29 protein-coding genes and 3 pseudogenes (1 of these 32 cut by a window edge) are annotated in these 51,621 nt (G+C 69.1%); 10 read left to right on the top strand and 22 right to left on the bottom strand.

Going from position 1 to position 51,621, the window contains the following annotated elements; translation table 11 throughout:
• A pseudogene (locus AC061S_RS17590) lies at window positions 1-109 on the top strand (IS5/IS1182 family transposase); the annotation flags it as partial.
• Window positions 110-248: 139 nt separating this feature from the next.
• Window positions 249-815 (top strand): hypothetical protein, encoded by a 567-nt coding sequence (locus AC061S_RS17585; RefSeq protein ID WP_478686881.1) that lies wholly within the window; start codon window positions 249-251, stop codon window positions 813-815.
• Here the strand turns inward: AC061S_RS17585 and AC061S_RS17580 are convergent.
• Window positions 733-1,563 (bottom strand): IS5 family transposase, encoded by an 831-nt coding sequence (locus AC061S_RS17580; protein ID WP_478686880.1) that lies wholly within the window; start codon window positions 1,561-1,563, stop codon window positions 733-735. The two genes, AC061S_RS17585 and AC061S_RS17580, sit on opposite strands and share 83 nt — an antisense overlap.
• 361 nt (window positions 1,564-1,924) lie before the next feature.
• Here AC061S_RS17580 and AC061S_RS17575 point away from each other — a divergent pair, with 361 nt between their 5' ends.
• Window positions 1,925-2,806: an IS5 family transposase gene (locus AC061S_RS17575; protein ID WP_478686879.1), complete on the top strand. Its 882-nt coding sequence runs from the start codon at window positions 1,925-1,927 to the stop codon at window positions 2,804-2,806.
• Between the two features lie 13 nt (window positions 2,807-2,819).
• On the opposite strand, the gene AC061S_RS17570 is transcribed toward AC061S_RS17575, so the two are convergent.
• From AC061S_RS17570 to AC061S_RS17545, 6 genes are all read right to left on the bottom strand, one after another.
• Window positions 2,820-3,041 carry a hypothetical protein gene (locus tag AC061S_RS17570; protein ID WP_478686878.1) on the bottom strand — a complete coding sequence of 74 codons (222 nt, stop codon included), beginning with the start codon at window positions 3,039-3,041 and terminating at the stop codon, window positions 2,820-2,822.
• A 387-nt stretch (window positions 3,042-3,428) separates the two neighbouring features.
• Window positions 3,429-4,454 carry an ABC transporter substrate-binding protein gene (locus tag AC061S_RS17565; RefSeq protein WP_478686890.1) on the bottom strand — a complete coding sequence of 342 codons (1,026 nt, stop codon included), beginning with the start codon at window positions 4,452-4,454 and terminating at the stop codon, window positions 3,429-3,431.
• 15 nt (window positions 4,455-4,469) lie between these two features.
• On the bottom strand, window positions 4,470-5,255 hold the full coding sequence (locus tag AC061S_RS17560; protein ID WP_478686877.1) for an ABC transporter ATP-binding protein: 786 nt from the start codon (window positions 5,253-5,255) through the stop codon (window positions 4,470-4,472).
• Entirely contained in the window at window positions 5,255-6,364 is a 1,110-nt protein-coding gene (locus tag AC061S_RS17555; protein ID WP_478686876.1) for a FecCD family ABC transporter permease, read from the bottom strand. The genes AC061S_RS17560 and AC061S_RS17555 overlap by 1 nt, the downstream gene beginning before the upstream one ends.
• A 649-nt stretch (window positions 6,365-7,013) precedes the next feature.
• Complete coding sequence (locus AC061S_RS17550) at window positions 7,014-7,496, bottom strand: hypothetical protein (protein WP_478686875.1); 483 nt, start codon at window positions 7,494-7,496, stop codon at window positions 7,014-7,016.
• Between the two features lie 1,637 nt (window positions 7,497-9,133).
• Window positions 9,134-11,110, bottom strand: a complete 1,977-nt coding sequence (locus tag AC061S_RS17545; protein WP_478686874.1) for a galactose oxidase-like domain-containing protein — start codon at window positions 11,108-11,110, stop codon at window positions 9,134-9,136.
• A 331-nt stretch (window positions 11,111-11,441) separates the two neighbouring features.
• Here AC061S_RS17545 and AC061S_RS17540 point away from each other — a divergent pair, with 331 nt between their 5' ends.
• Window positions 11,442-13,706: a Dyp-type peroxidase gene (locus tag AC061S_RS17540; protein WP_478686873.1), complete on the top strand. Its 2,265-nt coding sequence runs from the start codon at window positions 11,442-11,444 to the stop codon at window positions 13,704-13,706.
• 342 nt (window positions 13,707-14,048) lie between these two features.
• Here AC061S_RS17540 and AC061S_RS17535 read toward each other — a convergent pair.
• The 4 genes and pseudogenes from AC061S_RS17535 to AC061S_RS17520 form a co-directional block, all read right to left on the bottom strand.
• Window positions 14,049-14,171 (bottom strand): annotated as a pseudogene (locus AC061S_RS17535) (DUF6461 domain-containing protein); the annotation flags it as partial.
• Window positions 14,172-14,536: 365 nt separating this feature from the next.
• Entirely contained in the window at window positions 14,537-14,953 is a 417-nt protein-coding gene (locus tag AC061S_RS17530) for an MFS transporter (protein WP_478686872.1), read from the bottom strand.
• Between the two features lie 185 nt (window positions 14,954-15,138).
• Window positions 15,139-16,083, bottom strand: a complete 945-nt coding sequence (locus AC061S_RS17525) for an Rv1681 family radical SAM protein (RefSeq protein ID WP_478686871.1) — start codon at window positions 16,081-16,083, stop codon at window positions 15,139-15,141.
• Entirely contained in the window at window positions 16,077-16,409 is a 333-nt protein-coding gene (locus AC061S_RS17520; protein ID WP_478686889.1) for a PhnD/SsuA/transferrin family substrate-binding protein, read from the bottom strand. The genes AC061S_RS17525 and AC061S_RS17520 overlap by 7 nt, the downstream gene beginning before the upstream one ends.
• Before the next feature lie 92 nt (window positions 16,410-16,501).
• Between AC061S_RS17520 and AC061S_RS17515 the strand changes: the two are divergent.
• Window positions 16,502-16,986, top strand: a pseudogene (locus AC061S_RS17515) (IS5 family transposase); the annotation flags it as partial.
• Between the two features lie 172 nt (window positions 16,987-17,158).
• On the opposite strand, the gene AC061S_RS17510 reads toward AC061S_RS17515, so the two are convergent.
• Window positions 17,159-18,244, bottom strand: coding sequence for a DNA alkylation repair protein (locus AC061S_RS17510; protein WP_478686870.1), 1,086 nt, complete (start codon window positions 18,242-18,244; stop codon window positions 17,159-17,161).
• Between the two features lie 26 nt (window positions 18,245-18,270).
• Window positions 18,271-18,564, bottom strand: coding sequence for a hypothetical protein (locus AC061S_RS17505; RefSeq protein WP_478686869.1), 294 nt, complete (start codon window positions 18,562-18,564; stop codon window positions 18,271-18,273).
• 104 nt (window positions 18,565-18,668) lie between these two features.
• On the opposite strand from AC061S_RS17505, the gene AC061S_RS17500 reads away from it, so the two are divergent.
• The 3 genes from AC061S_RS17500 (at window position 18,669) to AC061S_RS17490 (ending at window position 20,920) form a co-directional block, all read left to right on the top strand.
• On the top strand, window positions 18,669-19,223 hold the full coding sequence (locus AC061S_RS17500; RefSeq protein ID WP_478686868.1) for an ABATE domain-containing protein: 555 nt from the start codon (window positions 18,669-18,671) through the stop codon (window positions 19,221-19,223).
• Window positions 19,223-19,549 carry a hypothetical protein gene (locus AC061S_RS17495; protein WP_478686867.1) on the top strand — a complete coding sequence of 109 codons (327 nt, stop codon included), beginning with the start codon at window positions 19,223-19,225 and terminating at the stop codon, window positions 19,547-19,549. The genes AC061S_RS17500 and AC061S_RS17495 overlap by 1 nt, the downstream gene beginning before the upstream one ends.
• A gap of 720 nt (window positions 19,550-20,269) precedes the next feature.
• A complete protein-coding gene (locus tag AC061S_RS17490; RefSeq protein WP_478686888.1) occupies window positions 20,270-20,920 on the top strand; it encodes a response regulator in 651 nt (216 codons plus the stop codon).
• A 108-nt stretch (window positions 20,921-21,028) separates the two neighbouring features.
• Here AC061S_RS17490 and AC061S_RS17485 read toward each other — a convergent pair whose 3' ends face one another.
• From AC061S_RS17485 to AC061S_RS17475, 3 genes are all read right to left on the bottom strand, one after another.
• Entirely contained in the window at window positions 21,029-21,829 is an 801-nt protein-coding gene (locus AC061S_RS17485; RefSeq protein ID WP_478686866.1) for an ABC transporter permease, read from the bottom strand.
• Window positions 21,830-21,902: 73 nt separating this feature from the next.
• Complete coding sequence (locus AC061S_RS17480) at window positions 21,903-22,844, bottom strand: ABC transporter ATP-binding protein (RefSeq protein WP_478686865.1); 942 nt, start codon at window positions 22,842-22,844, stop codon at window positions 21,903-21,905.
• Between the two features lie 133 nt (window positions 22,845-22,977).
• Window positions 22,978-24,636, bottom strand: a complete 1,659-nt coding sequence (locus AC061S_RS17475) for a sensor histidine kinase (protein ID WP_478686864.1) — start codon at window positions 24,634-24,636, stop codon at window positions 22,978-22,980.
• A 308-nt stretch (window positions 24,637-24,944) separates the two neighbouring features.
• Here AC061S_RS17475 and AC061S_RS17470 point away from each other — a divergent pair, with 308 nt between their 5' ends.
• Both AC061S_RS17470 and AC061S_RS17465 read left to right on the top strand, forming a co-directional pair.
• Window positions 24,945-25,331, top strand: coding sequence for a nuclear transport factor 2 family protein (locus tag AC061S_RS17470; protein ID WP_478686863.1), 387 nt, complete (start codon window positions 24,945-24,947; stop codon window positions 25,329-25,331).
• Between the two features lie 21 nt (window positions 25,332-25,352).
• Window positions 25,353-26,390: a branched-chain amino acid aminotransferase gene (locus AC061S_RS17465; RefSeq protein WP_478686862.1), complete on the top strand. Its 1,038-nt coding sequence runs from the start codon at window positions 25,353-25,355 to the stop codon at window positions 26,388-26,390.
• Between the two features lie 76 nt (window positions 26,391-26,466).
• Here AC061S_RS17465 and panD read toward each other — a convergent pair whose 3' ends face one another.
• The 6 genes from panD to AC061S_RS17435 form a co-directional block, all read right to left on the bottom strand.
• Window positions 26,467-26,850, bottom strand: coding sequence for an aspartate 1-decarboxylase (gene panD / locus AC061S_RS17460; protein WP_478686861.1), 384 nt, complete (start codon window positions 26,848-26,850; stop codon window positions 26,467-26,469).
• A 33-nt stretch (window positions 26,851-26,883) separates the two neighbouring features.
• Window positions 26,884-27,831, bottom strand: a complete 948-nt coding sequence (locus AC061S_RS17455; RefSeq protein WP_478686860.1) for a TauD/TfdA family dioxygenase — start codon at window positions 27,829-27,831, stop codon at window positions 26,884-26,886.
• A 21-nt stretch (window positions 27,832-27,852) separates the two neighbouring features.
• Entirely contained in the window at window positions 27,853-28,563 is a 711-nt protein-coding gene (locus AC061S_RS17450) for a phosphatase PAP2 family protein (protein ID WP_478686859.1), read from the bottom strand.
• A gap of 140 nt (window positions 28,564-28,703) precedes the next feature.
• On the bottom strand, window positions 28,704-28,925 hold the full coding sequence (locus AC061S_RS17445; protein ID WP_478686858.1) for an MbtH family protein: 222 nt from the start codon (window positions 28,923-28,925) through the stop codon (window positions 28,704-28,706).
• A gap of 39 nt (window positions 28,926-28,964) precedes the next feature.
• On the bottom strand, window positions 28,965-49,757 hold the full coding sequence (locus tag AC061S_RS17440; RefSeq protein ID WP_478686857.1) for a non-ribosomal peptide synthetase: 20,793 nt from the start codon (window positions 49,755-49,757) through the stop codon (window positions 28,965-28,967).
• Window positions 49,758-49,765: 8 nt separating this feature from the next.
• Window positions 49,766-51,621, bottom strand: the 3' end of a protein-coding gene (locus tag AC061S_RS17435; protein ID WP_478686856.1) for a non-ribosomal peptide synthase/polyketide synthase. Its footprint extends 20,044 nt past the window's final position; only the last 1,856 of its 21,900 coding nucleotides appear in the window; its start codon lies beyond the right edge, outside the window; it ends in the stop codon at window positions 49,766-49,768.

Here is a 51,621-nt window from a genome sequence, read left to right as displayed (position 1 = left end):
GTTCTTCATCGCTCTGGCCAGCACAGTCATCACTGTCCGCTGCCTGATCCGACGCGCCTGGACCCTCTACCGCTGGGACACCCGCCCTCGAAACCCCCGCATCCGATGACCTACTGGCGGACACCCTAAGTGCGTTGTGGCAAAGGGAGTCCCTGTTCGATGAGCAGGGGCTTCTTCGTGTGCGGGGCATGACCGGGGCGGGGTAGGGGCAGGCAGCGGACGGCTTGTTGTGGATCGAGGAGGGTGCGATGCCGTCGGTGTTGGGGTTGATGGAACAGCGTGAGGCGCGGGCGAGGCAGGATCTGGAGTCCTGGACGGAGGTCCTGGAGCAGGCTCAGGCGGAGGTGGATGCCGCGCGGGAGCGAGTCGAGCGGGCCCGGGTGGGGCGTGAGGAGCTCGTGTCGGTGCTGGCCGAGGAGAGCCCGGTGATTACGCCGGTTTCCGTGCCGTCTGGTGGTGAGATGGCTGCCGCCGTGGGATCGAGCGGCCCCGGCGCGGGGCATGGCGAGAGGCGGCCGGTGTGGCGGGCGGGCATGGGTGAAGAGGTGCTCAGCGGCCTGTATCGGGAGGTGTTCGCCGCGGTGGTGGCCGCTTCGGGGCCGGTGAACGGCGTGGAGCTGACGCGGGCGGTGGGCCGGGAGGCGGAGATCAAGAACGAGGTGGAGAAGATCCGGCACCGTGCCTACGTGCTGGAGAAGCGGGGCTGGCTGGTGCGGGCGAAGGACGGACGGTTCATGCCCGCGCCCGGGGCAGTCGGCCGGGACGCTTCTCCGGCCAGCGCGGAGCGTCCGCGGCCAGGCGCCGGGACAGCCTGATCACAGCGGCCCACCACACCATCTGGGCGTGGTGGTCGAGGCGGCGTTCGTGGTCGCGGTTGAGGCGGCGTGAGCGGGAGAGCCAGCTCAGCGTTCGCTCCACCACCCACCTGCGGGCCAGCACGACAAATCCGCGGTGTCCGTCGGATCGGCGCACGACCTCGATCCGCACTCCGTGCCGGGCGAACGCCTTGGCCAGGGCCGGGCCCTGGTAGGCACTGTCGACCCACACCAGTTTCAGCAGCCGGCCCGGCTGGTCCATGAATGTCTCCAGCAGAGCGGGAGCGGCCTTGGAGTCGTGCACATCGGCCGTGGTCACGGTGACCTCCAGGAGCAGGCCCTCGGTGTCGGTCAGGATGTGACGCTTGCGCCCGTCACGTGATTTCCCGCCGTCGTATCCGCGACTTTCCGCACCGACGGTCTCGGAGGCGTCCACCGACTGACTGTCGATGATCCCCGCAGATGGCTCGGCGTTGCGCCCTTCGTGTTCCCTGGCCGTGCGACGCAGCCGTTCATGCAGTTCACGCACGTAGTCGTAGGACCGCCAGCGGCGGAAGAAGTCGTAAACCGCCCGCCAGTACGGGAAATCGACCGGCAGAGCCATCCACTTCACACCATTGTCGACCAGGTAGCGCACCGCATCGAGTATCTCGCGGTGGCAATACCCCTCGGGACGCCCGCCCTGCTTGAGGAGCCAGGCCGGCACCGGCATCGCGGAACGGACCTCGGCCCACTCCGCATCCGTCATGTCACTCGGATAGCAGGCCACCCGCCGCCCCGGAACGATCGAACCGAACCGGTGCACGTAGCAGTCACACCCAGGAGTGACCGCGGTGGACGAAGACACAGAGATACTGCTCAACTGATCGGGCAACGGGCTTCCTTGGGCGTGCTGGGTGTCGTAACCGCGTCACTACCAAGGGGCCCGTTCTTTCATGCCCGCGGTCGCACCCGTACCTCCGTCCAGATGATCACCCGCGCCCGCACGCCTCGAACGAAATCCGGTTTGCCACAACGCACTAAGAGCCCGTTCTCGGGAGCGGGCCGGTCCAGAGGCTAGGGCCTGTCCGGCGAGTCGTGTGACTGGCGGTCGGATCGTTCCGGTTGGTATGGGGCGGGGTGATCTTTCTGACGCACAGTGGGCCCAGCTGGAGCCGCATCTTCCAAAGAACGTGGGACGAGGTGGGAGGTGGAAGTGCCATCGCAAGGTGATCAACGGCATTCTCTTCCGTCAGCGCACGGGCCTCCCCTGGCGGGATCTACCGACGCGCTTCGGGAAGTGGAAGACCTGTCACGACCGGCATCGACGCTGGTCGGCGGATGGCACCTGGGAGAGAGTCCTGCGCGCGGTGCAGGCCGACGCAGACGCACAGGGCCGCGTCGACTGGAGCATGGTCGGTTTTGACTCGACTACCTGCCGGGCTCATCAGCATGCCGCCGGGGCTCGAAGGCGTCCGCCCGGGAGCCCGAAGAAACATATCCAGTCGGCTCAGCACCACCCCGGCGAGGCTCTTGGCCGCTCCAGGGGCGGCCTGACCACGAAGATTCATTTGGCCGCAGACGGCGGCTGCCGGCCCCTGGCAGTGCTGGTCACGCCCGGGCAGTGGGGCGATGCACCTCAGATGATTCCGGTCCTGGAGCGCGTTCGCGTACCACGGCCGGGCGGCGGTCGCCCGCGCACCCGGCCTGATCACGTCAGCGGAAACAAGGCGTACTCATCCTGGCGTAACCGCCGCTACCTACGCAGGCGCCAGATCAAGCACACCATCCCCGAACCGAAGAATCAGCGGGCTAACCGGCAGCGCTGCGGTAGCCGAGGCGGTCGACCCACCGGCTTCGACAGGTCGCTCTACAAACGCAGGAACGAAGTCGAGCGAACCCTGAATGCCCTCAAGGCGTCGCGGGCTGTGGCGACCAGGTACGACAAGAGAGCGTACATCTTCCACGGCACCGTCACCCTCGCTGCGATCCGGCTCTGGCTGCACTCCTGAGTGCCGGGCACCCTCACTCGCCGGGATGGCTGTGACGCCCGAGCAGGCCGAGTGCCGTCAGCACAGTGACGCAAAGCGTCATCCAGCCGATGAACGCGCCGCCGCCGTACAGCACTGCACTAGCTACCGGCGCCCCAGCCTCGTGCGAAAGTACCCCCGCCACCACCGCTACCAGCAGCGACGATACGAAGGACAGAAGTGCAAGAAGTACCTGAACGAGAAAAGTCAGCCTCACCAGTCGATCCCTTTCACGAAGGTGATCGACCAGTCGGCGGGCAGCCTCAGCTCGACCACCGCTTGCGGATGGCCTGCTGAGGCTCTGCGACGATTAGAGACTCATCGTGCTCATTGCCTGTTGAGATTGAAGCACTGTCCCCCATCGGACACGTCGCCAGTGCTTGTGGCTCTCGAATGAGCAACGCAGAGCCTAGCCGCAGGCGTTGAAGATCGCCAGTACTCAAGCCTGGGAGGTGGGCGGTCGGTCCCACACCCACCGGACACGGCCTAGGTCGGAGGCTCTCGTCGGGCTGGTCGTGGCCCGCTGGTGGACCGAGGCGGCGCTGTTGCGACGGGCGGCACCGCCGCCCGCGTGCTGAGGCGGCGGCCGACGTCGCTCTGCTGGTCAGTCGCGAGAGAATGTCCTCAGGTCCGCGGCGAGTGAGGCGATGGCCGCGGGATTGCGCGGGCTTTCCACCAGCTCCGCGTAGTCGAGGACGACGATCCGGTCGTTCTTGACGGCCGAGACGCCGGCGAGCGGCGGATAGGACTTCAGAAACTTCCTCTTCTGGTCCGCGGTGGTGTCACCGTAATCGTTGATCACGATCACCTCGGGGTCACGCTCGACCACGGTCTCCCAGCCCACCGTCGCCCAGCTGTCCTTGAGGTCCTTCATGACGTGATCGCCACCCGCCTTGGTGATGATGTCGTGCGGCCCGGCGTACAGACCCGAGGTCAGCGGCTTGTCCTGCCCGTCGTCGTAGAGGAAGACGCGCGGACGGTCAGCGCCCTTCAGGGCCTTCGCCTCCGCTTCGGCCACCTGCTTCTCAAAACCCCCGATGAGGGCCTCCGCACGGTCATCGACGTCGAAGATCTTTCCCAGGTTCCGCAGGTCGGTGTATAGCGCTTCGAGCGGCGGCATCACCCCGCGTGCCTTTCCCTGTCCGTTGCGGCACGATTCGCTCAGCAGGTACGAGTCGATGCCCACCTTCTCCAACTCGGCGGGGCTGAAGCCCTCCCCCTCGTTGAAGCCGTAGTTCCAGCCCGCGAACACCAGATCGGCGCGAGCGTCTAGGACCAGCTCCTTGTTGATGGTCTTCTGCGAGAGCCACTTCGTCTTCTGGTAAGCGTCCTTCCAGGGAACGGAAGCGAGATCGCCCCTGTCGTCGGGCATCACATAGCCCGCCATACGGTCCTCGAGTCCGAGGGCGAACATGATCTCGGTGATACCGACGTCATTGGTCACCACGCGCTGTGGGGCCTTGTCGTAGCTCTTCTTCTGGCCGCAGTTCTCGATGGTCACCGGATAGGTGCCGCCGCGCGCCTTGGCATCACCATCCTCTCCCTCCCGAGAGGTGACCTCCGCGCCGCATCCGGTGAGCACCAGGGCGGCGGCGAGTGCGAGTGCGGCGGGGCGTACGAGGTTCGGCATGATGGCCATGACTCCTCAGGAAGCGGGCTGAGTGGGCAGGAGACGGTCGAAGAGCAGCTGTACGGCGCCGGACTCCGGATGCGGTACCCGGTGGGCCCGTACGCCAAAAACCTCGGCCAGCAACTCGGGCGTGAGCACGTCGTGCGGAGCGCCGGAGGCGACGATCCGGCCGCTGTCGATGACGTAGAGCAGGTCGCAGTGGAGCGCGGCGAGATTGAGGTCGTGCAGCGCGGTGAGCACCGTCAGCCCACTGCCGCGCACCAGAGCCAGCACTTCCAACTGCTGGGCGATGTCGAGGTGGTTGGTGGGCTCGTCAAGCACCAGTACCCGGGGCTGCTGTGCGAGTGCGCGGGCGATCAGAACCCGCTGCTTCTCGCCGCCGGAGAGGGTGAGGAGGCCGCGGTTTGCGAGGTGGCCGGCGCCGACCCTCACCAGCGCGGCTTCGCACGCCTTCCGGTCTTCGTCGGTGGTCCGGGCCACGGAGCGCTGGTGCGGCAGTCGCCCCATCGCCACGACCTCGGCGACCGTGAAGTCGAACTCGGTGACCGCTTCCTGGGGCAGGGCGGCCAGCCGACGGGCGCCTTCGCGCGCGCTCAGGGAATGCAGGTCCTCACCGCCGAGCAGGACCGTACCGGCCGAGGGGCGCAGGGCCCGGTAGACGCAGCGCAACAGCGTGGACTTGCCGCTACCGTTGGGCCCGACGAGCCCGACGACCTGCCCGTCGTCCGCGCGCAGCGTGGCCTCCCGTACCAGCCGCGCGCCGGCGATCTCGACCGTCAGTGCATCGATGTCGATCCGCATCACGCGCCTCCGAAGGTGTAGGAACGGCGGCGCATCAGCAGGACGAAGCACGGCACGCCGATGACGGCGGTCAGCACGCCCACCGGCAGCTCGACTGGCGCGAGCACCACACGAGACAGGATGTCCACCCAGATCAGCAGGACGGCGCCCGCGAGGGGGGCGACGGCCAGCAGCCGGCGGTGGTCCGCGCCGACCAGCATCCGTGCGGCGTGCGGAACCATCAGGCCGACGAAACCGATAGCACCGCTCACCGCGACCACGGCACCCGTGACGGCGGCACAGACCAGGAACAGCTCCTTGCGCAGCCTCCCCGCGTCCACCCCCAGGGCGGCCGCGGTCTCGTCACCCATCGCCAGGGCGTTCAGGCGACGCGCTGACACAGTGAGGTGGGCGAGGCCGACGAGCACGGCTCCCGCGGCGATCGGCACGGACGCCCAGCTGGCTCCGCCGAGGCTGCCGAGCAGCCACATCATCGCGGAGCGGGCCGCCTCGCCGCGTTCGGCCGCGAACACCATGAACGTGGTGACGGCCGAAAAGCCGTAGTACATCGCGGTGCCCGTGAGGACGAGCCGCAGCGGGGTCAGGCCATCAGCGGTGCGGGCGATCGCGTACACCAGCGCCATGGCGAGGAGCGCGGAGAGGAAGGCCGCCGTGGACAGTGCCCAGAGACCGAGAGCGCCGAAGGCCCCGAAGAGGAGGACGGCATTGGCACCGACGGCCGCGCCCGAGGATATGCCCAGGACGAACGGGTCGGCGAGGGCGTTGCGGACCATGGCCTGCACAGCGACGCCGATCGCCGACAGGCCGGCCCCGACGACCGCGGCCAGCACGGCTCGCGGAAAGCGCAGCTCCCACACGATCGTGTAAGCCGACGCTTCGTCATGCGCTATGGAACCGCCGGTCAGCCCCGCCCACAGATGACGCAGTACCTCGCCCCAGGACAGTCCCGACGCCCCCATCCCCGCCCCACACACGATGGAGAGCACAAGCGCGACGCACAGGGTGACGAAGAGAAGGGGCAGTGATACGCGCTTGGGTGGCGCGGGGCCGACGCCGGCAGGCGCTGTGTGAGGTGGCGCGGCTGGTTCGAGTTCCAGGGGTGTGGCCACGGGCGGATCGCCTTCGCCTCAGGCCGTGCCCTACATGAGCACAGGGGCGGCCCGGGACGCGGGGCGCCCTGCGCAGCGCCTTCTCGCAGTCCACGGCGAATTGACAGGAGCCTTCATCGCCGCGGGTAATCGGGCTCACGGAGCCGCATGTGCGGCTCCGTCTACCGTTGCGGGTCAGCGCCGGACTTCGACCGGACTTCCCCCGTGGGACGGATTGCAGCATAACCTGCACGCGGGGCCTCCTTTGACACCGAGCTGCAGATCGAGGGGGGCCCGCGTGTGTCCGGCGAGCGGCAGGATCGGAGGCGTGGGTCGGCCAACTGACCGCGCGTGGGCCCACGCTGCCGCCTTCCTACCGGGGCCGGGTTGCGCTGGTCATCGCCTCCCCGTCTACGCGCGCGTTCCGCACCGGAGCCGCTGAGGGTGTCGGTCGCTACGGAGAGGGCGAGACATTGGCCGGCGGGGCAGCTGCTGTTCGGCGGCCATCTCCAGGTGAGGCCGACGGCGAAGCCGTAGGCCATGCAGTGCCCGCCGCCAGAGGTCATCATGGCCCTCACGCAGGCGTACGGCATCCGGGCGTCCCCGCCTCCGCGTTGAGGCGGTCTCGGCGCGTGTCAGCGCACCCGGTGGTCCTCCAGCGGCTCCGCCCTCAGCACGTCGTCACCTGCGCGCGGCAGGTGCGGCGTGTGGTTGGCCAGCCGGGCAGAATTGCCGACGACGGCGATGCTGCTGGTGTTGTGCAACAAGGCCGCGAGACCGGGTTCATCTCAATGCGCTTCCCCACCGACGTGAGGCCGTGCCGCTTCGCGTAGTCGAGGGCCCGCCGGTATTCGGATTCCGTCGCCTCGTCGGGCTCCGGGATGACCACCCGCCGTTCAGCCACGAGCAGTTCGATCAGCTCCGCCGCCTTGGCCCGCCGCGCCCGGGCCGCCACAGCCCGTTCCGAGTACGGCACAGGCGTCCTCTTGGCGCCCTTCTGGGGCGCGGCGGCGTACCGCGGATCCTCCGGATGGTGACCGTGCTCCAGATAGAACATCCCGGCCTCGGTGACCTCCGCCCCCACCGCCCCGCCACGGCGTACAACAACCAGCTGCCCTCGGTCGCGCAGCGCATACCCGGAGAGCCGTTCCACGTCCCGACGCCAAGCCCAACTCCTCGCTGGCATCCAGCCGCAGCAAGAGCTCTCGCGGGCAGTCGTTCAACGGGGACCAGCGCTGCATGCGCCCACCTCACGCTCTCCACCGGCAGATACTTCCTCCTGACCGGTTGAGGCGAGGACGATCACCTGTGGCCGCACCAAAGTTCACTACCCCACCGTCACCCGCGACGGGCACACCTTGATCCAGGTCCAGAAGCTGGACACCCTCAGCGGGGACGGCCTCGAAGCCACATTCCAGACCGGTGACACCGTGTCCAAGCGGAGCTACAAACGCCTCTGACCCCGCGCCACGTGCATTCGGTCAGCCTCGCGGTGGCAGCGCGACGGCCGGTAGTGGACACCACCCGAATCGGCGCTGCCCACTCCCTTATGGTCGGCTCCGGTTCGCACACCTCGACTCTGCCCACCACTCATCACGCAGGTTCATCTAAGGGCCCTTGTGGGATCAACCCGGCGACCCAGGGGCCGTGATCAACTCACGGCCATTGCCTGGGAAGGGCCTCTGCGATATCGCCCGGGTTCAGACGCTCACTCTCGATATCGTTCCCGGCGGGATTCTCCTTGGGCCGCCCGAAAAACTCAATCGCCTGCGGGCTACTCGGTGCGTGCACCAGCTACACAGCTCCGGTCCGGAAGATGCGCGGCCCGAATCCGTACGAACCGCGCCACCCAGGTATTCCACTCCCGCAGGTATCGGACCGCATCGATCCGCGATGGCCGGCTTACGTAGTGGACGCTCCGCTCGGCGACACGCTTCCCAAGCCATCAAGGCTTGTCCAAGTCAGCACCAACCCAGCACGGTTGAGGTTCGCAGGGGTGATGACGGGTGATGAGAGGTCAGCACCAGGTCAGCACGGGGATGCAGGAGGGCCCCACCGAGAGGTGAGGCCCAGGCGCTTGACCTGCAGGTTTGTACTCACAGGAGCATTCATGCTAGGGGATGCGTCAAAAAGGTGTGCAGGAATCTCATGAAATCGCCCTGACCTGCACGTTTACCCCTACTGCGCCTCAAAAACCAGCACGGGGGCTCGCCATCAACGCTTGCCACGCTAACCCATGGCGCCCCCTGATCTCCCACTCACCTCAGATCACCCCGAAAATTGGAAGTCAATTCCTCATGCTGCGCAGGCCCTGGAACGGCTGACCAAGACGGTGGCCCGGAAGCTGATCACCGCCCTGCCAGTCCCTGACGCCGTTCAGTCCTCCGCACCGTCCTCCTCGTCGTCGAGTTCGACGGCGTCCGGGTCGCGCAGCGGCCGCAGGCTACCCCCGGCCGCGGTGGAGGCGGTGAAGCTGTAGAGGCCGAGCACGTTCAGGTTCTTGTGCCGTCGATCGCGCCCGTGGCCATCACCTGGGTACGGGGTAGCAGCCGCCGCTCTTCCAGTGGCGCCCACCCCCGGCTCAGCCAGCCCGCAGCCGCTCGTTCGGGGCGCGGCGGTCGTCGTCGGCGGCGCCCCGGCGCACGACGTCCACTGTGTGGCGTGGTCGAGGACAAAATCTACGGGAAGGGTCGGCAGGGCTCGGCGGGGCTCACGCGGGCTGTCCGCATTGAGCCCCCAGCCGTGTCCCGTGACCAGGCTGGGGGCTCGTCCCGGAGGTGCCGGCGGGTGTCAGCCGCCGAGCTTCGCCTTCGTGGCGGAGGCACCCGCGGCGACCGTCGGGGGCTTGAGCTGGATCCAGCCCGCCTTGCTCGGTGCGCCTTCCTCGTTGAGGAGGAAGAGCATGTAGTGGCCGGGCGGGGCCGCGGCGGCGGTCGGTGGGGCCTGGAGCTCCAGGAAGTTGCCGCTGCGGCTCTTGATGCGTAGTTCTAGGTGACGCTGGCTGGTGTTGATCGAGTGGGTGGCGGTGGTCGGGGCCAGCAGGACGGCGCGGGTGACGTCGTTGGGCGTGCTGGTGCTGACCGTGATCTTCTCGTTGTAGGCGACGCTGGGGTTGAAGATCAGGCCGAGCGCGGGGCGGCTGCCCTGGTGGAGATAGGCGGGCTCGTAGATCTCGATGCTGCCGTTGTTGTTGTCGGTGATGTCGGGGTCGTTGGCGAGCTGCTGGAGCTCGTCGCCCGTGACCATGACTCGGCCGTCCGGGAGGACCACGGCGTTGGAGTGGTAGCCGCGCGGAAGCCGCTGGACGGGGCCGAGCCTCCAGTCGCCGTTCTCATCGCGCAGTTCGACCTGGCGGTACTTGAGGTCGGCGTTGGGGTTGTACGGCCCGTTGCCGTAGTCGCGGATGTCGAAGGCACCGTTGACGGTGAGCAGGTTGCCGTTCGGCAGGAGCAGAGTGTCGTCCTGGGTACGGCCGAAGGCGCGGGGCTTCTCGGTGTTCCACTTGCCCCCGGCCAGACGGTAGGTGTTCGGGTCGTTGCGGTCGCCGCCGAGGACCAGGACCGAGTCGGGGCCTCTGAAACCGGCCGGCAGGGGAACCGCGGAGCCGTAGTTGCGCCTCCACTCCCCGCCGTCCGGACCCGGCTTGCCCTTGTTGATGTCCGGGCGGTTCGGCAGGTCGGTCTTGGTATCGGCGACGGTGTCGAAGAGCCATTGCTGGTCCACGGAACGGCCGAGGCCGTAGATCTTCCCGTCACGCAGCGAGAACAACTGCGGGTAGTCCCACTTGAAGGGGGCTTCGGTCTTGAGCTGGTCCACTCCCCAGCCGATCGGCTTGACCGACTTCTCGAAGGGCACCTGTTGGGTCGCTGCGGGGAAGCGCTCGACGACCGGGGTGGGGGTGCCCCAGCCGAGCTCCGACTGGCCGGACATGATCACCTGGCGTCCGTCGGCGCCGGTGACCACGCTCGGGTACCACCGGCCGACGGACATGTCCTTGTTCAGGTACCACTCCTCCGCCCAGGGGTCGAAGACCAGGGACAGCTTGGCGCCGCTGCCTCCGTTGCCGCCGAGGTTGCCGCCGAAGACACCGAGCATGCCGTTGGGCAGGTAGGAGTGGCCGGCGCAGAAGAACGGGGCCGGGCGGGGTTCGTTCTTGCCGTCGGGCATGTTGATGACCGGTGGCTTCTTCTCGGTGAACGCGCCGGCGCCGGTCCCCTTGGCGGGGTCCCAGATCCAGGCGCGGCCGGCGTTCTCCTTGCCGATGGTTTGGGTGGGGGCGGGCTCATTCTGCGGGTTGGTCTCGATCCGCTCGAAGGAGAACAAGAGGACCTTGCCGGTGGGCAGCAGTGCGATGTGGGCCGCGAAGTCCGGGGACTGGAAGTACTCCCTGAACCGGCCGAACTCGGCGGCGTCGAAGGACGCGTTGGCCTTCTCCTGGGAGGCGGTCAGCGCCTTGAGCCGCGCCGTGCGGGTGGTCTGCGGGTACTCGCCGATCCCGGCCATGGCCATTCGGGTGCGGGCGTGCTCCTCGGCGTGTTCCTTGCCGAGTGTCGCGGCCTCCTCCGGGTCGACGGTGACCGGTGCGCTCGCCGCCCGGGAGGCGGGGCCGTACGGGACGGCATCGCCCTCGTCTCCGTGACCGGTGTGGGCGAGTACGGGGCCTGCCGAGGCCAGGGCCATGGACACGGCCATCGCGGTGGCGGCGCAGACGGAGATCGCCGTGGCGAGCCTCCGGCGGGCGGGTAGGCGCGGATTGCTGCGGGACATGGGACTCCTTGCTGGCGAGAGGAAGGCACAGCACTCCGACTGGGGGACACGTCGGCTGACACGGGCTGCGCCAGGACTGCCACATGTTCACGCACAGTGACGATCTTCAGTGTTGAGGCGCGCCGGTCGGCTGTCACCCCGAGACGTGCAGGCGGGTGACTCGGACCACCCAAAGGCTTCCGCGCGCTTTCGGCCAGCGCATTCGGGGCGTGAAGGGGCGGCGGTCGGCGTAATCGGCCAGTCGGTCGGCGGGAGGGTGCGGGAGTGCCGCATAGGTTGTTGATTACTCTGCGCAGCATCGGCGTGGAGGTGTCGATCTTCTGGAGAACGCATGGTGGACGGTCTCAAGCTGCGTGAGAGCGACGACATCCAGGGTGATGTGATCGCCGGCTTCAAGAAGGACCAGATGACCCTGCTGTTCCTCAAGTTCGAGGACGCGGCGCGGGCGCGCACCTGGGTCAAGGCGCTGGAACCGCAGATCTCCACGACGCGGCAGGTGGCCGTCTTCAACGCCGCCTTCAGCAAGGCCAGGAAAGCCTCGGCCGGCGACGACCCGAAGGCGCTGAAGGCCACCTGGATCAACGTCAGTTTCACCCACGAGGGCCTGCGGCAGCTGACCGGCAAGGATCCGCTGCCCTCCGTCAAGCCCGGCAGCGGCCTGGAGGCCTTCAAACAGGGCTCGGACAAGCGGGCGCTCGGGGACACCGGCGACAGCTCGCCGGAGATGTGGCTCTTCGGCAACGGCAAGGGCCAGGTCGTCCACGCCGTGCTCACCGTCGCCTCGGACACCGTCCAGGACCTCCAGGCGACGGTCAGACAGCAGCGCGAGGCATGCGCCGCGGCCAAGATCGTGATCGTGTTCCAGCAGGACGCCGCCACCCTGACCGGCACCCGGAGGGGGAAGGAGCACTTCGGCTTCAAGGACGGCGTCAGCGAGCCCGGTGTCATCGGCTTCGACGAGCCGGACCCCGTCAAGCCCGAGTACGTCAAGGGACATCACGGCACCCGGCTGATCCCGCCCGGCGAGTTCGTCGTCGGGCACGACCGGGTCGGTGGCGTACCGCACGAGACGCCCGACTGGGCCGACAACGGCAGCTTCCAGGTGGTACGTCGGCTCGGCCAGGACGTCCCCGGTTTCTGGTTCCAGGTCGCCGGGCAGCTGAAGGCGCTCAAGCAGGCCAAGGTGGTGCCGCTCGAGGCCACCACGGAGTGGCTGGCGGCCCGCCTCGTCGGCCGGTGGCGGTCCGGCACCCCCGTCGCCACGTGCCCGAATGCCGACCGGCCCTCCAGCGCGCTGGCCGGCGAGGACAACGACTTCGGCTACCGCAACGACCCCGAGGGCTTCATCACCCCGCTCTTCTCACACCTGCGCAAGACCAACCCCCGGGACGGCCTGCAGGAGAAGCCCGGCGACCGGCCGTTCGACGAGAACCCGGTGATGGACCGCCGCCGGATCATCCGCCGCGGCGCCCCGTACGGCGCGCCCTTCGACCCCGCCTCGGAGGGCCCCGGAGGGCCCGACGAGAAGCGTGGTCTGCTCTTCGTCTGCTACCAGTCGGACCTTGTGCAGCAGTTCGAGTTCATCCAGAAGGCGTGGATCGACAGCCCGGACTTTCCACCCAACCGGACCAACAAGCCCGGCCCCGACGGAATGGTCGGCGCCGCCGGCAAGCTCAGCTACGAGACCCCCGGCAAGACCACACAGCTGAGCCTGAGCCAGTTCGTCTTCACCGAGGGGTCCGTCTACGCCTTCGCACCCTCGCTGACCCTGCTACGGCTGCTCGGTGACGGTCAGCTCACCGACAAGCCGCCCGCCGTCGTCCGGCCGACCGACGCCTTCCTGCCCATCCCCGACATGCAACGGGACAAGGGCAAGAGCTGGTACTGGGCGTATGGGGCGGGCAGTGACGGCGCCGTCTGCCGAACCGTCTCCATCGCCGACGGGGACGAGCACACGGACGTCCGCGAACGCCCCGACCGGCCGCTGACCATGTGGCCGTGCTACGCCGGGGTGACGAAGGTCGACGCGGTCCTGCCCGTCCCGGACGAACAGCGGATCAATGGCCGCAGCCGGTTCTGGCTGTTCCACACCGTCGAGGGCCGGCAGGTCTACCGGCGGATCTGGATCGCCGACGGCGCCGAGTCCGGGCTCCCACCCGAGCAGGCGGCCGGGACCGACCTGCCGGACCGTTCGCTCTCGGCTTGGGCCTCGTTCAGCGGCATCGAAACGGTGGACGCCTTCCTGCCGGTGCCCGACATGCAGCGGGTGAACGGCAAGAGCCACTACTGGGTCTTCCACACCCTCATGGGTCGTCAGGTCTACCGGCTCATCTCGGTCGCCGACGGCAGGATGCACCAGGACGCCCTCGAGCGCGGCGACCGAGGGCTCGACCTGTGGCGATCACTGACCGGAATCACACGGGTCGACGAATTCCTCGCGGTCCCGGACATGCAACGGATCAACGGAATGAGTCTGTTCTGGGTGTTCCACCAGGACCAGTACCGGATCATCGTGATCCGCGACGGCCACGGCCACGAGGACCAGATCACGGTCGAGGACCGACCCCTGACCATGTGGAGGTCCCTGACGGGCTGACGGGTGCCCTGCCCTTGGCCCTCGGGAGCGGCCGCTGGACCATGGCCACCGCATCCCCGCCACGGCCGCCACGGCGGGCGGCCGTGGCGGGACGGAGAAGCGGGTGCGGTCGCGGCGTGTTCTGGCCAGGTAGTCGGGCCGTGGCTGTCGACCAGTTCCTCCCCACGAGCACATGGCGGCCGCGCAGAGCCGCCGCACCAGCAGCAGCAGCAGCAGCAGATGGCGAACGGTATCGCCCGCCGGGACGTTGGGCATCGCGAGAATCAAGGGAAGGGTGACGAAGGCCCGCGGATGACGATCGGCGCCTCGCCTTCGGGCCGGGCGCGTGCCGAGGCTGCGGAGCAGGTCGTCGAGTGTGGTGCCGTACCTGTCCGTGGGCCCTTCGAAGGTGATCCGCAGCTCGCCGCCCTCGTACCAGTGGAACGGGTCGATGGGTGCTCCCCCGTTGGTGCACCGACGTGCCAGCCGACCACGCCCTGGACCACGGCCGTGGCGGGCTCACCACCAGGTCCTCATCGTCGGCCTGGGCGCCCGCCTATGCCCGGCAAGATCTGACGGCCGAACCTGATCGGCAGCGGCGAGGACACCCACACCGCGATGGCGGCTCCTGCCGCCATCGCGGGACACACCGCCCGTAGCACGGGCGCATCACCTTCACATCGACGCTCAGTGCCCCGGCCAGGGCCTGCATGCACTGCTGCGGGCCGGGGACCCCTGGCTAGGCCGAGCGACCGCAAGATCGCGCCCCCCGATGAACCCCCGCCCGCCCGACGACCACCTGATCCGGATCCCTGGACGCGTCCACGCGGCGCCTGCCGCGCCGGCCGTCCTCATGGCCTCGGGTGTGTCTCGTACATCCGGATGACGACGACCAGTCCGGAGACGGCGGTGAGGGCGGCGACGGCCCAGATGGCGGTGGTAAAGCCGAAGGCGTCGGCGAGAGCTCCCGCCAGGAGGGCGCCGACGGCGAAGCCGCCGTCGCGCCACAGCCGGTAGACGCCGACGGCACGGGCCCGCCAGGCCGGATGGGCAACGTCGCCGATCACGGCGAGCAGGGTCGGGTAGACCATCGCGGTGCCCGCCCCGAGCAGGATCTGACCGAGGCCCCAGACAGCGGGATAGAGGGCAGCGAGCAGCCCGATCCGGGCGATGGACAGGCCGTGGGCAGCAAAGAGGAGGGGAAAGACGCCCCAGGCGAGGGCGTCGTTGAGGTTGTTGACCATGCCGGTCCAGCTGGCTGAGGACACGACCTGCCCGTCGAAGCCGGCGCGGCCTGAAGCGTGCGTTCCAGGCTCGCGTAGGCGCATCATGGGCGGCTTTCCCGCCGGCGTCGGGAAGGGTTCGCCCGGCTGCTGACCGCCGCTCGGGCTGCCGAGGTCTTGGGGCGCGTTGGCTCATGCGCAGGGGAAGGTGCGGGCCGATGCCTCGGCTGTCAGACGGTAGGTGCGGGACTGTTCTCGTACGAGGTCGATGGCGGTGTGCAGGGGAAAATGTCGCGGGTGACGAGCTGTTCGTCGTCATCGGCTCCGACGGGGTGCCAGTAGACGCCGTCGGCGGTGATGGTGACCTCGGGTACCAGGGTTTCCACGGTGAGTTCCAAGCCCTCGTCGGCGGCGCCCTCGTGGGCGATGGGTCGGATCACCTGGTTCTCGTGGGCGATGCCGAGTGAATCGAGGAAGGACCGAAGCTCCTTCTCCTCGTGCCGGTCGTCGGTGGTGAGGGTGGCGGCCACCCGTACGGTGAAGCCCTCGCCGAGGGCGGTGCGGATGCCTGCGACGGCCTTGGCCCAGGTGCCTTTGCCGCGGTGGGAGTCGTGCAGGTCGGAGGTGGCGGAGTCGAGGCTGATCTGCAGGGTGAGCCGGTCGCGGGGCATGGCCTGGAGCATCTGGAGCCGGCGCCCGCGCCACAGCATTCCGTTGGTCAGGAGGGTGGTGGGCAGCACGGCGGTGCACGCGGTGACGATCTCGTCCAGGTCGGGGAGCATGAACGGTTCGCCGCCGGTGAGCAGGATTTCGTTGACGCCCGCGTCCGGGGCGGCCTTCGCGATCTCCTTCACCCTGTCCACACCCAGTGCCCGCCTGGCCGTCTGTGGTGAAGACCTGGCGCAGCAGTAGTCGCAGGCGAGGTTGCAGTCGAAGTTGGTGTAGAGCCACAGCCGTGCTCCGGGTCGGCGGGCCGGGGGCAGAGCGGCGATCGGGTCGGGTGGGCGGCCTCTGCGGACGGTGATCGTGGTGTCGCCGACGGTGGTGAGGGTGTTGCCGGTGCGTTCGCACCAGGAGGCTGCGAGTGCGGCCTGGTCCGGTGTGGTGATGGAGAGCGGGATGGTGTCGACTTCCGCCGTGGCGGAGAGCTTCTCGACGAGGTCGAGGATCACCATCGGGACGCGATCTCCTGTTCCTTGACCGCTTGGAAGAGGTCGGCGTAGCCGTCGAGCCGGGGGCGTCCCCAGCGTGTGAGGCCTTCCAGTTCCAGGATCCTCCGGTGTTCGGGGTTGTTCCGGTCCATGGCGAGCAGGTGTGTGGCCCACGCCTCGGCGCGGGCCGTGTCGAGGGTGTCAAGGGCGGTGAACTTGCAGTGGTAGTAGGTGGGGCTGGTCCAGAACGATTCCAGGGCGTCGGGCATGAGCTCGTCCCGGCCGATGGATTCCCAGGTGGTGATGCCGATCGCGGCGGCATCGGCGTCGCCGTCGAGGACGGCCCGGATGGCGTCCAGTTCGCTGCGTCCGGTGTCACCGTGTTTCCCCAGGTCACTTTCGATGCGCAGGAGCTCGACGTCCCCGTCGGCGACGCCTTCGCGGCGCAGGTGGTAGAGGACGCTCCCGCGGCGGGCTGACCACCAAGATCACCTTGCCGTTGAGCAGGGACAGAAGCCCTTGTCCGTGGTGATCACGGCCGGGCAACGAGGCGATTCCCCGCAGTTCGAGCCGGTCCTGGAAGCGATCAGGGTGCCCCGGATCGGCCTGGGCAGGCCGCGCAAACGGCCGGACCGGGTACGGGCCGACAAAGCGTACGACTCCCGCAGCAACCGCTCTTACCTGCGCAGACGCGGGATCAAGGCCACGATTCCAGTGCCTGCGGACCGGGTCCGCAACCGACTCAAGCACGGATCGCGGGGCGGCCGGCCGCCAAAGTTCGACAGAGACGACTACAAGCAGCGGCACGCTGTCGAGTGCGGGATCAACCGGCTCAAGCGGCACCGCGCTGTCGCCACTCGGTACGACAAACTCTCTGTCCGCTACGAAGCGACCGTGCTGGTCGCAGCCATCAACGAATGGCTGTGACCAGCACTTTCACAACAGGCCCTAGCCATGCGACTCCTCGACACCCCTAGATGATTGATTCCAAGGGGTAGCTGCGCGCGGATGCTGGTTCCCGCTTCTGGTGGCGGAAGCCCCATTGAATGGCGGCGCGATGGCGGATACGCCACCGAAGCGGGATGCGAGGCGGTTGCCCTCAGCAGTGCAGCGTGAACGAGGCTTCCCCGTGGGATCGGCCGTTGACCTGGAGCTGCACCAGATGGACACCCGGGTGGTAGCGCCGCGTGCTGATCGGCTTGAAGGAGTGTCTGCGTGTCGCGCGCCACGTCTCGCCGGGTGCCAGGGACCGCGTGGTGAGTTTGAAGACCTTGGGGGTGCGGGTCCCGTTGGCCTTCATGTGGTGGATGACGTAGTCGACGACGAGGTGAGCGGTCTGGTCGTGAGTGTTGGTCACCGAGTAGTCGAACAGCAGATAGTCGCCGACCCGGAGCTCTGAGGGGTGGACGTGCGGGCCCTCGACAGCGACGGGACTGTCCGGGGAGTGGCCGAGCAGCGTAAGGGCCCCTGCGTGGCCGGACTTGATCAGGGTCCGCAGGCCGTGCCGTACCAACCGGGTCGTCGTCGGTGCCGGGTCGCTCAGCCAGCGCGCCGCGACACCAGCGGCGATGTCGGGGTGGTCACGGCTGATGTCGTTGAGGTGGTTGGCCACTGATCTGCGGACGTACTCGGAGTCATCCCGGTACAGCGCGTCGAGCAGGGGCAGTGCGGGTGTCGGATCCGCGATCAGCTCCGGAAGCTGGGGCGCCCAGGGCAGTCTTGGCCGCGTGCCCTCACTGGCCAGTCGGCGGACGTGGAGGTCGGGATGCGCGGTCCACGGCGTCATGACCCGGAGCGCGCGTTCCAGGTCGGCACGGAGGAAGGGCCGGACGGCGGTCTCCGCGGTCAGGCGCGGGGTGAGTTCTGCCAGCAGGGCGAGCGCCGGTTCGAAGGCGTCCCGGCCCCGTACGGCGACGGCCTCGGTGACAGGGAAGATCATCCATCCGGTGAAATCGTTGTCCCGCAGCGCGGCGCGCAACACGTTCGCGAAGGCCGGGTAGTCCGCCGGGAGATCAGCCAGGACGGCATTTCTGATCACGGCGACACGCTCGGTGAAGCTCAGCCCGTCCAGGACGGCGCCGCGCCCCCGGGTCTCATGCGCCGTGATCCCGTCACCGGCTCGCGCAAGGCATCGGGCGAGGTCGGCGACGGTGTCCGCGCTGAGTAGTTCGTCTGCCGAGGGCACAGCGTCATTCTCCTTGATCCCGGGGGTTATGCGGTGTGCAGTACCTGAGCGTGCCGCATCTCGTGCACTGTGCCGATCCGGCTGAAGAAGCCCTGGGCCCGGGGGTCGGTCGGCATCTCCTTGGCCGCGCGCTCGGCGACGGCGGCGGACGACCAGATGATGAAGTCCAGGACGGTGCCGTCGTCGAACTGGGCGAGGTGGGCGCCCTGAAAGCCGTCGCCGTAGAGCTCCTTGAGTAGTTCGACGAGCTGCTCCCGGTGGGCGGTGAGGGCGGCGGGGTCGCCGGTGTCGAACCTGACGTACTCGATGGTTGCACTCATGGCATCACCCTTCGTCGACCACGTGACTCACGGAGTTGGTAGATCAAATCCGTGAGATGAAGTTATCACGGGTTCGCTGACCTGAATCCAGTAGATTGAGGGGCATGACCATCCGGGACCTGCAGGAAATGCCGTGGATCGGCGAGGACCCGGTCCTCGACCTGGCCAACACCGTCGTCGTTGGCGCAGGACCGGGGCGCGGCGACGTCGACTTCCTCGCTGATGGGGAACTCACCAGGCGATGGCGCGCCCGCGCCGCCGACCGCAGATTGGCCGCCCTCCCCTTGGAGGAGCTGGAGCGGCTGCGTGGGTTGGTCCGCGACGCGCTGGACGCGGCAGCCGGACAGCGGCCGCTCACGAACAGCCTGCGGAGCCGCCTGAACGAACTCGCCTCGTCCGCCCCCGTCGTCTTCCGGATGACCGGCGACGGCCTGCTCGCACAGCAGGAACAGGGTGGCGGCGCCGTCGCCGTCGTCGCCCGCGAGACGCTCGTCCTGGCAGCGGGTCCAGACCGTCAGCGGGTGCGGCGCTGCCACGCCCCCAGTTGCGGCATGTTCTTCCTGGCCAGGCGCCGTGACCAGGAATGGTGTTCCCTCGGCTGTGGCAACCGGGCGAGGTCCACCCGGCGCCAGCCGCGAGAAACGGGAGCCCACAGCTGATGAGACAAGCCGGCGACGCCGCTCCTGAACTGTGGGTGGACGCCGCTCTGCGGGCACTCGTCGACTGGCTCACCGACAACGAAGCGACCGACGCTGACGCCCAAGCGGAGGTGACCGCCGCCTCCGTCGGCAAGCTCGCCGAGCAGCTCCGCACCACACAAGCCGCGATCAGCCAGCGGGTCAGCAGTGCGCTCGACAGCATCGCCGGAGCGCTCTACCGCCTCGATCACGCTGCCCAGGGCTTCGGCGCCGACATGCCATACCAGATCGACCCGCCCTCGGACACCGACCACGCGCTGCTCGGTGACACCGCGCTGGCGGCGTAACCCGAACGGGCCCCTCCTGCCCTACGACACCGTCACCAACACCGCCCAGGAGAAGCTCTTCTCGATCAACGGCGACTGGACCATCCCATCCATCCACCTCGGAACAAACGACGGCCCAACCCGTCAAGCGCGCACCCACCTCACACAAGCCTTCAGTATCGAGAACCCGCAATTCGCAGCCGTCCACGGGGTCCACACCTCCGACAGGACCAGGCATGGGGGTACGAGCGGGTGGCACAAACACACGCCCTGATTTCCCGCATCAGTAACGCAGAAGCGCACTCTGCCTGCGGGAGAGGAAGACGGCACACCCTGTGGGCCTTTGACGGCCGGCGGCGCCGCTGCAGACGGGTAGCCCCCAAGGGGCGATCACCCTTCTTGCCGGGTACCTCGAAGGATGGCTGCCCGACGGCTCGCACACGCTCTATTGACCCGCACCCCGTCTCGACAATCGCGACACCGAGCGCGGCCAGGCGCGGGAGGACCGCAGCGCGTATCCGGAGACGAGCCCATAGGCGCAACGGAGGATGCGCTGGCTCAAGAGCGTGCCGCGATCCAGTCGGCACATCTCCATCTCGCCGCAATAGCCGTCCGTCCTGACTATCCTGGTCGTCGGGGGAACAACCGGCCAGCATCCGTGTTTCGGTGCGCCACTCCGTCACTGTCCATCAGGAGGACGTCATTTCCAGCATCGAGATCATTCTGGCCGACGACGAGGCGATGATCCGCGGTGGGATTCGGGCCATCCTTGCCAGCGACCCCGAGATCAAGGTGGTCGCCGAGGCCGCGAATGGGCGGGAGGCCGTCGCTCTGACACTTGAGCACCGGCCGGACGTCACCCTGATGGACATCCGAATGCCGGTCATGGACGGGCTCGCCGCCACCGCGGAGATCAAGCGGCTGGTTCCGGAGACGTCCGTGCTGGTGTTGACCACGTTCTCCGAGGACGAGTACGTGAGCCGTGCGCTCACCAGCGGAGCGAGCGGCTTCATGCTCAAGTCAGCTGACCCGCATGAGCTGTTGACCGGAGTGCGGGCCGCGGCGGTCGGCGCCGCCTATCTCTCCGCGAAGGTGGCGAAGCGCGTGCTGACGGAACTCGGCCGTGGTACGGACGAACAGCGCGGATCGCGCGTGCCTTCGCATGCGCAGGTGAACTCCTTGACCGACCGTGAGCGGCAGGTACTCGCGCTGCTGGGCAGCGGCCTGTCCAACGCCGAGATCGGACAGCGGCTCCATCTCGTGGAGGGAACCGTCAAGAGCTATGTGAGCGCCATCTTCTCGGGACTGGGCGTACGCAACCGGGTTCAGGCGGCGATCGTCGCGTACGAGGCCGGGCTGATCGAGGAGGCCGCCGAGGACAAAGCACCGTAGCGGTCCGCGCCGTGGCGGCACACGAGGAAGGGCGTCGCACACCGGACGGGGGAGACCGGTGTGCGACGCCCTTGGTGTCCCGGCCGAAAGCCGGGACAGTTCGTGGGGTCAGGCGTCACGCTTCTGCAGAACGACGTATCCGGCCACCTGGGCCACCACGGCCCACAGGACGAGGAAGAGGAGACCCGTCCCTGCCCCGTAGGGCGAGCTGGCGTCGTTCATGAAGACGGTCCCAGCCATGTTGGGCATCCTGTCGGACAGGTACACCAGCGGGTCGATGTCGGAGGCATGCAGGATGACCGGCAGGACGGTGAGGCCGACGAAGACCAGGCTGAGGGTGCCGGCGGCACTGCGCACCGCCACGGAGACAGCCACGGTGAGCACACTGGTCAGCGCCACGTACACGCCGATGCGCAGCGCGCAGACCAGCAGTTCACCTACGCCGCCCGACTCCACCTCGCTGCTCAGCGTCAGGGCGACCACGCCCACGCCGATCAGGCCGAGCACGAAACCCGCAACCAGGCTGACACTTCCCACGACCAGGGTCTTCGCCGCCAGCAGATAGCCCCGGTGAGGTACGGCCTGAAGGGTGGTGCGGATGCTTCCGGAGCCGTATTCGACGGTGATCACCAGCATCGCCAACGCGATGATCGCGAACTGTGTGACGTAGACCGTGGAGACGGCGACGTCGGTGACCGGAACGGCCTTCCCGGCGGGGCTGTTGTTGGACATCGTGGCACCGATGATCGGTGCGGTGAGCCCTGTCAGTACGAGGCCGGCGAGCAGACACCACCAAGTGGACCTGACCGACCAGAGTTTGATCCACTCGGCTGCCACGGCCCCGGGGAGCCCTCCGCCGGAGCCTCGTACCGGCCGGGTGGCTGCCGTCGTGGGCATGGATGCAGTCATGACGTGAAGTCCTGTGTCTCTCGGCTCGGAAAGCGAGGGGCGGGCACGGGCGCGGGTACGGGCACACGCGGAGTCACGCGCTGTGCTCCGCGTTCCGGTGCACTGACGACGAACCGAACTCCACGCTGTCTGCGGTGAGTTCCATGTACGCCTGTTCCAGCGAGGCCTCGACTGCGCGGACCTCGTGCAGCCGCACACCCATGTCGTAGGCGAGATCTGAGACCTGGTCGACCGCCATCCCTCTGATCGTCAGCTCGTTGTGGCTCGCCCAGTGGACCGGGACCGAGCGTTCGAAGAGCAGGTCGTGAAGTTTCTGGAGACCAGCCGCCTCGGGTCCGCGTACCTGTACGGCGCTTAGCGAGCTGCGCTCGATGAGCTCTTGGACCGAGGTCTCGACGATCAGCTTGCCCCTGCCGATGATCACCAGGTGATCGGCCGTCACCTGCATCTCGTTCATCAGGTGGCTGGATACGAAGACGGTGCGCCCTTCGGCGGCGAGTCCCCGCATCAGCTCGCGGATCCAGCGGACGCCCTCGGGATCCAGGCCGTTGACCGGCTCGTCGAACATGACGACCGGAGGATCACCGAGCAGTGCGCTCGCGACGCCGAGGCGCTGGCTCATACCAAGCGAGTAGGACCCGGCACGACGCTCAGCCACCGAAGCAAGCCCGACGGATTCGATCACCGCGTCGACCCGGCGCGCGGGAATGCCGTTGGTCCGGGCGAGGGACCGTAGATGGGCACGGGCGCTGCGCCCGGGGTGCACGGCCTTGGCGTCGAGGAGTGCGCCGACCTCCCTCAACGGGTACGCCAGCTCCTCGTACCGCTTGCCACCGACAAGGGCCTTTCCCGAAGTCGGGCGGTCGAGCCCCATGATCATGCGCATGGTCGTGGATTTGCCCGCGCCGTTCGGACCGAGGAAACCGGTGACGCGGCCCGGGGCCACGGTGAGGGACAAGTTCTCCACAGCGTTGTGCTCGGCGTACCGCTTTGTCAGCCCTTGGAGGGTGATCATGGATGAGCTCTCCAGCCAGCCATTCCGATGTTCTCTGTCTTGCTGGCGAACGTACTGGCAGCCTCGGAACGGCCGCATCCCACCAGGGGAAGGTATTCACCCCACTTTGGTAAGGACTTTCGGCCGGGGAAGCTCACCCATTGTCGACGGGGGCCCGGGATTCCCCGGTGATGACGCTCTTCTCCGCCAGCCTCTTGCCGACGAAACAGAGCCGGTACACGTCGACCCGGACGAAGAGGGCCTCGCTGGCGCGGTAGTACTGGCAGGTTGCTCCAGGGGGATCGGGCCGGCCCTCGGACGGAGGGTCCTGCATCTCGTTGTCGGGGAGCAGCCGGCCGGCCTCCCCCGCACTGTCGCCGATCTCCAGCTGCGCGTAGTCGGCCGGGGCGAGGACGGACGAGGTCGACAGGTAGGCGTAGTAGCCGAGCATGGCGACCGCGACGCAGACGAACAGGCCGGCGGGCAGGGAAACCGCGACGAGGAAACGTCTGCGCAGGCGGTTGGTGGCGTGTGCGAGGTCATGGGCGGCTGGGGGTGCCGGCGGTGCGGCCGGCTGGGGCCCGGCCGGCCTGATCCCGTGCGAGTCGCGGGGGAGCCGGGCCCGCACCTCGAACCCGCCGTCGGGCAGGGGCGTCGCGTGGAACTCCCCGCCCGCCAGCCGGGTGCGCTCCTCCAGGCCGATCAGACCCCGCCGGCCCTGGGGCCGGTCCTCGGGCGGAGGCCGCCTGGCCGGCCCGTTGCGTACGGTGACCAGGACGTCGCGGGCCGTGTAGGTGAGGTGCACGGCCACCGCAGACTTGGGAGCGTGCTTGATGGCGTTGGTGAGCGACTCCTGCACCACCCGGTAGAGCGCCTTGTCCGTCATGCTCGGCAGTCGGCCGCCGTCGCCGGTGCGCTCCAGTGTGACGAGGACACCGGAGGCGCGCGCCCGCTCGACGAGGACGTCGACGTCCGTGTGCGAGGGATCCATGGGCGCGGGGGTGTCGTCCTCGCGGAGCACACCGATGATGTCCCGCAGCCGGTCCAGGGCACTCGCCGCGCCGGCGCGCAGCTCGGCCGCCTTCCTGCGCGCCTCGTCGTCGAGGTTCGGGGCCACTTGCAGCGCCCCGGCACGTACGGCGAGCAGGCTCAGCTCGTGTCCGAGGGAGTCGTGCATGTCCTCGGCGATCCGGGTCCGCTCCCGCAGCCGCGCCTGATCGACGCTGATGCGCTGTTGCAGCTCCACCTGCCGGGCGTGCTCCCAGCCTGCGTGCTGCAGTTCGTGACGCTGCCGGGAGTAGCGTCCCAGCAACCAGGGAAGCAGGCAGGCGAAGATGAGACCGGTGACCAGCAGTGCCCACATCGGGGCTGTCATGCCGACGAACGCGGTGGCCACCGATTCGACGAGAACCACGAGACCCAGCATGCGGAGCACCGCGTGCGGACTCACGGGCATCCGCCCCACCAGGTAGCTCATGATGAACACCGCAGGCAGGTAGGGCGAGACGACGATGGCGCCGACGTCGTTGCGCGCGAGTCCCACGGACCACCACAGAGCCGTGCAGAGCGAGAGCGAGATCAGCGGCAGCGAGGAGAACAGCGCCAGGGCGACGGCGATGACGACGGCACCGGCGAGGAGTTGCCACTCGCGGTGCTGGCCCAGCCCCGTTCTCGGGACGAGGACGAGAGCCGGGAGGTTGAGCGCCACCCACGCGAGGACGGCCATCAGCGGCCAGAACTTCGGCTTCCGCGGTCGCTCCCCGTCGGGAATGAAGCCGAGTAAAGGGGCGAGGCGGGTAAGGGTGGACTTCACGCGGCCACCCTAAGGGCATAAGGGGTGTCACGTAAATGATGTCCGAGTGGCTGTGGATACGGTCGTGTGCCGTGCCGTGCCGACGCTCGGCTGTCCGGCATGACGCCCTGATGGTGGGATCGGCCGCGTGAGTTGTCATCCCTTTTGGGTCGGATCACGCCCTGTTGGGCATTGCCTGACGTAAGAGTGATTACTTTCGTCAGGAATCCCGAGCGAATCCCTGTGCGTCTGCCGGAAGTTCTTGCCGGAAGCACCGGTGCATCGCAGAGTGGACGGGTCGTCACCCGTCCAAGGCCCTCGGAGGGGTCATGTCTCTGGATTTACCTGCTTCGGAACTATCCGCTTCCGCGGCCAAAACGGTCCGCCGTTACTACCGTCTTGTCGACGGAGGCGATATCGAGGGGCTGATCGCCCTCTTCGCGCCGACGGCGGAGTACCGCAGACCGGGGTACGGAACGCTCACCGGGCACGCCGAGCTGGAGCACTTCTACCGTGAGGAACGGGTCATCGAGGGGGGCCGTCACACCGTCACTTCGCTGCTGGTGGCCCATCTCGACGTCGCCGTGGAGGGAGAGTTCCAGGGAACGCTGCGGGACGGAACCCAAACGTCACTGGAGTTCGCCGACTTCTTCACGCTGACACCCGACGGGACCTTCGCCCGCCGGAAGACCTTCTTCTACGCACCACTCGTCTGAGCCGATTTCGGGGGGAGTGTCATGGCCGAGTTCGGAGAATCCTTCACCGCGCACATGGTCACGTCGTCATGGACGGCTGAGGGCGGCTGGTCGCGCCTGCGGCTGGAACCGCACGCACCGATTTCCATGCCACCGACCATGGTCGGACTTCACTACGGCCAGGTGGTCTTCGAAGGGCTCAAGGCCCATCGTCAGACCGATGGAGCCCTGGGCCTCTTCCGGGCGCCGGAACATGCGGCCCGGCTCTCCGCGTCCGCGCGCCGGCTCTCCATCCCGCCGCTGCCGGAGGCCATGTTCCTGGAAGCGGTACATCTGCTGGCGGCGGCGGACCAGGAAGCCCTGCCCCGTGAACCGGAGCTGAGCCTCTATCTGAGGCCCCTGCTGTTCGCCAGCGACTCCAGTCTCGCGCTCCGGCCCGCCCGCCGGTACTCCTTCGTCCTCACCGCCTTCGTCACCGGGGGCTTCTTTGCCAACGGGCCCGCACCCGTGCCGGTCTGGGTGAGCCCGCACCACACCCGGGCTGCCCCCGGCGGGACGGGACACGTCAAGTTCGCCGGCAACTACGCTCCCACGTACCTCGCCCAGGAGGAGGCGAGGCTGGCCGGCTGCCGCCAGGTGGTCTGGCTGGACTCGTCCGAACGGCGCTGGGTCGAGGAGCTGGGCGGCATGAACATCTTCTTCGTCCGCGGTATCGGTCGCGGGGCCCAGGTCGTGACGCCACCGCTGGGCGACACCTTGTTGCCGGGGGTGACTCGGGACGCGCTGCTGACGCTCGCCGCTCGGCTTGGCTACGAGCCGCGGGAGGAGCGTGTGGCGGTCGACCAGTGGCAGGAGGAGTGCGCCGCAGGCGTCATCACCGAGACGTTCGCCTCGGGTACGGCGGCGGCGGTCACCCCGGTCGGTCTCGTGCGGTACGGAGACGCCGAGTGGAAGGTGGGTTCGGGCGACGCGGGGCCGGTGGCCCTGGCACTGCGCGAGGCGCTGACCGATGTACAGACGGGCCGTGCGGCATCCCCGGAGGGATGGGTCCGGCGGGTGTCTCCGCTGCCCGGCGCGTGACGCGGCGTCGGGCGGCCACCGGGAACAGGGTGGCCGCCCGACGTACGGGGCCGTGCGAAAGAGCCGCGGCCGCGGGTCAGAGCCGCTCGGGCACGCCAGGGTCGTCGCCCTCGTCCAAGATGCGGTTGTTCTCGTCCACGAAGACCACGCGCGGCTTGACCTCACGGGCCTCTTCGTCGCCGACGAGCCCGTAGCCGATGACGATGACGAGGTCTCCCTCGTGGACGAGACGCGCCGCGGCTCCGTTGATCTTGACGGTTCCCGAGCCGCGCTCACCCTCGATGACATACGTCTCGAGGCGGGAGCCGTTGTTGATGTCGACGATGTGCACCTGCTCGTTGGGCAGCAGATCGGCGGCTTCCATGAGATCGGGGTCGAGCGTGAGCGAGCCGACGTAGTGCAGGTCGGCCTGGGTCACCGTGGCGCGGTGAATCTTGGACTTGAGCATGTTCCGAAACACTGGGGATTCCTCTTTCGCGTCAGCAGGACCGGGTCAGCCGGACATGGCGACCAGCACACGCCGGTCACCGGTGAAGGGGCGCCGCCCGTGGCCGACGGCTACGTTGTCCAGGACCATCAAGTCGCCCTCGCGCCAGTTCACATCGACGGCGGCTTCCAGGCCGCGGTCGCGTACCTGCAGTACGTACTCGGCCGGAATAGGGCTTCCGTCGGCGAAGGCGACCGACTGCGGAAGTTCCTCGGGCGCCATGATCTGGGCGAGTTCGGCGGCAACCTCGTCACCGAGTGCCGCCGGGTGGAACTGGTCGGACTGGTTGAACCAGACCTCCGTACCGGTGACCGGGTGCTTGATCGTGGCCGGCCGGACCTGGGTGATGATCCGCAGCCCGCCGTCGGGCTGCCATGACCAGTCCGCCTCACCCCCGTCCAGGAAGGCCGCCACCTTGTCCCGGTCCTCGGTCTCGAAGGCCTGCTGCCAGCTCCTGCCGAGTCCGAGCCCGCCATGCAGGTTCTGTATGTAGCGCAGCCCGCCTGCGAAGGCATCACGGACCTCGGCGTCGAGCGAGTTGAGCCACAGCTCGCCGTCCACGACCGGAGTGGCGCCGCCGGTCGCCGCAGCCGTGGCGCAGTAGAAGAAGAGCCGCGACGGCCACGCGTGGCTGTACGACAGCTCGTTGTGCATGGAGATCGTTTCCTCCGGCGGATACTCCGTGGAGGTGTAGACGTTCGCGCCCACCTTGGTGCGCGGAGAGGTGCCGTGCAGATAGGAGAGGCGGTTGGGCAACAACAGGTCCATCACCGAGTCGAGTTCCTGCTCGGTGACATGGAACCCGCGGAAGACCACGACCTTCTCGCGGGCCAGGGCGCCGGCGAAGTCCGCCAGCCCGTTCACATGCTCGATCAGCCCCCGGGCAGTGGCTTCGACTCCGTCGGGTGTGATCTCGAGCGGCTTCCAGCCGTCAGCTGTGTTCACTGTGCTCATCTCTTCTTCCAGTCATTCCTGTCATGGTGAGGACTTCGCATCCCCGGTGGAGGCCGCCAGCGCCGGCCGCAGCCGGTCGATCTGCCTCAGCCTGCCCACCAGCCGCTCCCCGGGGCGGGCGAGGAGAGTGAGGATCACCGGGGCCAGTACCGCTCCGACGAGGACGCCCGCGACCACGTCGTGCATGAAGTGCACGCCGAGGAAGACGCGGGAGTACGCCGTGAGAAGGGCGATCGGCAACGCCAGCCATGCGGCGGTCCGCCAGACCAGGAACATGGTGGCGAGCGAAGCCGCCACGATCACCGCGTGGTTACTGGGGAACGACCAGTCCCCGGGCTCCGGGCATTCCTCGATCGTCTGCACACCGGGCACGGTCCGGCAGGGCCGATCCTCTCGGATCCACCCCTTGAGGAGTTCACTGAGCAGATAGGTGGCCGCCATTGCGACCGGGGCGAGAAGGGCCAGCGCCATGGCCCTGTTGTCACGTGTCCGAGCGCGCCAGAAGGCAGCGGCGAACAGTGCGAGAAAAACCAGAATTCCCGCTTCCGTCCCCACTTCGGCCAGCGTGTGCACCCACTCCGGAGAATCGTTCCCGAACGAAGCGATATCGCGGTAGGTGTCTGCCCCGGGAGTGACTTCCCTGGAATCTACCGTCACTCTCTCGCTCAACAGCCATCCGGTCGCCAGCATTACCAGAACACCGAGAACAGTGGGCCAGAACCACTTCTTCACGCTTTACTCCATCCCCTCGGAGGCGCAACTCCTCCGCTCTGGACGAAAGTACGTGAAACTCCCGGTGAACGATATTGAACGAAGGTGACCGATTCACCCTGACGAAAGTCAGGGTGAATCCGGTGCCCCTTGTCCGTCCGTCAGGACGCGGGTTCCCCTTCCATGGCCCTGACCAGGCTCTTCGGCCGCATGTCGGTCCAGTTCTCGTTGATGTAGTCCATGCAGGTCTGACGTTCGGTCTCCCGGACCACGACCTCCCAGCCGGCCGGAACCTCGACGAAGGAGGGCCACAGCGAGTGTTGGCCCTCTTCGTTCACCAGTACCAGATAGGTGGCGTCGGCGTCCTCGAACGGGTTCGTCACCGTTCAACTCCCTTGCTGAATCAGTTCGGCTTCGTGCACTTACAGGCGGGTGGCGAGAATCTTTCCTATGCGGGCGATCGAGGAGGGGTCCGACATCATTTCCTCGTGCTCCGCGTCAACATCATAGTTTTCGAACTCTCCTTCTGTATAGGGACTCCAGGGACTGGGGCCCCGTCGGATCCTGGCTTCTTCGGAGGCGCGGGCGGAAAAGAGCAGGACATCGCCGCGGAAATGGCCGGGAGTGTACTTCCGCATCAGGCGCACGTTGTTCACGTACACGTCCTTCACCGCGAGGATCTGATCCTCGTCGAGGTACGCAAGCGACTTGTTCTCGTGCCCGAGGAATTCGCGGTAGCGATCGATCGGGAAGCTGTCCTCCGTGAGCTCGTCCGCGTCGAAGGCGAAGCCGATGGCCCGTAGGTTCCTGCTCACGATCTCCGCCTCGGTCTCCTCGGGCTCCGCCGGGTCGCGCAGGGCCGGCGGGAAGGCGTCCAGCAGCGCGAGCAGGTCCACCTCCTCGCCGGCCTGCCGGAGCTGCGCCGCCATGGCATGCGCTACATGGCCTCCGAACGACCACCCCATGAGCCGGTACGGGCCGTGCGGACGCACCTCGCGGATGTGGCGGACGTACTCGGCCGCCATCTCCTCGACCGAGCCCGGAAGGGCCCTGTCCCCCTCCCGCGCGCCGTGCGCCTGCAGCGCGTACACCGGGACGTCCGGGCCGAGGTGACTCAGCAGACCGGCGTAGCACCAGCCCAGACCCGCTGCCGGATGCACGCAGAACAGCGGCGGCCTGTCCCCCCGTTCACGGAGCGGCAGCAGAACGGCGAACGAGTCCCGCTGCTCGTCGCGCTCGATGGCCGCGGCCAGTCCCGAGACCGTCGGCGCCTCGAAGAGGGTGCGCACCGCCAGCTCCACACCCAGGGCGGACCCGATCCGGGCCAGCAGACTCGCGGCCATCATCGAGTGGCCGCCCAGCGTGAAGAAGTCGTCGTCCACACCGAGGTGGGCAACGCCCAGCACCTCGCGGAACAGTTCGTACAGGGTCTCCTCGACCGGACCGTGCGGCCCCCTGCCCGCCGAGCCGATGCGCTCCGGCGTCGGCAGGGCCTTGCGGTCCAGCTTGCCGTTCGGTGTCAGCGGCAGCGCGTCCAGCACCACGAACGCCGACGGCACCATGTAGTCGGGCAGCGAGGCGTGCAGGTGTGAACGGAGTGCCGGATCCAGCGCGGCGCCGGCCCGCCAGCGGCCGGGATCGTTGGCCCAGCGTTGCGGGGAGCTTGCCGGCACCGGCGCGTACACGCCGGTGAACGCCTCCGTCGTGAACTGCCGTTCGTCGGCCAGTACGACATCCAGATCACCGTCCCGGCCGTCGGCCGACCATGTCACGAAGGTCCGGTATCCGAGCTCCTGGCCCATCGCGTGGAACGCCGCCGGAAGAGGCACCGCACCGGCGTCCGCGACGAGCCGCGCGTTCGGCACCCCGGTGACCCGCAACGACCGTGGACGGGAGGCCCGCAGATGCCCGGCCAGCCCGTCGAGGCCTCCCGCCTCCCGGATCCAGTCCAGCCGCGGCGCGTCCGCGAGCGAGACCGGCTCGCCCGCTGCGTCCCGAGTGGAATCCGGTGCCGTGCGCAGCACCACGTCGTAGCGGTAGTGCATCAGCTCGTTGTCGCACGCACCGCGCTTGACCTGGAGGTCCGAGCAGTAGGCAGCGGTGCCCGACTCCGCGAGGGCGCCGAAGAAGGCCGGTGCCACCAAGAGCTCCTTCTCCTGCGCGACGCTCCGGTCGACCGCCCGGGCCACCTCTGCCGGGTCGGCGTCCTCGGCCGCCCGGGACAGCTCCACGGACTCCCGGAATGCGCGGTGGAGTTCGACGTTCCGCACGTCACCGACGTAGATGCGACCGCCCGGGGCGAGCAGGTTCACCGCCTTGCGCAGTACGTCGGCCAGATACCCCGCGCTCGGGAAGTACTGGATGACCGAGTTGAGCACGATCGTGTCGAACGAACCGGCCGGCAGCCCGTCGGTATCGTGCGCCGGCTGCGTCCTCAGCTGCACCCGGTCCGCCAGCCCCGGGACACGGTCCACCTGGGAGCACAGCTTCCCGATCACCGCCGACGAGACATCCGTACCCCAGTACGCCTCGCAGTGCGGGGCGACCTTGGCAAGGATCAGCCCCGTGCCGACACCGATCTCCAGCACGCGCCGTGGACGCAGCGCCAGGATGTCCTCGACCGCCGCCGACCTCCACTCCTCCATCTCCTCCAGCGGGATCGGCGCACCGGTGTAACTGCTCTTCCAGATACCGAAGTCCTCACCGAAGGCATCGGACGCCGACTCGCGGTAGAACGAGTCGTAGGTGGTCTCCCAGGCTGCGACCTGCTCCTCCTCCTGGGAGTCGTCCCGCTCCCCGTGCCGGGCACGCGGCACCACGTAGCCGACCAGCCGGCTGTCGCCCGGACGGTCTTCCCGCAACAGGACGACGGCCTGCTGCACCTCCTCGTGCGAGGACAGCGCCTCTTCCACCTCTCCGAGTTCGATGCGGTATCCCCGCATCTTCACCTGGTGGTCCACGCGGCCCACGAAGTCCAGCTCCCCGGACGCACGCCACCGGGCCAGGTCACCGGTGCGGTACATGCGGGAGCCGGGCGCCCCGAACGGGTCCGCCACGAACCGCTCGGACGTCAGACCGGGGCGGCGGTGGTAGCCCCGGGCCACACCCTCGCCCGCGATGTAGAGCTCCCCGGCCACCCCACTGGGCGCCGGCTTCAGCGCGGCGTCCAGGACGTACACCCGGGTGTTGTCGAGCGGCACACCAATGGGGGGCGCCGCGCTGTTGCGCTCGTCCAGCGACGCCGCCGTCGACCAGATGGTGGTCTCCGTGGGGCCGTACATGTTGGTCAGTTCGCCCCCGAGCGCGGTCAGCCGCTGGGCCAGAGCCCCGGGCAGGGCCTCGCCGCCCACCAGCTTGCGCAGCGGACCGACGGCGTCGGGGTGCCCCGCGGCCAGCATCTGCCAGGTCGTCGGGGTGGCCTGCATGACGGTGGCCCCGGAATCGGCGATGAGCCGGGCGAGCGCGGCCGGGTCCTTGGCGGTCTCCTGGCCGGCCAGCACCAGCCGGGCCCCGTTGAGGAGGGGCACGTACAGCTCCAGGTTGGAGATGTCGAAGCCGATGGTGGTGACGGCCAGAAGCCGGTCCGTGGTGTGCAGTCGCAGTCGGCGCTGGGCGGCCGCGAGGAGGTTGACCACGTTGTGGTGGGTCACCATGACGCCCTTGGGGCGACCGGTCGACCCCGAGGTGTAGATGACATACGCGCGCTGGTCCGGTGATGCGGCCGGCAGCGGGACGGCCGGCAGGGCGGCGATCAGCCGGGCCGTCTCCGGCTCGTCGAGCACCAGCGGTTCCAGGCCGGAGGCCTCGCCCGCCGCACGAGCCGCTGCGGCGGAGGCGGCGGACGCGATCAGGACCGCCGCCTGCGAGTCCTGGACCATGTACGAGAGGCGATCGAGCGGGTAGTCCGGATCGAGGGGCACATAGGCACCCCCCGCCTTGAGGACGGCCAGCAGCACGGCGACCATCTCGGCCGTACGCGGCAGGCATACCGCCACGAGACTCTCCGGGCCGACCCCGCGCTCGCACAGCAGCCCGGCCAGCCGGTTCGCGCGCTCGTCCAGTTCCAGATAGGTGAGCCGGGTGTCCTCGAACTCCACCGCCACCAGGTCCGGCGTCCGGGCGGCCTGCTGCTGGAAGAGCTCGGCGAGCGTGGCGGCCGGCACCTCCCGCGCAGTGTCGTTCCAGTCGTGCAGCATCCGCTGCGACTCGCCCGGGTCGAGGACGTCCACCTGCGCCAGAGGTGTGTCCGGAGCGTCGGCCAGAGTCCGCAGCACCTGCAGGAAGCGCTGCGTGACGGCCTCCGCGGTTCCACGGTCGAACAGGTCCGCGCTGTACTCCAGGACCGCGTTCAGCCCGGCCGGCGTTCCGTCCTCGTCGAAGGCGTCGGCGAACGCGAACATCAGGTCGAACTTGGAGATGGCCGTGCCGACACGCTGCCCGGTAACGGTCACTCCGGGCAGCCGCTGCACAGACGCACGGGCGGTGTGCTGATCATTGTTGTTGAAGGCCAGCATGACCTGGAACAGCGGATGCCGCGTCAGGGAACGCTGCGGATTGATCACCTCCACCAGGCGCTCGAACGGCACGTCCTGGCACGCGTAGGCGTCCAAGGACTTTTCCCGCACCCTGCCGATCAGCTCCCTGAAGGTGGGGTTGCCGGAGAGGTCGGTACGGAGCACGAGCGTGTTGACGAAGAACCCGACGAGGTCCTCCAGCGCGTCGTCCGTGCGGCCCGCGATGGGTGTGCCGACCGGAATGTCGGTCCCGGCCCCCAGCCGGTGCAGCAGCGTGGTGAGCGCCGCCTGCACGACCATGAACACAGTGGCGTGGTTCTCTCTGGCCACTGCTGCCAGGCGCTCGTACAACGCCGGCGGAATCTCGAAACCGACATGCTCGCCGATGTACGAGGCCACCTGCGGTCGGGGCCGGTCGGTGGGCAAGCGTAGTTCGTCGGGTATCCCTTCGAGCTCCTTGCGCCAGTGGGCGAGCTGCCGGCTCATCTGGCTGCCCGGGTCGCTCTCGGAACCGAGCTGCTCACGCTGCCACAGCGTGTAGTCCACGTACTGGACGGCCAGTTCGTCCCACCCGGGCTCCTGCCCGGTGGAGCGAGCGGCGTACGCGACGGCGATGTCACGGGCCAGCGGACCCATCGACCAGCCGTCCGCACTGATGTGGTGGACGAGGATCAGCAGGACGTGCTCCTGCGGACCGAGGGCGAACAGCCAGGCCCGGAAGGGGATCTCCGAGGAGAGGTCGAACCGGTGCCCCGCGGCAGCCCGCAGGTCCGGCTCGAGCCGGGCCTCGTCGGTCTCCACGACGCGGAGCTCCGCACGGACCTCCCCTGCGGGAAGGACGCGCTGGTACGGGCCGTCCGCGTCCTCGGCGAGCAGGGTGCGCAGGCTCTCGTGGCGCCCCACCACATCGTCCAGCGCAGCCTGCAGAGCCGTCCGGTCCAGCGGCCCGTGGAAGCGGCGGGCCACCGGGATGTTGTACGTGGCGCTCCGGCCCTCGAAGCGGTCCAGGAACCAGAGCCGCTGCTGGGCGAAGGACAGCGGAGGCCGCTCGGGCCGCCGGGTCGGGGCCAGCACGTGCTGGTCCCCGTCCGCCCCGTCGAGGACCTTGAGGAGCCCCGCCACGGTCGGGCTCTCGAACACCTGGCGGATGGCGAGCCTGGTGTGCAGCAGGCTTTGGATCCGGCTCACGAGACGGATCGCGAGAAGCGAATGCCCGCCGAGTTCGAAGAAGTTGTCGTGCGGGGCCACATCGGGAACGCCGAGCAGCACCGCGAAGACGCCGCGGAGGATCTCCTCACGCGGATCCTGCGAGGCGCGCGGAGCGGAAACGTCCTCCAACGCGACCTGTTCCCTCGTGTACGAGGGCGCGGGGAGGGCGGCGCGGTCGAGCTTGCGGTTCGGGGTGAGAGGGAGCCGGTCGAGGGGGACGAGCGCCGAGGGGACCATATGGGCGGGCAGCTGTGCTTCGAGAGCCGTACGAAGGGCCGCGATGTCGATGTCATCGACCGTGGCATGGGGCGGTGGGACGACGTAGGCGATGAGTCGTTTGTCGCCGGGTTGGTCTTCGCGGACGATGACGGCGCAGTGGTCGATGGTGGGGTGGTTGGTGAGGGTGGTTTCGATTTCGCCGGGTTCGATGCGGTAGCCGCGGAGTTTGATCTGGTGGTCGGTTCGGCCTTGGTATTCGAGTTGGCCGTGGGTGTTCCAGCGTGCGAGGTCGCCGGTGCGGTACATGCGGCTGCCGGGTGTGCCGTGGGGGTTGGCGGTGAAGCGTTCGGCGGTGAGTCCGGGTTGGTTGTGGTAGCCGCGGGCGAGGCCGGGGCCGGTGATGTAGAGCTCGCCGGTGGTGCCGGGCGGTACGGGGTTGAGGTGGCTGTCGAGGATGTAGGTGTGGGTGTTCCAGTAGGGGCGGCCGATGGGGAGGGTGCCGGTGGGTGTCGGGGCGTGGGGGTGGAGGGTGTGTTCGGTGGCGGTGACTGTGGTTTCGGTGGGTCCGTAGGCGTTGATGACGCGGACGTTGGGGTGGTGGGTGCGCCAGCGGTCGAGGGTGTTGCCGTGGAGGGCTTCACCGGCGATCAGAAGGGTGCCCGTTTCGGTGAGGGCGTTGGGGATCGTTTCGAGGATGGGCAGGTGGGAGGGGGTCAGTTTGAGGAGGGTGGCGGTGGGGCCGTTGAGGTCTTCGTCGAGGTCGGCGATGTGCACGGTGCCGCCGCTGACCAGCGGGGTCCACAGGGCGGTGACGGTCATGTCGAACGACACCGAGGAGTGGAGCAGGGAGACACCCTGGGCGTCGGGGTAGACCTCCCGGGCCCGGGCGAGATAGGCGCCCAGCGAACGGTGCTCGACGACCACACCCTTGGGACGGCCGGTCGAACCGGATGTATAGATCACATACGCCGGCCACGACAGCGACACCGGAGCGAGGCTGTCCGCCGGAACGTCCTTGGTTTCGGCCTGTGCGAGCCATGTCTCGTCGATGACGAGCGCCGCCGTGGCGTCTTGGAGGATGTGGGCGATGCGATCGGCCGGATACTGCGGGTCCACGGGCACATACGCCGCGCCTGCCTTGAGTACGGCCAGCAGTACGCACACCAACTCGGCCGAGCGCGGCAAAAGTACCGCGATCCGCGTCTCGGGGCCGGCGCCCTCCCCCACGAGCAGCCGCGCAAGGCGGTCGGCGCGCGCGTTGACCTGCGCGTAAGTGTGCTCCACGCCCTCGAAGAGGAGCGCGAGGGCGTCCGGGGTCCGGGCCGCCTGAGCCTCGAACAACTGCGGCAGCGTCTCGACCACCACCTCACGGGCCGTATCGATCCACTCTCCGAGCACCAACTCACGCTCCGCGTCGGACAGGACATCCACCTCACCGACCCGACGCTCCGGATCAGCCGCGACCGCCTCCAACACCCGCACCAACCGCCCAGCCACCGCCTCGACGGTCGACTGGTCGAACACATCGGTACTGAACTCCACGACACCCGCGATGCCGTCGGGCTGTGCGGACTCCCCGTACTGCTCGACCATGCGGAAGAGGAGATCGAACTTCGCGCTTCCGGTGGGGAGCGGGTGCTGACGGCCGGTGAGCCCCGGCAGCCCTTCGACGGCGGCCTCCGACTCGTGGTGATCGACGTTGTTCCAGGTGAGCATGGTCTGGAACAAGGGGTGACGGGCCATGGAACGGGCCGGGTTGAGGACCTCGACGAGCCGTTCGAAGGGCACGTCCTGGTGGGCGTAGGCGGCAAGGTCGAACTCCCGCACCCGGCCGACGAGTTCCCGGAAGGTCGGAGCGCCGGACAGGTCGGTGCGCAGCACCAGGGTGTTGACGAAGAAACCGACCAGGTCCTCGACCGCGTCGTCCGTACGCCCGGCGATCGGGGTGCCGAGCGGTACGTCCGTTCCCGCGCCCAGCCGGGACAGCAGGGTCGCCAGCGCGGCCTGCACCACCATGAACACGCTCGCGCCGCTCTCACGGGCAAGCGTGACCACGCGCTCGTGCAGCGCGGCCGGTATCGCGAAGCCGACCCGGCCTCCCTCCCGCGATGCCACGGTGGGGCGCTGCCGGTCTGTCGGCAGGTTCAGTTCCTCGGGGAGTCCGGACAACGTCTCCCGCCAGAAGGCAAGCTGCTGGGTGATCGGGCTGTCCGGATCGTCTTCGGAGCCCAGCACCTCGCGCTGCCACAGCGTGTAGTCGGCGTACTGCACCGGCAGTTCGGTCCACTGGGGTGCCCCGTCGGCGCACCGGGCCGCGTACGCCGTGGCGAGGTCGCGTGCCAGCGGGCCCATGGACCAGCCGTCGCCGACGATGTGGTGCACCAGGACCAGCAGCACATGCTCTTCCCGGCCGAGCTCGACGAGACGTGCCCGGATGGGGAGTTCGGCGGCCAGGTCGAAGGCGTAGCCGGCTGCCGCGGACAACTCCTCGTCCAGGTGTGCCTCGTCCGTGCGGACGAACCGCAGCTCAGGACGGGCCGCCGCGGACGGCAGAACAACCTGATGGGCACCCAGCGCGTCCTCGGTGAAGACCGTACGCAGTGCCTCGTGCCGTGTGACGACGTCGTGCAGGGCAGCCGACAGGGCCGCCCGGTCCAGCGTGCCGGTGAGGCGGAGGGCCATCGGCATGTTGTACGTGGCGCTGGGGCCCTCCAGCCGGTTCAGGAACCAGAGGCGCTGCTGCGCGTAGGAGAGTGGGATGCGCTCGGGGCGTTCCGTCCGGTCCAGTGCCTTGCGGATGCGGCCGGCCGTCTCGTCGAGGGCCGTGGCGAGGCGGGCCACCGTGGCGTTCTCGAAGAGCTGTTTGACGGAGAGTTCCCGGTCGAGCGTCGAGCGAATGCGTGCCGCGAGCCGGGTGGCGAGCAGCGAGTGTCCGCCGAGCTCGAAGAAGTCGTCGTCGATACCCACCTCGGGCGCACCGAGAACCTCGGCGAAGAGCCCGCACAGGATCTCCTCGCGCGGCGAGCGCGGGCCCCGTCCCGACGGGACCGCCGTACTGTCGGGCGCGGGGAGGGCGGCGCGGTCCAGCTTGCCGTTCGGGGTCAGCGGAAGCGCGTCCAGCATCACGTACGCAGACGGCACCATGTACTCGGGCAGGGTGCGCGCCACGTGCTCGCGCAGTTCTCCGGTCCCGGCTCCGGCCGTGCCGACGACGTAGGCGATCAGCCGCTTGTCGCCCGGCCGGTCCTCGCGGACCACGACCGCGCAGCGTGCCACCGAGGCGTGGGCCGCGAGAACGGCCTCGATCTCACCCGGCTCGATGCGGAAACCCCGCACCTTCACCTGGTGGTCGGCCCGTCCCAGATACTCCAGGTCGCCCTGGGCCGACCAGCGCGCTAGATCACCGGTGCGGTACATGCGGCCGCCGGCGGGTCCGGCGGGATCTGCGACGAACCGCTCCGCCGTCAGGCCGGGCAGGTCCAGATAGCCGTGGGCCAGTCCGTCGCCCGCGATGTACAGCTCGCCGGCCACCCCCACGGGTACCGGCCGCAGGAACGCGTCGAGCACGTGGACGCGGGTGTTGCCGATCGGCCTGCCGATGGATCCGCGCCTGGCGCTGTCCTCGTCCACCGCACCGGCCGTGGACCAGACCGTCGTCTCCGTCGGCCCGTACACGTTCGTCACCGACCGCGCCGCGGTCAGCAGTCGTTGCGCGAGTTCCGTCGGCAGGGCCTCGCCGCCGACCAGGACCCGCAGTCCGGCCGGCACGGCGGGATCCTCGTCGAGGATCGCGTGCCACAGGCTGGGAGTCGCCTGCACGACGGACACCCCGGCGGCGCGGACCAGCGTCGCCAGCGCCCGCGGATCCCGGACCGTGTCCTGGTCGGCGAGAATCACGCTCGCACCGGCGAGCAGGGGGACGTACAGCTCCAGGGCCGCGATGTCGAAGCTGACCGTGGTCACTGCCAGCAGGCGGTCACCCGCTCGCAGCGCGATGCTCGACCCGAACGAGTCGAGGAGGTTCACCAGGGCCGCGTGCCCGACGACCACGCCCTTGGGCCGCCCGGTCGAACCGGACGTGTAGATCACGTACGCCGGCGAGGACGGCAGGACCGCCGGCAGGGCGGCCCGGCCGGGGTCCGCGGAGCCGGGCCCGGCCAGCCATGCCTCGTCGATCACCAGCACGGGCTGGGCATCCTCGGTCATGTACGCGAGGCGGTCGGCCGGGAAGCCGGGGTCGAGCGGCACATATGCCGCGCCCGACTTGAGCACCGCCAGCAGTGCCACGACCAGATCCACCGATCTGGGCAGCAAGACCGCGACCCGCCGGCCCGGACCCGCGCCGTGTCCGACCAGCAACTGCGCCAGCCGCTCCGATTGCGTACTCAGCTCCTGGTACGAGAGCGAGTCCGCCCCGCACACCACCGCGGGCGCGGCCGGGTGCTCGGCCGCACGCCGTTCGAACAGTTCCGGAAGGGTGGCATCCGGCAGGGGGCGCCTGGCGCCGTCGCCGTGCTCACGCAGTACGGCGCGCTCGTCGCCGGACAGCACGTCCACCCGTCGCACCGGCACGTCCGGATCGGCGAGCACCGTCTCCAGTACCCGGACGAACCGTGCGGCGATCACCGCAGCCGACGCACGGTCGTAGAGGTCCGTGCTGAAGCCGAGGGCCCCGTACAGACCTCGCCCGGCGCCGTCACGCTCCTCCAGGGCGAAGGACAGGTCGAACTTGGCGACACCGGTCCCTGCCGGATGGCCCGTGATCGTGAGACCGGGAACCGGCTCCGGAGAAGTGCCGGATCCGCCCTGAAGGGCGCTGTCGTTCCAGGTGAGCATGGTCTGGAACAAGGGGTGACGGGCCATGGAACGGGCCGGGTTGAGGACCTCGACGAGCCGTTCGAAGGGCACGTCCTGGTGGGCGTAGGCGGCAAGGTCGAACTCCCGCACCCGGCCGACGAGTTCCCGGAAGGTCGGAGCGCCGGACAGGTCGGTGCGCAGCACCAGGGTGTTGACGAAGAAACCGACCAGGTCCTCGACCGCGTCGTCCGTACGCCCGGCGATCGGGGTGCCGATCGGTACGTCCGTTCCCGCGCCCAGCCGGGACAGCAGGGTCGCCAGCGCGGCCTGCACCACCATGAACGGGCTCGCCTGGCAGTCGCGGGCCACCTTGGCCAGCCGCTCGTGCAGCGCGGCCGGCACCTCGAACTCCACGGAGTCGCCCGCGTACGAGGGGGTGGCAGGGCGCACCCGGTCCCTGGGGAGGTCCAGTTCCTCGGGCATTTCGGCCAATGCCTCGGCCCAGAAGGCCAGCTGGCGGGCGATGGGGCTGTCCGAGTCGTCCTCGGAGCCCAGCACCTGGTGCTGCCACAGCGTGAAGTCTGCGTACTGAACGGGCAGATCTCCCCAGTCGGGGGACGTGTCCGTGGACCGGGCCAGGTAGGCGGCGGTCAGATCGCGCGACAGCGGGCCCATGGACCAGCCGTCACCGGCGATGTGGTGCACCAGCAGCAGAAGCACGTGATCGTCTTCGCCGAGTTCGAGGAGCCGTGCGCGGAACGGGAGTTCGGCCTCCAGGTCGAACGTGTACCGGGCCGCGGCCCGCAGGTCTTCCGTGAGCCGGTCGGCCTCTGCGCGCACGACGTCCAGCGCCGGCCGGGCCTCGGTCGCCGGGAGCACCCGCTGGAACGGCCCCTCCGCATCTTCGCCGAAGACGGTGCGCAGCGACTCGTGCCGCGTCACGAGATCGCCGAGTGCGGCCTGCAGGGCCGTTTGGTCCAGGCTTCCGGTGAGCCGCAGTGCCGTGGGAATGTTGTAGGTGGGACTCGGCCCCTCGAACCGGTCGAGAAACCAGAGCCGCCGCTGCGCGAACGACAGCGGCACGCGCTCCGCACGCCTGTGTGTATCCGTGCCCGTGAGCCGGGGGCGGACACCCGGCCCTGCGGCGTCCAGCGCCGCACCGAGGCCCGCCACCGTGGGTGCCTCGAAGAGCACCCGTACGGACAGCTCCGTGCCCAGCACCGTACGTACGCGGTTGACGAGCCGGGTGGCGAGCAGCGAATGGCCGCCCAGCTCGAAGAAGTTGTCGTCGATGCCGACCCGGTCCACGCCCAGCACGTCGGCGAAGAGCCCGCACAGGATCTCCTCGCGCGGTGAGCGCGGGCCACGCCCCGCCGAGAGGTGGCCAGGGGCGGGCAGCGCGCGCCGGTCGAGCTTGCCGTTCGCGGTCAGCGGCAGCGCGTCGAGGGCGACGAAGGCGGCCGGAACCATGTAGTCCGGCAGCGCTGCCGCCAGGTGTGCGCGCAGGGCGCCCATGTCGAAGGCGTCCGCCGGGACCACATACGCCACCAGCCGCTTGTCGCCCGGCGGGTCCTCGCGTACCACGACCGCGCAGCGTGCCACCGAGGCGTGGGCCGCCAGGACAGCCTCGATCTCACCCGGCTCGATGCGGAAGCCCCGCACCTTGACCTGGTCGTCCGAGCGGCCCAGGTACTCCAGCTGACCGTCCCGGTTCCAGCGCACGCGGTCGCCCGTGCGGTACATGCGCTCGCCCGGCTCCCCGTACGGGCAGGCGACGAAACGCTCCGCGCTCATCGCGGCCCTGTTCAGATAACCCCGGGCCAGTGCGGCCCCCGCAATGTACAGCTCACCCGTCACGCCGGGCGGCACCGGGCGCAGCCCGGCGTCCAGCACATAGGCGCGCACGTTGGAGATGGGCCTGCCGATGGGGACCTGCTCCGGCCAGGAACCGACATCGCGCGGCAGCGTGTACGCCGTCACGACATGCGTCTCCGTGGGCCCGTAGTGGTTGTGCAGCCGCCTGCCCGACCCGTCGGCGAAGAGCGCGCGGACAGCCGAACCCAGCGTGAGGGCCTCGCCCGCCTGCGCCAGGTGCGCCAGGCGGGGCAGCGCCAGACCCTGCTCACGGGCCGCCTCGGCCAGCGCGTCGATGATCAGGTTCGGCGCGTAGAGCTCGCGCACCGCGTGCCGTTCCAGCCACTGGCTCAGCTGCTCGGGGCTGCGGCGCACGTCCTCCGGGCAGGAGACGAGCGCGTGGCCGGACACCAGGGCCGACAAGATCTCCTGTACGGAAACGTCGAAGCCGACCGCGGTGAACTGTGCGGTGACCCCGCCCTCGGTGCTCGGGACCGCGCCTTGGTGCCAGGCGAGCAGATTGGTGACCGCTCCCGCTGTCATGACGACGCCCTTGGGGCGGCCGGTGGATCCCGAGGTGTGGATGACGTAGGCCGGGTGCTCCGGTGCGAGGGGTGCGAGCCGCTCCGCGTCCACGAGATTGCCGTCGCCGTGGTCGGCCGCCGTGGCCGTTGCCAGCCATGCCTCGTCGATGACGAGAGCAGGTGTGGCGTCCTCGAGGATGTGGGAGATGCGGTCGGCCGGGTGGGCCGTGTCCACGGGCAGGTAGGCCGCTCCGGTCTTGAGGACGGCCAGCAGCGCAACGAGGAGTTCCTCCGAGCGCGGCAGCCGCACCGCCACGAAGCGCTCGGCGCCGACGCCCTGTCCGGCCAGCAGCCGGGCAAGCCGGTTGGCCCGCGCGTTGAGTTCGGCGTAGCTCAGCGTCCGGTCGTCGCCGATGACGGCCGGGGCGTCGGGCGTACGCGCCACCTGAGCCTCGAAGAGCTCGGGCAGCGACACTGCGGCTACCGGCCGGACGGTGTCGTTCCACTCGGTGAGCAGCTGCCGGCGCTCCTCCGGCGTCAGCAGCTCGGCACGCCCGACGCGCTGCTCCGGGTCGTGGAGCAGCGTCCGCAGTACGCGTACGAATCGCTCGGCGAGGGTCGCCGCGCTGTCGCGGTCGTAGAGATCGGCGCTGTACTCCAGCACACCGTGAAGCCCGCCCGTGCCGCCGTCCGCCGCAGAACGCTCGACGAACCCGAAGAGGAGATCGAACTTGGCGATGCCCGTCGCCACGGGCAGAGGCCGTACCGCCAGCTCGCCGAGGTGTGCCGCAGCATCGAACGTCTGGTGCTGGTCCGCGGCGTTCCAGGTGAGCATGGTCTGGAAGAGGGGGTGGCGGTTCATGGAGCGGGCCGGGTTGAGGACCTCGACGAGGCGTTCGAAGGGCACGTCCTGGTGCGCGTAGGCGGCCAGGTCGGTCTCCCGGACACGGGAGAGCAGCTCCCTGAACGTCGGGTTTCCGGAGAGATCGGCCCGCAGCACGAGCGTGTTGACGAAGAAGCCGACGAGGTCGTCGAGTGCGTCGTCTGTGCGGCCGGCGATGGGTGTGCCGAGCGGGATGTCGTTGCCCGCGCCGAGTCGGGACAGCAGGGTCGCCAGCGCGGCCTGCACCACCATGAACGGACTCGCCTGGCAGCCGCGCGCCACCTCGACCACCCGCTGGTACACGTCCGACGGAATCTCGAAGGGCACCCGGCCGCCCCGGTGCGTGGAGACCGCCGGACGGGGCCGGTCGGTGGGCAGGGGAAGTTCCTGGGGGAGGTCGGCGAGTTGGTGCTTCCAGTGGTCGAGCTGTTTGCTGATGGGGCTGTCGGGGTCGGTTTCGGAGCCGAGTTGCTCTTGCTGCCAGAGGGTGTAGTCGGCGTACTGGACAGGCAGTTCGCTCCAGGACGGTCCCTGGCCGGTGCGGCGGGCGGCGTAGGCGGTGGTGAGGTCGCGGGCGAGCAGGGGCATGGACCAGCCGTCGCTGCTGATGTGGTGCACCAGCAGCAGCAGGACGTGGTCTCGCTCGCCGACCTGGATGAGGGTCGCCCGGAAGGTCGTCTCGGTGGTCAGGTCGAAGGCGTGCCGGGCGGCGTCCTGCAGGGTGACGGCGAGGTCTGCTTCGTCGGTGTGGACGAGGTGGACGACGGGGGTTGCCTCGCCGGCCGGGACGATGCGCTGGTAGGGCCCGTCCTCGTCTTCGCCGAAGAGGGTGCGCAGGGATTCGTGACGGGTGACGACGTCACCAAGGGCGGCCTGGAGCGCATCCTGGTCCAGCTCCCCGGTCAGACGCAGGGAGACGGGCATGTTGTAGGTGGGGCTCGGGCCCTCCAACCGGTTCAGGAACCACAGACGCTGCTGCGCGTACGACACCGGAATCCGGTCGGGTCGCGGCAGCGACCGTATGGTCTCCCGGGCACCTCCTGCACTCTCCAGCAGCTTCAGCATCATGGCGACCGATCGGGCCTCAAATGCCTGGCGGACCGTCAGCTCGAAACCAAGGGCACTGCGGACCCGGCTGACCAGCCGGATCGCGAGCAGTGAGTGACCGCCGAGCTCGAAGAAGTCGTCGTTCGGTCCGACCTCGGGCAGCCCCAGGACGTCCGCGTAGATCCCGCACAGGATCTCCTGCCTCGGATCCTGCGGTGCCCGCGCGAGGAGACTCGCACCCGCGACCTGCGGCACCTCGGCGTTGTAGTCGGGTGTGGGGAGGGCGCGGCGGTCGAGTTTGCCGTGGGGGGTGAGGGGGAGGGCGTCGAGGACGACGATGGCGGCGGGGACCATGTAGTCGGGAAGCGTGTCGGCCAGCGCTGCGCGCATGGCGACCGGATCGATGGCGGTGCCGGCTTGAGTCGTGACGTAGGCGACGAGTCGTTTGTCGCCGGGCTGGTCTTCACGGACGAGGACTGCGGCTGCGGTGACGTGAGGGCGGGCGACAAGGGCGGACTGGATTTCACCGAGTTCGATGCGGTAACCGCGGATCTTGACCTGGTCGTCGGCGCGGCCGATGTATTCAAGCTGGCCGTCGCGGGTCCAGCGGGCGAGGTCACCCGTGCGATACATCCGGGTGCCCGGTATGCCGTACGGGTCCGGAACGAACCTCTCCGCCGTCATGGCGGGGCGGTTGAGATATCCGCGTGCCAGGACGACACCCGCGACGTAAAGCTCGCCGGGGGTGCCGACCGGTGCGGGCCGCAGCGCACCGTCGAGTACGTATGTGCGGGTGTTCCAGAACGGACGGCCGATCGGGATCGCACCGTCGGGGGTGGGCGTGCCGGGTTCGAGACGGTACTCGGTGCAGTTGACGGTGGCTTCGGTAGGTCCGTAGGCGTTGATGACCTGGGTATCGGGATGCGCCTGGCGCCAGGCGGCGAGGGCTTCGCCACGCAGGGCCTCGCCACCGATGATGAGAGTGCCAGAAGGCGATGCCCGGTGCGGAAGGTTCTCCAGGAGCGGCAGGTGCGAAGGGGTGACCTTCATGAAAGTCACGCCGCGGGTGTTCTGGTCGAGTTCGTCGAGGACGATACGACCGCCGGAGACCAGGGGCGTCCACAGGGCGGTAACGGTGAGGTCGAAGGCGAAGGAGGAGTGGACCAGGGACGTGCCCCCGGCCTGCGGGTAGACCTCGCGGGCCCGCGCGAGGTAGGCACCCACGGAGCGGTGCTCGACCACTACCCCCTTGGGACGGCCGGTCGAGCCGGATGTGTAGATCACATACGCCGGCCACGACGGGTCGACGACCGGCAGAGGACTGGCATCGAGGCCCTCGGCACGCTTGATGTTCTCGGCCAACCAAGCCTCGTCAATGACCAGCGCGGGCACCGCGTCCTGCACGATGTGCGTGATCCGCTCCGCCGGATACTGCGGGTCGACGGGCACATAGGCGGCGCCCGCCTTCAGCACCGCGAGGAGCACACACACCAGCTCGGCCGAACGGGGCAGAAGGACCGCAACGCGGGTTTCGCAGCCGACGCCCTCCCCCACCAGCAGCCGCGCCAGCCCGTTCGCCCGTACATTCACCTCCTCGTAGGTCAGCTCACCCACAGCAAAAGCGTCCGGGGTCCGGGCCGCCTGAGCCTCGAACAACTGCGGCAACGCCTCGACAACCACCTCACGGGCCGTATCGATCCACTCGCCGAGCACCAACTCACGCTCCACGTCGGACAGAACATCCACCTCACCGACCCGACGCTCCGGATCAGCCGCGACCGCCTCCAACACCCGCACCAACCGCCCCGCCACCGCCTCGATGGTCGACTGGTCGAACAGGGCGGTGCTGTACTCCAGCGCAGCGCGCATGCCTGCGGGCGTGCCGTCCGCATCCCGCTGCTCGGTGAACCGGAACAGCAGGTCGAACTTGGCCGCGCCGAGCTCCACCGGCTGGGGCGTCACCGTCAGCCCCGGCAGCTGCTCCAACGCGTCGGCGGCCGCCCGCTGATCGATGTTGTTGAACACGAACCGCACTTGGAAGAGCGGGTGGCGGCTCGCAGAGCGGGCCGGGTTGAGGACCTCGACGAGGCGTTCGAAGGGCACGTCCTGGTGCGCGTAGGCGGCCAGGTCGGTCTCCCGGACACGGGAGAGCAGCTCCCTGAACGTCGGGTTTCCGGAGAGATCGGCCCGCAGCACGAGCGTGTTGACGAAGAAGCCGACGAGGTCGTCAAGTGCGTCGTCTGTGCGGCCGGCAATGGGTGTGCCGAGCGGGATGTCGTTGCCCGCGCCGAGCCGGGACAGCAGCGTCGCCAGCGCGGCCTGCACCACCATGAACGGACTCGCCTCGGAGGCGCGGGCGAGATCCACAAGGCGAGCGTGCAGCGCCGCAGGGACCTCGAAGCCGAAAGCGTCGCCCTCGAAGGACGCGTTGACCGGACGGGGCCGGTCGGTGGGCAGGGGAAGTTCCTGGGGGAGGTCGGCGAGTTGGTGCTTCCAGTGGTCGAGCTGTTTGCTGATGGGGCTGTCGGGGTCGGTTTCGGAGCCGAGTTGCTCTTGCTGCCAGAGGGTGTAGTCGGCGTACTGGACAGGCAGTTCGCTCCAGGACGGTCCCTGGCCGGTGCGGCGGGCGGCGTAGGCGGTGGTGAGGTCGCGGGCGAGCAGGGGCATGGACCAGCCGTCGCTGCTGATGTGGTGCACCAGCAGCAGCAAGACGTGGTCTCGCTCGCCGACCTGGATGAGGGTCGCCCGGAAGGTCGTCTCGGTGGTCAGGTCGAAGGCGTGCCGGGCGGCGTCCTGCAGGGTGACGGCGAGGTCTGCTTCGTCGGTGTGGACGAGGTGGACGACGGGGGTTGCGTCCTCGCCGGCCGGGACGATGCGCTGGTAGGGCCCGTCCTCGTCTTCGCCGAAGAGGGTGCGCAGGGATTCGTGACGGGTGACGACGTCACCAAGGGCGGCCTGGAGCGCATCCTGGTCCAGCTCCCCGGTCAGACGCAGGGAGACGGGCATGTTGTAGGTGGGGCTGGGGCCCTCCAGCCGGTTCAGGAACCACAGCCCGCGCTGGTTGAAGGAGAGCGGCAGTCGTTCGGGCCGGACCGCCGCCCGGACCACGGGCTGTCGGCTGCCTTCCGCGGTGTCGAGCGCCTTCTCCAGGGCGGCGACCGTTGGGGTGTTGAACACCTGCCGGACGGCGAGCTCCACACCGAAGGTCGTGCGGATCCGGCCGGCCAGCCGCGTCGCGAGCAGTGAGTGACCGCCGAGCTCGAAGAAGCTGTCGTCGATGCCCACCGCGGGTACGCCCAGCACCTCGGCGAACAATCCGCACAGGATTTCCTCGCGCGGCGAACGCGGGGCACGCCCATGCGAGGTCAGGGCGTAGTCGGGTGTGGGGAGGGCGCGGCGGTCGAGTTTGCCGTGGGGGGTGAGGGGGAGGGCGTCGAGGACGACGATGGCGGCCGGGACCATGTAGTCGGGAAGCGTGTCGGCCAGCGCTGCGCGCATGGCGACCGGATCGATGGCGGTGCCGGCTTGAGTCGTGACGTAGGCGACGAGTCGTTTGTCGCCGGGCTGGTCTTCACGGACGAGGACTGCGGCTGCGGTGACGTGAGGGCGGGCGACAAGGGCGGACTGGATTTCACCGAGTTCGATGCGGTAACCGCGGATCTTGACCTGGTCGTCGGCGCGGCCGATGTATTCAAGCTGGCCGTCGCGGGTCCAGCGGGCGAGGTCACCCGTGCGATACATCCGGGTGCCCGGTGTACCAAAGGGGTCTGCGGTGAAGCGTTCGGCGGTGAGTACGGGCTGGTTGAGATATCCGCGCGCCAGGACGACACCCGCGACGTAAAGCTCGCCGGGGGTGCCGACCGGTGCGGGCTGGAGTGCACTGTCGAGTACGTATGTGCGGGTGTTCCAGAACGGACGGCCGATCGGGATCGCACCGTCGGGGGTGGGCGTGCCGGGTTCGAGACGGTACTCGGTGCAGTTGACGGTGGCTTCGGTAGGTCCGTAGGCGTTGATGACCTGGGTATCGGGATGCGCCTGGCGCCAGGCGGCGAGGGCTTCGCCACGCAGGGCCTCGCCACCGATGATGAGAGTGCCAGAAGGCGATACCTGGTGCGGAAGGTTCTCCAGGAGCGGCAGGTGCGAAGGGGTGACCTTCATGAAAGTCACGCCGCGGGTGTTCTGGTCGAGTTCGTCGAGGACGATACGACCGCCGGAGACCAGGGGCGTCCACAGGGCGGTAACGGTGAGGTCGAAGGCGAAGGAGGAGTGGACCAGGGACGTGCCCCCGGCCTGCGGGTAGACCTCGCGGGCCCGCGCGAGGTACGCACCCACGGAGCGGTGCTCGACCACTACCCCCTTGGGACGGCCGGTCGAGCCGGATGTGTAGATCACATACGCCGGCCACGACGGGTCGACGACCGGCAGAGGACTGGCATCGAGGCCCTCGGCACGCTTGGTGCTCTCGGCCAACCAAGCCTCGTCAATGACCAGCGCGGGCACCGCGTCCTGCACGATGTGCGTGATCCGCTCCGCCGGATACTGCGGGTCGACGGGCACATAGGCGGCGCCCGCCTTCAGCACCGCGAGGAGCACACACACCAGCTCGGCCGAACGGGGCAGAAGGACCGCAACGCGGGTTTCGCAGCCGACGCCCTCCCCCACCAGCAGCCGCGCCAGCCCGTTCGCCCGTACATTCACCTCCTCGTAGGTCAGCTCACCCACAGCAAAAGCGTCCGGGGTCCGGGCCGCCTGAGCCTCGAACAACTGCGGCAACGCCTCGACAACCACCTCACGGGCCGTATCGATCCACTCGCCGAGCACCAACTCACGCTCCACGTCGGACAGGACATCCACCTCACCGACCCGACGCTCCGGATCAGCCGCGACCGCCTCCAACACCCGCACCAACCGCCCCGCCACCGCCTCCGCGGAGAGCCGGTTCACGAGATCGTGCTGGAAGTCCAGCCGGAACGACAGCTCGTCCCCGGGGTGGGCCACGAGACCGTACGTGTAGTGCATGGCGGAGCGGCTGCTGGCGCCCTCCAGCCGGATGCCGCCGAGGTCGGCCGACCGGTCCAGGCCCGCGCTGTCCAGCGGGTAGTTCTCGAAGACCATCGAGGTGTCGAAGAGCTCTCCCAGGCCGACGTCGCGCTGGATCTCGGCGAGGCCGGTGTGCTGGTGCTCCAGCAGCGCGGACTGCTCCCGCTGCAACCGTACGAGCATCTGCCCGAGCGACTCGGCCGGGCGGAGCCGGAGCCGGAGCGGGAGCGTGTTGATGAAGAGGCCGACCATGTCCTCGACCCCGGACAGGTCGGCCGGACGACCTGAGACGGTGACGCCGAAGACCACGTCGTCCTGGCCGAGGAGCCGCGACAGGACGAGTCCCCAGGCACCCTGGACCAGAGAGTTCAAGGTGACGCCCAGCTCACGCGCCCGCTCGCCCAGACGGTGCGTGGTGTCGAAGGACAGCCCGAAGACGACCTTCTCCGGCAGCAGTGGCTTGCGCCCCCGGACGGGGGCCGCCACCAGGGACGGCGCGTCGAAGTCCGCGAAGACCTGCGCCCAGGTGGCGCGTGCCGCGTCTTGGTCCCGTGCGGCGAGCCAGGCGAGGTAGTCACGGTACGGGCGGATGCGCGGCAGCGCTGACGCATCGCCGTGCGTCACGTACAGGGCCATCAGTTCGCGCAGTACGACCGGCAGCGACCAGCCGTCGAGTACGGCGTGGTGGACCGCGACCGCCAACCGGTGGCGGTCGGTGGCCAGCCGCAGCAGTGTGAATCGGATCAGCGGCGGTCGGCCCACGTCGAAGCGGCGGACGCGGTCCTCCTCGACCAGCCGCCCGGCCGACGCCTCGCGCTCCGCCTGGGGCAGCGCGGACAGGTCGTGCTCGTCCCAGGCAGCCGGGGCCTCGCGGAGCACCACCTGCGCCCACTCGCCGGACTTGCGCTGCCGGAAAGCGGCCCGCAGGTTGCTGTGGCGGTGGATGAGCGCGTCGGCGGCGGAGCGCAGTCGCGCCGGGTCGAGCGCACCCGCGAGGTCGAAGACGAGCTGCACGGTGTAGATGTCCACGCCCTCGTCGTCGAAGACGCTGTGGAAGACGAGCCCTTCCTGGAGCGGTGACAGGGGCAGGATGTCCTCGACGGGGCGGGACCTCTTCTTGTTGCTCACGTCTTTCCTCACTCGTCTTCCAAATCCGCGAGATCTGCGAAGAAGTCGTCTTCGAGTTCGTCGATCTCGTTCTGGCTGATGGAGAGCAGGGCCACGTCGGACGGTGTGAGACCGCCCGCGTCGGGCCGCTGCGCGTGCTCGGCCAGGCCGCGCAGCGCGGCGAACCAGTAGTCGGCCAGCTCACGCACCGCGGCCTCCGGCAGCAGCCGGGCGGCCCAGGTCCAGGTGGCGACGAGCTCGGGGCCGCCGGCTCCGTCCTGGGTGAGCGCGTTGAGCTCCAGCACATGGGTCAGCGGGGCGTCCGGATCGTCGCCCGGGACGGGCGCGCCGGCGTCGGGCACGGCCGACCAGTCGGCCGCCTCCTGGGCCGTGACCCGGCCCAGGTAGTTGAAGCCGAGCTGCGGCCGGGCCAGTGCGGAGAGCACGGCCTTCGTCTTCGGATTGAGATGGCGCAGCAGTCCGAAGCCGATCCCGTTGTCGGGTACGGAACGCAGTTGTTCCTTGACGGTCTTCAGCACGCGCCCCGCGGTGGCTCCGCCCGCCAGGGCGTCCGCCCGTGCGGAACGTTCGCCGGTGCCCGCGTCAAGGCGGACCGGGTACAGGCTGGTGAACCAGCCGACCGCACGGGACAGGTCCGCGCCCGGTACGAGCTGTTCCTCCCGTCCGTGGCCCTCGATGTCCACCAGGACCGAGGTGTCGCCGCTGTCCCGCCACGCCGCCACCGCGATGGCAAAGGCGGCGAGGAGTCCGTCGGCGACACCCGTACCGAAGGCCGCGCCAACCCGGGTGAGCACCGTCTCGGTTACCTCGACGGGCAATCGGACGGTCAGGGTGCCTGACGACCGGTGGGTGTCCAGGGCCGGGTCGAGCGGCGCGCTGCCGATGCGGGGTTCGGAGCCGCCCCGCAGGGTGGCCGCCCAGTGGGTGAGCTCCTCGACCCGCGCCGGCTCGAGCGCGGCGGTCTGCAGACCCGTGGCCCACTCCCGGAAGGAGGTCCCGGCGGGGAAGGGGTCCGGTGTCCCGCCGGCCGCGGTCGTCTCCCAGGCCTCGGCCAGATCGGCCACGATGATGCGCCACGAGACGCCGTCGACGACGAGGTGGTCGGCGAGGAGCACAAGCCGCCCCGGCGCCGCGGGCCCGCGGTCCAGCCAGACGGCTTGGAACATGATGCCGTCGGCCACCGCCAGACGGCCCAGCGCGGCCGTCGCGTGCTCGGCGGTCAGATGTCGCACCGTGCCGGGGTCGGCGCCCTGGGCATCGACCCGGCTGAGGCAGGCCCGGGCATCGACCGTGCCGGGCGCCGGAATCTCCAGGGCGAGGTTGCCGAAGCCGGCGGCTGTGCCACGCATCCGCAGGGCGTCGTGCCGGTCGAGGACGGCCTGCAGCGCGGCCAGCAGGTCGGCATGCGCCATGCCCGCAGGCACCTGGAGCACGACGGACTGGTTGAACAGGTCGACGGAGCCGCCCCGTTCGGCCAGCCACCCCATGATCGGCGTCGCCGGGACCGGTCCGGTGGCGTCCACCACCCTCCGCTCGGGCGCCTCCTCGGGTGTCCGCCCGGACAGCACGGAAGCCAGGGCGGCCACTGTCCGGTGGTCGAAGACATCGCGCGGGCTCAGGGTGAGCCCCGCCTTGCGGGCCCGGCTGACCAGCTGGATGGACAGGATGCTGTCCCCGCCGAGGTCGAAGAAGCTCTCGTCGACGCCGACCACGTCCGTCCTGAGTACGTCGGCGAAGAGCGCACACAGCTTCTCCTCAACCGGGCCGGAGGCCAGTCGCCCGGCCTCCGCGGTGCGGTGCACGGGAGCCGGGAGTGCCCTGCGGTCCAGCTTTCCGTTGGTGGTCAGAGGGAGTTCGGGGATCT

It is taken from the genome of Streptomyces sp. CA189, assembly GCF_056428985.1.
The sequence above is the reverse complement of the archived record's forward strand: the minus strand, read 5'-3'. Positions and strand labels throughout refer to the sequence as shown.

Excerpts from the sequence above, each read along its gene's own strand:
- AC061S_RS17585 (WP_478686881.1), top strand. The coding sequence starts at position 249 with ATGCCGTCGGTGTTGGGGTTGATGGAACAGCGTGAGGCGCGGGCGAGG.
- AC061S_RS17580 (WP_478686880.1), bottom strand. The coding sequence starts at position 1,563 with ATGACGGATGCGGAGTGGGCCGAGGTCCGTTCCGCGATGCCGGTGCCG.
- AC061S_RS17575 (WP_478686879.1), top strand. The coding sequence starts at position 1,925 with ATGGGGCGGGGTGATCTTTCTGACGCACAGTGGGCCCAGCTGGAGCCG.
- AC061S_RS17565 (WP_478686890.1), bottom strand. The coding sequence starts at position 4,454 with ATGCCGAACCTCGTACGCCCCGCCGCACTCGCACTCGCCGCCGCCCTG.
- AC061S_RS17560 (WP_478686877.1), bottom strand. The coding sequence starts at position 5,255 with ATGCGGATCGACATCGATGCACTGACGGTCGAGATCGCCGGCGCGCGG.
- AC061S_RS17545 (WP_478686874.1), bottom strand. The coding sequence starts at position 11,110 with ATGTCCCGCAGCAATCCGCGCCTACCCGCCCGCCGGAGGCTCGCCACG.
- AC061S_RS17540 (WP_478686873.1), top strand. The coding sequence starts at position 11,442 with ATGGTGGACGGTCTCAAGCTGCGTGAGAGCGACGACATCCAGGGTGAT.
- AC061S_RS17525 (WP_478686871.1), bottom strand. The coding sequence starts at position 16,083 with ATGGTGATCCTCGACCTCGTCGAGAAGCTCTCCGCCACGGCGGAAGTC.
- AC061S_RS17505 (WP_478686869.1), bottom strand. The coding sequence starts at position 18,564 with ATGAGTGCAACCATCGAGTACGTCAGGTTCGACACCGGCGACCCCGCC.
- AC061S_RS17500 (WP_478686868.1), top strand. The coding sequence starts at position 18,669 with ATGACCATCCGGGACCTGCAGGAAATGCCGTGGATCGGCGAGGACCCG.
- AC061S_RS17495 (WP_478686867.1), top strand. The coding sequence starts at position 19,223 with ATGAGACAAGCCGGCGACGCCGCTCCTGAACTGTGGGTGGACGCCGCT.
- AC061S_RS17490 (WP_478686888.1), top strand. The coding sequence starts at position 20,270 with ATGATCCGCGGTGGGATTCGGGCCATCCTTGCCAGCGACCCCGAGATC.
- AC061S_RS17485 (WP_478686866.1), bottom strand. The coding sequence starts at position 21,829 with ATGACTGCATCCATGCCCACGACGGCAGCCACCCGGCCGGTACGAGGC.
- AC061S_RS17480 (WP_478686865.1), bottom strand. The coding sequence starts at position 22,844 with ATGATCACCCTCCAAGGGCTGACAAAGCGGTACGCCGAGCACAACGCT.
- AC061S_RS17470 (WP_478686863.1), top strand. The coding sequence starts at position 24,945 with ATGTCTCTGGATTTACCTGCTTCGGAACTATCCGCTTCCGCGGCCAAA.
- AC061S_RS17465 (WP_478686862.1), top strand. The coding sequence starts at position 25,353 with ATGGCCGAGTTCGGAGAATCCTTCACCGCGCACATGGTCACGTCGTCA.
- AC061S_RS17455 (WP_478686860.1), bottom strand. The coding sequence starts at position 27,831 with ATGAGCACAGTGAACACAGCTGACGGCTGGAAGCCGCTCGAGATCACA.